Source organism: Facilibium subflavum (genome assembly GCF_003574485.1).
Taxonomy (GTDB): domain Bacteria; phylum Pseudomonadota; class Gammaproteobacteria; order Francisellales; family Francisellaceae; genus Facilibium; species Facilibium subflavum.
The window spans coordinates 1-48669 of record NZ_QLIT01000099.1 but is presented as its reverse complement, the minus strand read 5'-3'; the positions used below and the strand labels follow the sequence as shown (position 1 = coordinate 48669).

Annotated in this window: 52 protein-coding genes; 34 read left to right on the top strand and 18 right to left on the bottom strand. The window is 37.8% G+C overall.

Features of this window, described 5'->3' with window-relative positions; translation table 11 throughout:
* Positions 1-236: hypothetical protein (locus DNK84_RS14285; RefSeq protein WP_208123234.1), on the top strand; the 236-nt coding region annotated here is incomplete at its 5' end.
* Positions 237-340: 104 nt separating this feature from the next.
* A complete protein-coding gene (locus tag DNK84_RS06870; RefSeq protein WP_119343808.1) occupies positions 341-1870 on the top strand; it encodes a lytic polysaccharide monooxygenase in 1530 nt (509 codons plus the stop codon).
* Between the two features lie 121 nt (positions 1871-1991).
* On the opposite strand, the gene ttcA is transcribed toward DNK84_RS06870, so the two are convergent.
* Positions 1992-2801 carry a tRNA 2-thiocytidine(32) synthetase TtcA gene (gene ttcA / locus DNK84_RS06865; RefSeq protein ID WP_119343807.1) on the bottom strand — a complete coding sequence of 270 codons (810 nt, stop codon included), beginning with the start codon at positions 2799-2801 and terminating at the stop codon, positions 1992-1994.
* A 3-nt stretch (positions 2802-2804) separates the two neighbouring features.
* Positions 2805-3287 (bottom strand): SsrA-binding protein SmpB, encoded by a 483-nt coding sequence (gene smpB / locus DNK84_RS06860; RefSeq protein ID WP_119343806.1) that lies wholly within the window; start codon positions 3285-3287, stop codon positions 2805-2807.
* A gap of 74 nt (positions 3288-3361) precedes the next feature.
* Between smpB and DNK84_RS06855 the strand changes: the two genes are divergently transcribed.
* Genes DNK84_RS06855 through mnmC form a run of 4 tightly spaced genes read left to right on the top strand, consistent with a single transcriptional unit; the run spans position 3362 to position 6515 of the window.
* Entirely contained in the window at positions 3362-3805 is a 444-nt protein-coding gene (locus DNK84_RS06855; RefSeq protein ID WP_119343805.1) for a type II toxin-antitoxin system RatA family toxin, read from the top strand.
* A complete protein-coding gene (locus DNK84_RS06850; RefSeq protein ID WP_119343804.1) occupies positions 3802-4104 on the top strand; it encodes an RnfH family protein in 303 nt (100 codons plus the stop codon). The genes DNK84_RS06855 and DNK84_RS06850 overlap by 4 nt, the downstream gene beginning before the upstream one ends.
* A gap of 4 nt (positions 4105-4108) precedes the next feature.
* The gene (locus DNK84_RS06845; protein WP_235826847.1) at positions 4109-4528 is read left to right on the top strand and encodes a hotdog fold thioesterase; all 420 of its coding nucleotides are present in this window, start codon (positions 4109-4111) and stop codon (positions 4526-4528) included.
* Between the two features lie 16 nt (positions 4529-4544).
* The gene (gene mnmC, locus DNK84_RS06840) at positions 4545-6515 is read left to right on the top strand and encodes a bifunctional tRNA (5-methylaminomethyl-2-thiouridine)(34)-methyltransferase MnmC2/FAD-dependent 5-carboxymethylaminomethyl-2-thiouridine(34) oxidoreductase MnmC1 (protein ID WP_162902281.1); all 1971 of its coding nucleotides are present in this window, start codon (positions 4545-4547) and stop codon (positions 6513-6515) included.
* Positions 6516-6589: 74 nt separating this feature from the next.
* On the opposite strand, the gene DNK84_RS06835 is transcribed toward mnmC, so the two are convergent.
* The 4 genes from DNK84_RS06835 to ispB all read right to left on the bottom strand — a co-directional run bounded on the left by DNK84_RS06835 (position 6590) and on the right by ispB (position 11138).
* Positions 6590-8110, bottom strand: a complete 1521-nt coding sequence (locus DNK84_RS06835; RefSeq protein WP_119343801.1) for a hypothetical protein — start codon at positions 8108-8110, stop codon at positions 6590-6592.
* 366 nt (positions 8111-8476) lie between these two features.
* Complete coding sequence (locus DNK84_RS06830) at positions 8477-9613, bottom strand: YopT-type cysteine protease domain-containing protein (RefSeq protein ID WP_119343800.1); 1137 nt, start codon at positions 9611-9613, stop codon at positions 8477-8479.
* Between the two features lie 110 nt (positions 9614-9723).
* Positions 9724-10164, bottom strand: a complete 441-nt coding sequence (locus DNK84_RS06825; RefSeq protein ID WP_119343799.1) for a YcgN family cysteine cluster protein — start codon at positions 10162-10164, stop codon at positions 9724-9726.
* Between the two features lie 5 nt (positions 10165-10169).
* Positions 10170-11138 (bottom strand): octaprenyl diphosphate synthase, encoded by a 969-nt coding sequence (ispB, locus tag DNK84_RS06820; RefSeq protein WP_119343798.1) that lies wholly within the window; start codon positions 11136-11138, stop codon positions 10170-10172.
* A gap of 143 nt (positions 11139-11281) precedes the next feature.
* Between ispB and DNK84_RS06815 the strand changes: the two genes are divergently transcribed.
* The 3 genes from DNK84_RS06815 (at position 11282) to DNK84_RS06805 (ending at position 14599) form a co-directional block, all read left to right on the top strand.
* Complete coding sequence (locus tag DNK84_RS06815; protein WP_119343797.1) at positions 11282-12973, top strand: patatin-like phospholipase family protein; 1692 nt, start codon at positions 11282-11284, stop codon at positions 12971-12973.
* Positions 12974-13145: 172 nt separating this feature from the next.
* Positions 13146-14045: a PAS domain-containing protein gene (locus tag DNK84_RS06810; protein WP_119343796.1), complete on the top strand. Its 900-nt coding sequence runs from the start codon at positions 13146-13148 to the stop codon at positions 14043-14045.
* 167 nt (positions 14046-14212) lie between these two features.
* Positions 14213-14599, top strand: a complete 387-nt coding sequence (locus DNK84_RS06805; RefSeq protein ID WP_119343795.1) for an endonuclease domain-containing protein — start codon at positions 14213-14215, stop codon at positions 14597-14599.
* A 173-nt stretch (positions 14600-14772) separates the two neighbouring features.
* Here DNK84_RS06805 and DNK84_RS06800 read toward each other — a convergent pair whose 3' ends face one another.
* Positions 14773-15273 carry a hypothetical protein gene (locus DNK84_RS06800; protein WP_119343794.1) on the bottom strand — a complete coding sequence of 167 codons (501 nt, stop codon included), beginning with the start codon at positions 15271-15273 and terminating at the stop codon, positions 14773-14775.
* A gap of 196 nt (positions 15274-15469) precedes the next feature.
* Here DNK84_RS06800 and DNK84_RS06795 point away from each other — a divergent pair, with 196 nt between their 5' ends.
* The 3 genes from DNK84_RS06795 to rpe all read left to right on the top strand — a co-directional run bounded on the left by DNK84_RS06795 (position 15470) and on the right by rpe (position 18769).
* Positions 15470-16969, top strand: coding sequence for a hypothetical protein (locus DNK84_RS06795; protein ID WP_119343793.1), 1500 nt, complete (start codon positions 15470-15472; stop codon positions 16967-16969).
* A 33-nt stretch (positions 16970-17002) separates the two neighbouring features.
* Positions 17003-17815 (top strand): hypothetical protein, encoded by an 813-nt coding sequence (locus DNK84_RS06790; RefSeq protein ID WP_119343792.1) that lies wholly within the window; start codon positions 17003-17005, stop codon positions 17813-17815.
* A gap of 297 nt (positions 17816-18112) precedes the next feature.
* A complete protein-coding gene (rpe, locus tag DNK84_RS06785) occupies positions 18113-18769 on the top strand; it encodes a ribulose-phosphate 3-epimerase (RefSeq protein WP_119343791.1) in 657 nt (218 codons plus the stop codon).
* Here the strand turns inward: rpe and dacB are convergent.
* Positions 18764-20230, bottom strand: a complete 1467-nt coding sequence (gene dacB, locus DNK84_RS06780; RefSeq protein WP_119343790.1) for a D-alanyl-D-alanine carboxypeptidase/D-alanyl-D-alanine endopeptidase — start codon at positions 20228-20230, stop codon at positions 18764-18766. The genes rpe and dacB overlap by 6 nt on opposite strands.
* Before the next feature lie 96 nt (positions 20231-20326).
* On the opposite strand from dacB, the gene DNK84_RS06775 reads away from it, so the two are divergent.
* Entirely contained in the window at positions 20327-20695 is a 369-nt protein-coding gene (locus tag DNK84_RS06775) for a dihydroneopterin aldolase (protein WP_162902280.1), read from the top strand.
* Positions 20677-21972 (top strand): dihydropteroate synthase, encoded by a 1296-nt coding sequence (folP, locus tag DNK84_RS06770; protein ID WP_119343788.1) that lies wholly within the window; start codon positions 20677-20679, stop codon positions 21970-21972. Before DNK84_RS06775 ends, folP begins: the two co-directional genes overlap by 19 nt.
* On the opposite strand, the gene DNK84_RS06765 is transcribed toward folP, so the two are convergent.
* From DNK84_RS06765 to trpR, 3 genes are all read right to left on the bottom strand, one after another.
* On the bottom strand, positions 21969-22841 hold the full coding sequence (locus DNK84_RS06765) for a DNA replication terminus site-binding protein (protein ID WP_119343787.1): 873 nt from the start codon (positions 22839-22841) through the stop codon (positions 21969-21971). The two genes, folP and DNK84_RS06765, sit on opposite strands and share 4 nt — an antisense overlap.
* A 351-nt stretch (positions 22842-23192) precedes the next feature.
* Complete coding sequence (locus DNK84_RS06760; protein ID WP_119343786.1) at positions 23193-23702, bottom strand: GNAT family N-acetyltransferase; 510 nt, start codon at positions 23700-23702, stop codon at positions 23193-23195.
* Between the two features lie 20 nt (positions 23703-23722).
* Positions 23723-23992: a trp operon repressor gene (trpR, locus tag DNK84_RS06755; RefSeq protein WP_119343785.1), complete on the bottom strand. Its 270-nt coding sequence runs from the start codon at positions 23990-23992 to the stop codon at positions 23723-23725.
* A 171-nt stretch (positions 23993-24163) separates the two neighbouring features.
* Between trpR and map the strand changes: the two genes are divergently transcribed.
* The 10 genes from map to DNK84_RS06705 all read left to right on the top strand — a co-directional run bounded on the left by map (position 24164) and on the right by DNK84_RS06705 (position 31645).
* The gene (gene map, locus DNK84_RS06750; protein ID WP_119343784.1) at positions 24164-24997 is read left to right on the top strand and encodes a type I methionyl aminopeptidase; all 834 of its coding nucleotides are present in this window, start codon (positions 24164-24166) and stop codon (positions 24995-24997) included.
* A 62-nt stretch (positions 24998-25059) separates the two neighbouring features.
* A complete protein-coding gene (locus DNK84_RS06745) occupies positions 25060-25896 on the top strand; it encodes a hypothetical protein (RefSeq protein ID WP_119343783.1) in 837 nt (278 codons plus the stop codon).
* 107 nt (positions 25897-26003) lie between these two features.
* On the top strand, positions 26004-26327 hold the full coding sequence (fdxA, locus tag DNK84_RS06740; RefSeq protein ID WP_119343782.1) for a ferredoxin FdxA: 324 nt from the start codon (positions 26004-26006) through the stop codon (positions 26325-26327).
* Positions 26328-26345: 18 nt separating this feature from the next.
* Positions 26346-26915, top strand: a complete 570-nt coding sequence (gene gmhB, locus DNK84_RS06735) for a D-glycero-beta-D-manno-heptose 1,7-bisphosphate 7-phosphatase (RefSeq protein ID WP_119343781.1) — start codon at positions 26346-26348, stop codon at positions 26913-26915.
* Entirely contained in the window at positions 26912-27655 is a 744-nt protein-coding gene (locus DNK84_RS06730) for a lysophospholipid acyltransferase family protein (RefSeq protein WP_119343780.1), read from the top strand. Before gmhB ends, DNK84_RS06730 begins: the two co-directional genes overlap by 4 nt.
* Before the next feature lie 84 nt (positions 27656-27739).
* Positions 27740-28615, top strand: coding sequence for a UTP--glucose-1-phosphate uridylyltransferase GalU (gene galU, locus DNK84_RS06725; protein ID WP_119343779.1), 876 nt, complete (start codon positions 27740-27742; stop codon positions 28613-28615).
* A 7-nt stretch (positions 28616-28622) separates the two neighbouring features.
* Positions 28623-29213 carry a guanylate kinase gene (gmk, locus tag DNK84_RS06720; RefSeq protein WP_162902279.1) on the top strand — a complete coding sequence of 197 codons (591 nt, stop codon included), beginning with the start codon at positions 28623-28625 and terminating at the stop codon, positions 29211-29213.
* Positions 29214-29233: 20 nt separating this feature from the next.
* Positions 29234-30013, top strand: a complete 780-nt coding sequence (locus DNK84_RS06715; protein WP_119343778.1) for a hypothetical protein — start codon at positions 29234-29236, stop codon at positions 30011-30013.
* An 89-nt stretch (positions 30014-30102) separates the two neighbouring features.
* Complete coding sequence (locus tag DNK84_RS06710; protein WP_119343777.1) at positions 30103-31326, top strand: aminotransferase class V-fold PLP-dependent enzyme; 1224 nt, start codon at positions 30103-30105, stop codon at positions 31324-31326.
* Between the two features lie 139 nt (positions 31327-31465).
* Positions 31466-31645 (top strand): hypothetical protein, encoded by a 180-nt coding sequence (locus tag DNK84_RS06705; RefSeq protein ID WP_119343776.1) that lies wholly within the window; start codon positions 31466-31468, stop codon positions 31643-31645.
* 133 nt (positions 31646-31778) lie between these two features.
* Here the strand turns inward: DNK84_RS06705 and DNK84_RS06700 are convergent, their stop codons facing one another.
* The 6 genes from DNK84_RS06700 to lptF all read right to left on the bottom strand — a co-directional run bounded on the left by DNK84_RS06700 (position 31779) and on the right by lptF (position 37608).
* Positions 31779-32624, bottom strand: a complete 846-nt coding sequence (locus DNK84_RS06700; protein WP_119343775.1) for a hypothetical protein — start codon at positions 32622-32624, stop codon at positions 31779-31781.
* Positions 32625-32664: 40 nt separating this feature from the next.
* Positions 32665-34026 carry an adenylosuccinate lyase gene (gene purB / locus DNK84_RS06695; protein ID WP_119343774.1) on the bottom strand — a complete coding sequence of 454 codons (1362 nt, stop codon included), beginning with the start codon at positions 34024-34026 and terminating at the stop codon, positions 32665-32667.
* A 63-nt stretch (positions 34027-34089) separates the two neighbouring features.
* Entirely contained in the window at positions 34090-34758 is a 669-nt protein-coding gene (locus DNK84_RS06690) for a trimeric intracellular cation channel family protein (RefSeq protein WP_235826846.1), read from the bottom strand.
* Between the two features lie 128 nt (positions 34759-34886).
* Positions 34887-35462 carry a 16S rRNA (guanine(966)-N(2))-methyltransferase RsmD gene (rsmD, locus tag DNK84_RS06685; RefSeq protein ID WP_119343772.1) on the bottom strand — a complete coding sequence of 192 codons (576 nt, stop codon included), beginning with the start codon at positions 35460-35462 and terminating at the stop codon, positions 34887-34889.
* Positions 35462-36532 (bottom strand): LPS export ABC transporter permease LptG, encoded by a 1071-nt coding sequence (gene lptG, locus DNK84_RS06680; RefSeq protein ID WP_119343771.1) that lies wholly within the window; start codon positions 36530-36532, stop codon positions 35462-35464. The genes rsmD and lptG overlap by 1 nt, the downstream gene beginning before the upstream one ends.
* The gene (gene lptF, locus DNK84_RS06675; protein ID WP_119343770.1) at positions 36529-37608 is read right to left on the bottom strand and encodes an LPS export ABC transporter permease LptF; all 1080 of its coding nucleotides are present in this window, start codon (positions 37606-37608) and stop codon (positions 36529-36531) included. The genes lptG and lptF overlap by 4 nt, the downstream gene beginning before the upstream one ends.
* Positions 37609-38042: 434 nt before the next feature.
* Here lptF and aroK point away from each other — a divergent pair, with 434 nt between their 5' ends.
* On the top strand, positions 38043-38567 hold the full coding sequence (gene aroK, locus DNK84_RS06670) for a shikimate kinase AroK (protein ID WP_119343769.1): 525 nt from the start codon (positions 38043-38045) through the stop codon (positions 38565-38567).
* Positions 38564-39655 (top strand): 3-dehydroquinate synthase, encoded by a 1092-nt coding sequence (aroB, locus tag DNK84_RS06665; protein WP_235826845.1) that lies wholly within the window; start codon positions 38564-38566, stop codon positions 39653-39655. The genes aroK and aroB overlap by 4 nt, the downstream gene beginning before the upstream one ends.
* Before the next feature lie 103 nt (positions 39656-39758).
* Here the strand turns inward: aroB and gnd are convergent, their stop codons facing one another.
* Positions 39759-41216: a decarboxylating NADP(+)-dependent phosphogluconate dehydrogenase gene (gene gnd, locus DNK84_RS06660; RefSeq protein WP_268876898.1), complete on the bottom strand. Its 1458-nt coding sequence runs from the start codon at positions 41214-41216 to the stop codon at positions 39759-39761.
* Between the two features lie 224 nt (positions 41217-41440).
* Between gnd and cysS the strand changes: the two genes are divergently transcribed.
* The 8 genes from cysS to DNK84_RS14280 all read left to right on the top strand — a co-directional run bounded on the left by cysS (position 41441) and on the right by DNK84_RS14280 (position 48477).
* A complete protein-coding gene (cysS, locus tag DNK84_RS06655) occupies positions 41441-42826 on the top strand; it encodes a cysteine--tRNA ligase (RefSeq protein WP_456236413.1) in 1386 nt (461 codons plus the stop codon).
* Positions 42827-42828: 2 nt separating this feature from the next.
* Positions 42829-43779 (top strand): 50S ribosomal protein L3 N(5)-glutamine methyltransferase, encoded by a 951-nt coding sequence (gene prmB, locus DNK84_RS06650; protein WP_119343767.1) that lies wholly within the window; start codon positions 42829-42831, stop codon positions 43777-43779.
* Complete coding sequence (gene aroC / locus DNK84_RS06645; protein WP_119343766.1) at positions 43779-44840, top strand: chorismate synthase; 1062 nt, start codon at positions 43779-43781, stop codon at positions 44838-44840. The genes prmB and aroC overlap by 1 nt, the downstream gene beginning before the upstream one ends.
* Before the next feature lie 10 nt (positions 44841-44850).
* Positions 44851-45450 carry a DedA family protein gene (locus DNK84_RS06640; protein WP_162902278.1) on the top strand — a complete coding sequence of 200 codons (600 nt, stop codon included), beginning with the start codon at positions 44851-44853 and terminating at the stop codon, positions 45448-45450.
* A 10-nt stretch (positions 45451-45460) separates the two neighbouring features.
* Positions 45461-45766: a PilZ domain-containing protein gene (locus tag DNK84_RS06635; protein ID WP_119343764.1), complete on the top strand. Its 306-nt coding sequence runs from the start codon at positions 45461-45463 to the stop codon at positions 45764-45766.
* 20 nt (positions 45767-45786) lie between these two features.
* A complete protein-coding gene (gene radA, locus DNK84_RS06630) occupies positions 45787-47127 on the top strand; it encodes a DNA repair protein RadA (RefSeq protein WP_119343763.1) in 1341 nt (446 codons plus the stop codon).
* A gap of 176 nt (positions 47128-47303) precedes the next feature.
* Positions 47304-48347: a hypothetical protein gene (locus tag DNK84_RS06625; protein ID WP_119343762.1), complete on the top strand. Its 1044-nt coding sequence runs from the start codon at positions 47304-47306 to the stop codon at positions 48345-48347.
* Positions 48325-48477 carry a hypothetical protein gene (locus DNK84_RS14280; protein WP_162902145.1) on the top strand — a complete coding sequence of 51 codons (153 nt, stop codon included), beginning with the start codon at positions 48325-48327 and terminating at the stop codon, positions 48475-48477. Before DNK84_RS06625 ends, DNK84_RS14280 begins: the two co-directional genes overlap by 23 nt.
* Positions 48478-48669 lie beyond the last annotated feature (192 nt).

Below are 48669 nucleotides of genomic sequence, written 5' to 3'. Positions count from 1 at the left end.
AAACACTCAAAGCTAAGCTAAGAGGGCATTTTGAATACTATGGCGTGAGCGGGAATTTCCCAGCGATCGCAAGTTATTACTCAATTGCCAAGAGGCTGGCAAAGAAATGGTTAAATCGAAGAAGCCAAAAGCGGAAATTAAGTTGGGAGAAGTTCAACAAATATATTGAACGCTATCCACTACCGCAACCACGGATAACACATGATTTTTATACTTTAACAGGTTCAGTGAGTTAAATTGAAGAGCCGTATGTGGGAAATCTACAAGTACGGTTCTGTGAGGGGCATCATGCTTTCTCACATTATGTTTAAAATTTAAATTATAAATAGGAGAAACAGAGATGTCTACTCGACAAATAAAACCAATTTATTTCGTCATAAGTAGTCTAGGTTTTTATTCGCTTGCCTTCTCACATGGGTACATAGATAACCCGGCATCAAGAGCTTATTTATGCAAACTTGGCACTAATCAAAATTGTGGCGCTGTTGCTTATGAGCCACAATCTCTAGAAGCGCCTTCAGCGTCATTTATCAATGGCTTATTGGATGGGAAGATGGGCAGTGTTGGTATTTCCAGATTTTCTGAGCTTGACGCACAAACACGTAATCGCTGGCATAAGCATACGGTATCTCCAGGGAGTTTGGATTTAACCTGGGTGTTCACAGCAAATCATCGTTCTCGTTATTTTAAGTTTTACATTACTAAACAAGATTGGGATCCTAATGCGCCTTTAACGTTATCAGAATTTGATACGACACCTTTATCTTGTGCGAATCCAACGCCTGACTGGCAACCACCACAGCAGCCGCCTTCCAGTGGATTAACTTTTACTTGCCAGCTTCCTAAGCGTACTGGCTATCAAGTCATTATGGCAGTGTGGAAAGTGGATGATACGACAAATAGTTTTTACAATCTCATTGATGTTCAATTTCCTGATGATCAACCCTATCCTGTTGATTATTATACCTCCTCTATTGGCGCGATTCAGGCATCAGCTGATCTTAACCCAGGCGATAAGGTTCTATTAATGACATTAACAAAAGATGGAAGCTCAATGTTAACACCACTTATAACAATTGATAACGAAGCTGGGGCTCAGGCAGCAAACTGGTCTTATAATGCAGCAAAAGCGATTAATGATCATTTTAATGGTGTGCTTAAAGCAGGTGTTAAAGATGCAAATAATGTGATTACACCAAACTATGGTAATAATACGATTTACCGCCATGAAAGCAGTAGTTATACAACAGCTGAGATTAAAATCAAGACAGAAGATAGTACAGATCAGACATTAGCAAAAATAAGCAATTTACACAGCGAATACACAGTTGATAATAATAAGACAACGATTACTTTTAATATCGAGTCTGACCATGATCAGCCAGTTACCACAACAGTGAGTCTTGTTGGATCAGATGGTGATCAGGTTGGCCAATATACCATCAATACAAAAGCCTATGAAACAACACATGTTTCGCTGCCAGTAGAGAATGTTTCAGCCGGTAAATATACATTAACGGTTATTCATCACGCACAAAACCAGCCAACCCAGCAAGAAAGCCATATAATTAATCTAATCAGTAGCAGCACAACCCAAAAAGTAAATGTAACCTTATATGGAACAGTTAATTATTACCAGGCATCTGATATTGCAGCACATGCGCAATCAATTACCGCCAGAACATGGTACACCACCTATGCTTTAGGTAATCGAAACTTATCTGAGAACCCCATAATTGTGAGTCCTTGGAATAATGGATGGAATACATTAAAAGCGGTTGTGTGTCCGATTCCTGCACATAATGTAACAAGTGTTTATTATGTGGTATCTGGCTCTAATGATAAGGTTAGTTGTCAAATCAATACATAATTGGCCGCTGAGGTTACTTGTGCTTATTTTTTCAAGAATATCTTCATTTATGTTGAGAAGCTTTATATAGACGTTGTGATAAAAAGTGAATCGTTTGTGACTTCCAGCCAGTGCAAATATGCTATTGATTTTCTGCTACGAAATTGATTTCATCAGGCGTAATGCGCATCTGATCACATTCTCTTAGATTAAATAAATCAGCATCCATCAAGTGTGATGGTACGATATTGCCTAAAGCGCTAAAGATATTAACGGGTATTTTAGGGTTTTCTTTTGCCAGCTCACTTAGTAATTGTTTGACGCGTTGGCGTTTTAAATTAGCTTGGCTGCCACATAAATTACATGGAATGATTGGGAAGTTTTGCTGGTTGGCAAATTTTTCAATATCTTTTTCCTGGCAGTAGATAAGTGGTCGTATGACGACGTTTTGCTTATCTTCTGTCAAAAGCTTCGGTGGCATTGATTTTATTTTTCCCTGGTAAAACATCGACATTAACACTGACTCGATCACATCGTCACGATGGTGGCCTAGCATGATTTTATCGATGTTATTTTCGCGTGCAAACCGGTAGATATTGCCACGGCGAAGTCTCGAGCAAAGTGAGCAATACGTTTTATTCGCTGGAACTTTATCAACAACAACCGAATAAGTATCACGTTTTTCAATAATATAAGGGATATTATGTGTTTGAAGGTAGTCACGCATCGCAGAGTCATCAAAACCAGGCTGGTTTTGATCGAGTGTATAAGCAAGAATATCGATATCATAAACACCTTCTAAAACCAATTGATGCATGATTTTAAGAAGGCTAAATGAATCTTTCCCGCCAGATAAACAAATCATGACCTTATCGTGTTTTTGCAACATTTTAAAATCAGCAATTGCCTTGGTGATGTTAAAGACAAGCTTTTTTTCTATCTGAGTCGCCATGGTTTAACGTGCCTTTTTAAACAGACGTTCTTTCTCACGTTGCCAGTCTTTTTCTTTGGAAGCCTGACGCTTATCATATAACTTTTTACCCTTGGCAACAGCGATTTCAAGTTTGACACGGTGGCCTTTCCAATACATGGACAAAGGCACGATGGCATAGCCTTGTTGTTCAACTTTGCCTAATAATTTATTGATTTCACGCCTGTTAAGCAAAAGCTTTCTTGTTGCAGATGGTTCAGGTACAACATGTGTTGAGGCAGAATGCAAAGGGGTGATAAGCGCATTAAATAGCCAGGCTTCACCTTTTTTGATGTAAACATGACTGTCAGACAGCTGTACACGTCCGGCTCGAATGCTTTTAATTTCCCAGCCATCTAATACGATACCAGCTTCAAACCTATCTTCAATCAGGTACTCATGAAAGGCCTTTTTGTTTTGTGCAATCGTTTGACTGTTGGCTTTTGATTTACTTTTTGTTTTAGCCATTATTTTGCAAATTTATATATTAGCGTTACAATAGCCAAGATTTTAACACGAACTGCTAAGATAAGAGAAATAATATGACAACAATTCATCGCACAGCACTTATTGAATATCGTGCTGATCAGATGTATGCGCTTGTAAATGATATCGACGCTTACCCGGAATTTTTGCCGATGTGCCAGTCTGTAGAGGTTTTAAACCACACCAGGACAGAGGCTGAAGCCATATTGAAAATTGCAAAAGGTGGGATAAAAATTGACTTTGGCACACGCAATGAGATGGTGCCAGATGAACAGATTAAGATTCGCTTAATGAAAGGGCCATTTAAGCGCTTAACAGGTTTGTGGCAGTTTACGCCATTAAAAGATGGTGCAGCCTGCAAAATTTCTTTAGATTTAGAGTTTGAATTTTCAAATCGCCTTTTGGCCATGGCGTTGGGGGTCGTATTTAACAGCTTAGCCAATACAATGCTTGATGCCTTTTGTAAACGCGCTGAAGTGGTTTATGGAGATGGGGCATGATTATTCGTGTGGTTTATACAGCCAAAGATAAGCAAAAGCAATATAGGCTTGAATTTGATAAATCCCCATCAATAAAACAGGCAATTGAGGAAAGTGGGGTATTACAGGATTTTCCTGAGATCGATTTACATCGGCAAAAAATTGGTATTTTTGGTGAGATTATGGATTTATCAGATAAAGTCGATGATAATGATCGCATTGAAATTTATCGTGATTTAACGATTGACCCAAAAGATGCCAGGCGACTTCGCGCGGAGCATAAGCGACAAAAACAGGGAATTAAATTATTTGGAGCATAGTGTAATGATTTGGAAAACAAAAGCAAATCCTGAAGTTTTAAACAAACGCTCAGAAAACACCTTGGCTGAGTATTTAGATATCACCTTCACCGAAGTGGGTGAAGATTATGTATTAGCGGAAATGCCAGTGTTACAAAAGCATAAACAACCCATTGGTATTATGAATGGCGGGGTGTCCTGTGTGATTGCTGAAACCGTTGGCAGTACCGCAGCTAACTATGCCGTGGATTTAACAAAACAGTATTGTGTGGGATTGGATATTAATACCAATCATCTACGACCGGTGTCATCGGGTGTGTTAACAGCCAAAGCTTTCCCGTTTCATATTGGTAAGACGACTCAGGTATGGTCAATTGAGATTAGAAATGATGCCGATAAACTGGTATCAATTAACCGTTTAACGCTTGCGGTTAAAGATCATTAATTTAAGGTTGATTTACTTGCAAAATCATAATAGCTCATCAATCAGCTGGCAGGATTCTGGTGAACCCTATTCGACAGAGTTTAATGATATTTATTTCTCTAAAGATAATGGGCTTAAAGAAAGCCAATACATATTTTTACAGCACAACAATTTAGCCGCGCGTTTTAAAGACCTTAAGGCCGGAGCACATTTTTGTATTGCTGAAACCGGGTTTGGTACGGGGCTGAATTTCCTGGCAACCTGGCAGCTTTGGCAGCAAACAGCCGATCAACATGCTTGTTTACACTATATCAGTAGCGAAAAATACCCTTTAAATTATCAGGATATTAAAAAAGCCTTGGCCTTATGGCCAGAATTAAACACACTTGCTAAACAACTTATTTTACATTATCCCAAAAGCTTTTATCCAGGATTTATCGATTTACAAGTATCAGAAAATGTTTCATTAACATTGCTTATTGGTGATTCTTACGAATCTTACCGTCAGCTTGAAGCTTCGGTTGATGCCTGGTTTTTAGATGGATTTGCCCCGTCAAAAAACCCACAAATGTGGCACGATCAGTTATTCAAGGAAATCTACCGTTTAAGTCATAGCCAAACAACGCTGGCAACATTTACCGCGGCAAGCCAGGTGCGAAAGTCTTTGCAGAATGCGGGGTTTATTGTAAAAAAAGACAAAGGTTATGGGTATAAGCGTGAAATGATTTATGCGATGGTAGCAGATGCGGATAAATCTGCACAAAGTCATTGCCAAGCTTATCTCTCAACACCTAAGTTTAAGGCTGATAGATGTGATCGTATTGCCGTAATTGGGGCAGGGCTTGCCGGCTGTGCGATCGCTTATACACTTAACAAAGCAGGATTTAGCGTTGATCTTTATGAAAAAAATAGACAACCGGCACATGAGGCCTCTGGTAATCCTTATGGTATCCTAAAGCCTTATATTACCGCAGATGGTAACCTTTCAGATCAGTTTCACAGCCAAGGATTTTTAGCAACCTGGCATTTTATCAATCAATATGCAGATCAAGTTGACTTCAAGGCGTGTGGTGCGTTGGAGTTATTAACCGATGATAAGGCACAACGCCGCTATCAAAGGATTTTTGAAAAACGCATATTTGCATCACAACTCGCACGACTTATTGATGCGCAGAAGGCATCAAAGATCTCTGGTGTGACAATCAAAACACAAGCGGTTTATTATCCCATGGCCATGATGGTGAATCCAGCTTCTTTGTGTCGATGTTTTTTAAACAAAGCAAATCAAACAAATACCTATTATGCGCATAAGCTGATTGCACTTAATAGAGAAGCTGGGCAATGGCGATTAACACTTCAGCATAAAGCAACACAAATAGACAAAAGCTATCACTGTGTGATTATTGCCGGGGGCGTTGAGCTTATGCAAAATTTGCCTTTGCTAGAAGAAATACCCATATATCCATCATTAGGGCAGTTATCGATGATTAAACCAGGTATGGATAATAAAACCATTTTATTGGATAAGGGTTATATATTACCGCAAGCAAATAACATGCAAATCATTGGTGCAAGTTTTCGTGATAATAATGATTTATCCGATGATATCCGCCTGGAGGATCATTTAAGCAACCTTGCACAAATTGCGGCAATTGGTGATGTAAGTTTTGATAATATTATGACAGGCAGGGTATCTATGCGAGCGGTGAGCTCGGATCACTTGCCTTTGGTAGGTCCTGTGGCAGATTATAAGAATTTTCATAAGCAATTTGCGGCACCTTTAGCTAAGGGTTATAAGCATCAATGGCTTGATGAAACCGATTATTCCCCTGGTTTATATATATCAACGGGGTTTGGCTCAAAGGGAATGTGTTCAGCTTTGATTGCGGCCAGAAATTTAACAAAGATGTTAATAGCACCAAATCATTTGTCTGTGCCACGTGGCGTTTTTGAAGGTATTCACCCGCTTCGGTTTTGGGTAAGAAATTTTAAACGGGGAAAGTGTTAGAAGTTCCTGTTAGGGCATTGGATTATCCTGGCTAAAAGTGCCCAGGTGTATTAGACCACAACAAGCTTTGATATTTATTGATCTGCAGAGTGATCAGAAACAAGGCTGTTATTTAAGCTATTTACTTTTGCTTCAAAAGGCATTTCAAGGTTATTGAGGCCAGAAAAGAAATCATCCATAAGTTGCTCATGTTGTTTTATTTCTTTCTCATATTGTTCAATTAAACCATGGAATTTTTCTTGATCCTTCTGTGGTAAAATATCACTGAGGCTTTTTGTAAAATCCAGCTCTTTAGCCATGATTTTGTTTAGTGCACTGACATGATTTCCATGGCTTAGCGGTTTTTTACATAGTGCATCAAGGTGCTGATCAATGGGCAAGAGTGTTAAGCAATCTCTCAACGCTAATGGTTTGTCAGCTAAAATATGTAAAACATTTCCTTCAAGACATGCTTTCTCCGTTACTAACTGATAGCATTCATTTTCTGGCAAACTCTGTAATATCTGCAATAATACTGAGGGGTTTTCTTCTGCTAATAGATGTAGCACCGTTTCGTGTTGCTTATTTTCCTGGTTGATAAGCTTTAGTTTTTGATCAAGGTTTTGGTTTGTTATCCATTCAATGACAAGGCTTGCTTTATCACTCATCGCCAAATGGTGCAGCATAGTATCACCATCATGGCCAGGTGTTGTCATGATTTCAAGCCTGCCCTGTGGTGAAAATTGAGCGAAAATTTCCATAAAAGCTGTAAAACGTTTCTCACCATCGAGGTCGTACTTAGAAGGCATCATATGATCAATGACGTTATAATCCAGTTTATCTTTTATTACCATTGCTTTGGTTAATATATCTTCATCCTTTATTTTTAATAAAAAGGTTTTTAGCGTTTCAGGGTGTTCGTAAGCAAGACTTGTTAAAATAAATGGGTCTGTATTAATTAAGTATTTAAGAACCTCTTTATTGACTGATTGTTCGGGTTTATCACATTTCCCTAAGGCTTTTATTGCCTGCTTTAAAAGATTAACATCAGGTTTTTCATCCTTTATTGGCACAGAATATCCATATTCAACCATTAAACCAATCGCCTCATTAAATGACACTGGCTCAAGCTTGCTCAAAGCATTTTCAAAGCTTTTTTGATCCAGCGCATCATACGCTCTTAATACCAGGCATTTTTCTATTGTATCAGCTTTAATAGCGTTATTTATGTTAAATTGCGATAAAACACGTTCAATAATAGCATTTTTGGTTCTCTCATCTAACCCTGACTTAATCATTTCCGATGTAAGTGTTTTTTTGGTGAGTGGAGAGGTGGATTTCTCGGCCAGATATCGTCGTGAATCTGTATCAAAATATAATCCATTTTCACCTTGAATACTGATAATATTTGTATTTACAGGACTTAGATTGTTATATGATATAGCATCCCTCTGCTGTTCTTTTAGCTCCAAGCTCAGTAAATAATCCAAGCTGGCTTTTTGTTCATCAGATAAACTTTCAATTTTGTTATCTGTAGCAGCCTTTGGCATTATTCTTTCTAACAATGCTTTTTTTATCTCAAGATAAGTGCTTCCATTTGGTAGTTGTATTGGCATTTTTAGACCTTAAAGTGTTTGTTATTTAGTGTGATATTGTAAGCTAATAATGCGTAGATAATACCGTGAAACTACTTAATAACAGAAGTTACGCACTCTCACAAACTTTGTAGTTTAGATAGGTTTTTACATCAGGCTCTAACCGCTATTGGTCAAGAAGAATCTTTGCAAGAATAACAGCCTAGAGCTTTATGTGTCTACTAACCCCGTCATTGTCGCTTGGCGACAATCCACGTGATAATTGTTAGTCACTAAAGGCAGTAATGGCCAAAACTACAGGTTTAAAGACTTCTGCATTGGACAGTGCGTAACGCCAGTTAATAACAGAGACCTGTCCCATAATTGTAGAAGGCTGAGATTGTCCACTTAGGTGTTACTAGGGCTAGCGCTGGAATCATTAGCTTTTTTATCGCCAAGCTCGACTAATTTTTGGAAAATGTAAGGGCTAAGTGTAGGTTTGTTGGTATCATAAAAGTAGCTTAAATCTAGGTTGTTGCTACAATCATTTTTATTTTCATAATACGTTTGTACGATATAGAACTCTATAAACTGTTTTAAGTTTTCTTTTGATTGGAAGCTGAATTGGCCTGTATTAGGATCAAAAAACTCGAATCTTCCTTTAGAAAAATCCACAAGGACACCACAGCTATGTCCTAAACCATCCTTGTCGTTTTGCGTTTTTCCTGTGTTATCGACTCCCATTAACGCTGCTCCCCCTTTCAGCCAGTCTTTTGTGGTTAAATCAACTTTAGTGAGTACTGGCTCTTTAGGATGAATTTTTTCTGATTTTAAATATAACAATGGGTTGCTAGCGTGATCTTCAACAGCCCACTGAAACCAGTCTCTATGCTCTGGGTTTTTCCAGTCAATCTTAAAATCAGTATCTTTTAACTTTGCCTCAATCCACTTTATTGTTATTGGAGAGCAGATGCCATTTTTAACATTTTTGGTTCTGAAATCACCGATGATTGTGGACTGTTGAAATACAAAATCCAGCTTGCCTTCAAACATTTTTTCAGCATGCTTAAGTGCGTAATTCTCAAGTATATTAAAAAACGCTTTTGTTGTTTGGTAATTTAGTGGATCATTTTCTTTAATGTCTAAACCAGCTAATTCCTCTAGGAATTGATTTCGTATTTCCTTAGGGAGCTTTTTAAATGGAGAGTTTTTAATTGCTTTATAAATAGTGTCGTAGTCAGGTACTTCTTCTGGTAAATTAACAAACAAGTTAGAAAATTTTTGAATTAGTTTATGGTGTTTATACCCCTGGCTTATTATGTTTCTAAGTTTTTTGACCATACTATATTCTAGATGATCCTCTTCTTTAAAGTCTAAACCATCTACTTTCCAGCTGATTTCCTTTTTAATATACTTAGGCAAGTGGTTTAGCTGCTTTTTAAAAATGCCTAGAAGCGCGTCATAGGTCTGTAGATTCTCAGGAATGTCAATCCCAAATTTATTTGACATTTGATTAAGTAGTTGTCTTATGTTTTGATTAGGCATTTTTTTGCTGAAGTAATAAATAATTTTATGATAATTTTAACCACTTTTTTAATATAAAAAACACAGTAAAACCACGATAAATATTGATAAACAAAAGATTGTATTTGTTTTTAGGAGATCAGGTAATCCTCTAAATCATCATTAATCTCTGTTTCAGAAATAGCAATACCTTGGGCCGAAGCCTGGGCTTTGTGGACAGCCTTTTTATCATGACAGATTAGATAATGCCACTTGGGTAAAGGCTTTCCTTGATAAAGCCGTTTGTAAGCGCAGGTTTCTGGTAGCCAGTGTTGAGCCTGTTCTAATTTATCATAGGTTAGCTGCATGCAATCTGGGACGTGTTGTTTGCGGTTTTTATAGTCTTTACACAGGCAGCTTTGGCAATCAAGAAGCCTGCAAGCAACTTTGGTGTAATGGATTTCACCGGTGTCATCATCTTGTAATTTATGCAAACAGCAAAGCCCACAACCATCACATAGGGCTTCCCACTGTGATGGGCTCATATCTTTTAAATGGGTGCTCTGCCAAAAGGGTGGGGTTGCCTTCGTCATAAGCGCTAAGAAGTCCGTTCAACAGCAAGTTGGCAAAGCGCGATTAATGCTTTTTTATAGTCGTTATCTATGAAGTTCGCAATTGCTGTTTTTGCAAGGCTTGCTTCATCATGTGCTTTTTGTATCGCATAAGCAATGCCACCACAGTCTTTGACGATTTTAACGATCTGATCCATTTGAGGGTGGTTTCCTTTTTCAATGGCCTCGGTGATTAAGGCTTTTTGATTTTTATTTGTATTTTGCAAGGCATAAATAACCGGCAGTGTGGTTTTGCCTTCAGCTAAATCATCACCCATGTTTTTGCCCATGCTTTGGCTGTCAGAAATATAATCTAAAACATCATCGGCAATTTGAAAAGCATTACCAAGATGGATCCCATATTGGCGTAAGGCTTGGGCTTGTTCATTATCTGCACCGGCAATGATAGAAGCCACATCACAAGCAGCTTCAAACAGTTTGGCTGTTTTGCAATAAATCACCTGCATGTATTGGGCTTCAGTAATTTCAGGATTATTACAATTTAAAAGCTGTAATACTTCGCCTTCAGCAATTTTATTGGTGGCATCTGCCATTATTTGCATGATAGGCATTTGATCAAGCTCAACCATCATCTGAAAGGCGCGAGAATATAAAAAATCGCCAGTTAAAACAGATGCAGCATTACCAAAGACATTATTGGCTGTTTTTTTGCCACGCCTTAATGCTGAGTCGTCAACGACATCATCATGCAGCAAGGTTGCCGTATGGATAAATTCAATGATGGCTGCCGCCTTAAAATGCCGATTTTTTTGATAGCCTAAGGCCTTGGCACAAAGCATCAAAAGTAAAGGGCGCAAGCGTTTACCGCCACTGTGAATAATGTAGTGACTGATTTGATTGATTAAAACGACATCTGAGGCAAGTTGTGCAATGATAAAATCATCATTTTTTTTGATGTCATCATGTAATAATTGTTTAATCTCGTTTAGTGTCATTAGAGTATCGATTTATATACATAACTGACGAGCATAGTTAAACTGTGTGTTTGCGTCAAGTAATTTATTTTGATGCAACAAGGTCGAGCATTACAATACTTTTTCGTTAAAGCGAAAGGGTTTATACAATCAGTGGTTTCCCTATGTTTGTATATAATAATATGATCTATGCTTTATGGGTGATTATAGAGAAATCAAAGGATAGTGCAATGAATACAGGGAATTATACAGAATTTGATCATGAAGGATTTAATCAACTGCAACAGGCAACAAAAAACAGAAGAATATCAGAGCTTGTATTTTCTGGTGGTGGGGTTCGTGGTGCAAGTTATGTCGGAGTCTACCAAGCACTTTATGAGGCAGGTTTATTTGAAGGTATAAACACAATTTCTGGTTCATCGATTGGTGCTTTAAGCGCGGGATTTATTGCAACCGGGATGAAGCCAGATCAATTTCAACAAGCAGCTATGCAGATGAACGAAAGCTTATTAGGGGGGCGATCTAGCTTTTTTTCGATTGCAAGAACAGGGCAGCCAATGCTTGATTTTTGTCGTCAGAAAATCAGACAAAATATACAGAATTTCTTTCAGGAAAATATTGGTGTTTTATCAGATGTGAAACTTGGCACGCGCAATATACTTTACCTTAAGCATTTATACCAAAGAAATAAAAGGTCCCAACCGATTTATTTTAAAGATTTACAACGTTTACATCGTTTGTTTCCTAAGCGCTTTAAGAAAGTTGTATTGACTGCAGTTGCTCGAGAGTGTGGTGAAGTAAAACGATTTAGCATTGAAACAACACCTTATGTTGAGATTGCCAGTGCAATTAGAGCTTCAGCCTCTTTACCTGTGATTTTGCAACCACATAATGTTAATGGTCGTGAGTATATTGATGGTGGTTATTATGAAAATATTCCTACCGAAGCATTAGAACCGGTAGAAAAGGCACATTTAGATACACACCCTAGCGTGAAAGAAAAAAGCAAGCTTAATCGTTTAATCTTCGCTTTTAGTGAAAGACAAAATGATCCTGTCCATAAAGCGCTTTATGGCAGGCAGGAGAAGTTATACGATCCAGGTATCATATCTAAGTTTATCTATAATAAGCTTGTGAGGTATTTATGTGATATAGGTGCAAGCAGAAACGGTACAGATGCTGCTGAAGAGGAATATCAGCGCTTGCGTGGAAAATATGCCTTACAAACGATCAAGATTGATACAGGCGTTGATTCAATCGACTTTAAAAAAGGAGAAAGCCAAAAGTTACAGCTATATTTTCAAGGTTATTTTTCAACAAAGCGTTATTTGATGAATCACGGACTTGTTAAAGAATCACCACATTTTTTATTTCGTGAGTTTGCATTTGAGCTTTTTAACTCATATAGCACACAACCTTCCTGGTTTTCGCCATTTAAAACAGATCCGGCTAAAAGTCGTAAAGCGACATTGCTGTTATCTTTTTGTAACGACAGCAAGAAAAGCTTAAGCACAAAAAATATGGATTTCCTGGTTTCTAACTTTATCTATTTATGCGCGATTGACCGAAGAACAGGTGAGTTTAAAGCAAACACACGGCTTGCCAAATTATTACTAGAAAAGCTAAATCATCCAACAACAAATACGGCAATAAAGACGCAGTTTATTCGTATGTTGACAGGGAAAACTTGTCAAGGTAATGAGGTTTCTTTATTTCAATTCAATGCAACACATTTAGCGCAGTTTATTAGTGGATATTCAACAAGGCGTAAAGGGAAATCTATTTTTTATGAGACATTTTTGTCAAATAAGACAGGACAGGTTCGTCGTAAGCTTTTGTCTTGTCAATCTATCTGAAGCTTTACAAGCATTTTTTTGTTAAATCGCAATCACTAACCAGGTAGTTTCCCGCTTTAGCGAATAATTAAAAGTTATTATTATTTTACACTTTGATGATTGCTTGTAAACCATGTCGAGGCATTTAATCAAAAAACATGCAAAATTAGTTAAAATGGAGTAACAAATATTTATGCAAAAATACGTATTAGCAGAAAACAGCTTAAGCAATATTACGGAAATAACAGCACTAATAGAAGGGAAAAAAGCATCGCGCTATTGTGTATTAATCCGTGATTCTCATGGAAAATGTATTTATGTTAGTAACAGCTGTCAAACAGTTTTAAATTTAGATGCAAAAGAAATTATCGGAAAAACGCTTGTGCAGTTTTTACCACAGGATTTGGCTGGCTGTATAAGTCATGACGATGATTTATTTAGACAAACAAGGCTGGGTCAAATTAATCACTATCCTTTTGGTGAGGGGAAAAATGCACGTCTGAGCATTGAGAAGATTCCATTTTTTAATCAGCCTAATATGCCAAAGTTGTATATTGATATATTAACGCATACCGCAGATATGACACCTTCATCTGAAAGTCATCTATTGGCAGATGCTTATCTTACTTGTATAGATGAGCTAAATAGTAAGGCGCAGACAATGAGTAAGGGTGCACAACCCAAGGCAGCGCCTCTTTTGAGTTTATATTATAGTTTACATAGTGCGTATCAAAATAAGCAGCATGGTTATGTGAGTTGGCAAGACTTCCCGCATAAACATTTTGCCAATGCGCTAGCTGATATTAAACTTTACTGTACAACACCGTTATCACAATGTCGCACACGCATGATCTGGTATGTCTATGCCAGTATTTTATATATGCAGCTTCATGATTGTGGATTTAAGCGTTATGTGCGAGATGATGCCTGTGCGCATCTTAAGATAGAGCAGAGGCAAATACAGCTTGACTTCACATCTTCAAAGCAAGTCACCATCAGCAAGGCCTTACTCGATTTTGGTTATAGCATTGGTATTAAGCTTCAGATACAAAATAGCAAGCACGATTGGCAGTTATTATTCACTGAGATATAAAGCTTATGGGCAAAACGATAGGCGTATTCCAAGTCTGTGGGTAAATATTGATTTAATTCCCCTTCACTTGGTGAAGGGGTGGCAGCCGTAGGCTGACGGGGTAGTAAAAAAGCACAGTACGACTGCTATACTTATAGTCATCTATCATCAAAAAGCCAACTAAATATATGAAGCATTGGGGAAAACTACCTTATAACCATAATTTAAAAGCATATGCCCAGCAATTGAGAAAGGCAGGGAACTTGTCTGAAGTTTTATTATGGCAAGAGATAAAGTCCAAGAAACTTTTAGCACTTGATTTTGATCGTCAGAAAATCATCGGAAATTATATCGTTGACTTTTATTGTAAGTCCTTGGGCGTAGTTATTGAAATAGATGGGGGAAGTCATGACTTTAAGGTTGAATATGATATGGAGCGAGAAGCCTATTTACAAGGATTTGATTTATTGGTTATCCACATTCTGGATATTGATATTAAGCAGAATTTGGCAGGTGTTCTGATGCATATTCATCAAAGGCTGCGCGATCGGATGATGCAAATGCAAGTAAAATGACTACCCCGCCTCGCAGGCTCGGCACCCCTTCACCAAGTGAAGGGGAATTTACTGTCGTCGTCCTTGCTTGGCGGCGATCCACGTGATAATCGTTGGTAACTCAAGACAGTAATGGCCACAATGATAAGATGATAAGCGTTTTGTTAAACTCTGCAATATCATATAAAACTGGACTAAATACGATTGTCGCTTTCAAAAATAACACTTGAATTTATATCAGTTGCTTTATCCTCAAAAGAAAATTCTTTTATTAATCCATTCCTCGTATTGTCGGATAAGTTGCAGGACTTCGGCCGTAATTGTCGATTTAAGCGTCTGGCAAAGCTAAAATGATCAGTCAGGTGAAAATAGTCTCTAAGTGTGCCATCAATGGTATTAAACAAACCATATGCCGTATTATGCTTTAGGGTGGATTTATCAATACAAGTGCCAAGCTCTTTTACATAGGCTTGGGAGTATATCGCCAATAATAGCTGGCTGATCTGCTTAATACATTCTTGTGATTTTGGAGCTACATCATCAAAAGATTTGATTTTGTCACTTGCCATCGCCTCATTATCAATTTTGAAATATAAATCGACCATAGCATCTTCGATAAGCTCAGTTTTATTAAGCGTTTGAATTGCCTGTAATTCTTTGATATAGGCATTGAGATGTTCAGATGTCAGTACCATGGGTTACCTCCTTTAGGTTTTGGTTATCACATTTTTTTGACATGCTTTTGTAAATATTTTTCCGTATTTTTAACGCTAGTATTAAATTTTTAATTAAATTACCGGGGTTTTACGCTTTTCTTCTTTATAGGTTTTGGGGGAATATGGATGTGTAAATTAATAGTATTTATGTTTGAAGTGACCAGGAGGACTAAGTATGCGTGATAAAAATATGATAAATAAGGATGATTCTTTTGATAAATTTAAAGAAACTGTACTTGAGATTTACGGGTTAGCCGAGAAAGGTAAATTTAAAAACTTTCTTGATCAGGTTGCTACGCTTGAGTATGAAGGAGAATTAAGGGTTGTGCTATTGAAAAAAATAGCACAAGATGAAAAGATAGAAGCGCACCTGGCAACTGAAGATAAAAAAGGTATTTTCAAAAAGCTTAAACAAGCAAGCAATGACGATACACTATCCAGTTTCCTTTCAGATCATGAATCTAACGATGATCTTCAAGAAATAGTGAACAATTATCTAAAAGGTAATACTATTGATGAGCTTTCAAAAGATATTAAAAAGACTAAATATGAAAAAATCAATGAAGAATTATTAAATAAATTTTTATATGATGGCTATAGCCGTTTAACTGAAGCAAGTAAAAATCAGGTTAATAAGTTTCTTTTTACTATTGCAAAAAAGAATATAGAGGCAATTTCACATATCTCAAAAGGGACTCAAGGCTACAATAGTCAGGCTGTTAGAGTTGCTCAAAATAGGACTTATGAAGTTTTTGATCTCACGCTGCAACGGCTTGCAGAACCATGGAGAGAAATGCATTCAAGAAGATCATACACTTTAGAAAAAATTACTTACCAACCAGAAAAAAGTGAAAGCAAAAATAAATCCTGGTCTTTTTGGGATGGTTTGGGGTATTTTTTTAAAAATCTTGTAAAAACGGGAACGTTTAAATGGAAACCTGATGACTTGAATAAGCCAAATATAACGCCGGCATCTTTAAAATTGAGTCAGGAAGGTTGTTGGTATGATCTTTCAGCATTAAAGTTTCAAAATGCGTCGGTGGCAGAAGAAGCTGAAAAAGCCATTAAACAAAATCAAGAAGCTATTAAAACGGATCAAAAAACACTAAAGCAAAATAAAAATACGCTTAATGCGATCAGTCAAGCGCATGAGGAGATAAAGCGCGATACTGAAAAAACAACAACAAAGTTGGAAGCGTGCGAGAAACTAGTTAGTGAAATACCGAAGAGTAACCCACCCTCAGCTACAGCCTTAGATCACAATGATAACAAAAGAGAAAGCTCAGATAAGTTTAATCGTATCCTTGAAAACTTAAAACAGTTTATGGATGAAAGTAATTACGACCGCATATTAAACACATTAAATGATAAAAAGAATGATTTTGAAAAAATAGCGTACTTGAATCAAAAAATTAATTGTATTTTAAAGGAGATTAACTACACGCCTGCTACAGGTGCATATAACCTTCAAAAGTTAAATTCAAATAGCCCTATAAAAAAAGCGCAAACAAAGCTGGAGGAGCAGCAAAAAATTATTAAAAAATTGTCTGATTTTGGCCAGGGGCTAAAAAGGAAAATAAATACATCACAACAAAGATCGAAGAATTTTGAGAGAGGGGTTTTTGAGAAAATAGTGAATCATAAGGAGATTAACACTTCTGTAATTTTAGAATAAACAAATAAATAGATAAATAAATGGGAGACAATTATGCCAATGAATATAGAAGAAGTGAAAGATATACTTGCTGAGAATGGTCTGAATGCAGCAAAAGATAATTATCCTGAAATGGAAGAGATGCTTACAGCAGTATTTATAAAGTATATGCAGGAAAAGTTTAATGACCGAGCAAGTTTGGAAAACAATACATCAGGCAGATTAGCTGATATTAATGCAGTTTACGATATTTGCAGCAATTGTAGTAGTAACCCCATAAATTTCAAACAAGGTGTCAGTAATTATATTGAAACCAAAATGAAGTTTGGGGTGTTTGGTAAGCGCGGAAGTAAACTTGCTAGTATGCTCAACAATTTTTTAACAAGCAAAGAGTACGATGAGTTGACAAGAGTGACAATCACAAAACTTACTAATCGTAACTTATGCCTTAGTAATGACCTAAATAAAACACAAGAAGATTTAATTAGAGTAAGCCAATTACTTGATGAAAGCACACAGCAGTTAAAAAACTCTACAGTTCATCTTGATAATTCAACAAAGGAGCACGAAAATCAAGGTAATCAGTATAAAAACCTACTAAACAGTACAAATGAAATCAAGCAAGAAGTTAGAAAAAATGAAGAAACAACAAATAAGCTTTATGATGATTTAATTAGTTTAAAGAAAACAAATGAAGAATTGCGTAATGAAAATGAAGATCTTAAGGCGCGGTTGACAGTTTACGACAATGTGAAGCTAGATGAGCTCGGGAGCTATCCATCATCTTATTCTAATAGCCCATTTGAGGCTAGAGTAAATTCTTTTGATAAGAATACTAACCTAACCCAAGAAATAAAAAATACTTGATTTAGGGCAGATGATGTAGACAAACTTTGAAGATACCATTGAGGAAATAAATAGAAATCAACAAAATCTGTTGATTTAAAGAGTTAGTGTACAAAAACCTCTGTATACAGCCCCAACTGTTGTGAGTAAGGAGTAACCTTTGCGTGGATTCCTGTTCTGGTCAACTAAAATTGGACACATGGTAATCCTTCCAAAATTTTAGAAAATGTGTAAAATTACTGTTGAGCAATTTAGTTTGTGAATACTGGATACGTGATATAATCCGTATAAACAAAACAGCTACGGGAAGTATTTTATATGGACTACCAAATCAACCCTTCAATATTATCAGCAAACCTTGCACATCTTGGCCAGGATGTAAAATCGGTGATAACTGCCGGTGCGGATAATATCCATTTTGATGTGATGGATAATCATTATGTCCCGAACCTTACTTTTGGGCCGATGCTGTTATCGGCATTAAGAAAAGATGGGATTACGGCAAATGTGGATGTGCATTTAATGGTCGAACCGGTTGATGATTTAATTAAAAGCTTTGCAAAAGCAGGTGCTTCAAGTATTGTTTTTCACCCTGAGGCGACAAAACACCTTGATCGAAGCTTAAGCCTGGTGCATTCATTTGGCATTAAGGCAGGTGTTGCATTAAACCCTGCCACGGATATCTCTGTATGCAATCATGTTATCGATAAAATAGATCGAATCCTGGTGATGACGGTGAACCCTGGCTTTGCTGGACAGCGTTTGATTGAGGGGATGTATCAAAAAATTACACAGATTTCAAATTGGATTGAATCCACAAAAAAAGATATCTTGTTAGAGGTTGATGGTGGGGTGAGTGTTGAAAACATTGCCAAATTAGCGCAATGTGGTGCACGGGCCTTTGTTGCAGGCTCCGCTATTTTTAACCAAAAAGACTATAAAAAGGCTATTGATCAGATGCGTTTGGCATTATAGCGTTCGATAAAAAACATCAACCACTTTATCCTGAAAAATACGTGCTTTATTTCGTTGATTCTCATGTAAATCATTGAGCATAATAGAGAAGCTCAGCAGGTGATTTTTTTGGCTAAGCAAATAACCTGAAAGGGTGGAGACACCATCTAATGTGCCTGTTTTGGCATGGACTTTCCCTTGCAAATGGCCACCCATGCGATATGCCAGGGTTCCATCAACCCCAGAGGTTGGAAGGTAGCTATATAGGCGTTTACCAATGTTGCTGTTATAAACATTACTTAAAAGATTGACCATAAAAAGCGGGGTGACACGATCTAGTATGGATAATCCAGAGCCATCTTTCATAACAAGCGCTTTGGTATCGGCATGGTAAGTCTTTGTCAGGATATTTTCAATGGCTTTTGTGGCCATGGTGGTTGAGCCTGCCCCATACATCACATAACCCACGGTGCGGGCAAAGCTTTCAGCATAAAGATTATCTGATTTTAACAGCATATGCGTTAACAAATCCGATAAGGGTGCTGAGCGAATTTCGGCCAGCTGATCAAGCTTTTGTTTGGGCAGGTTGCCAATGATGATGTCACCGGTATAGACAAGCCCAATTTCTTTGACGAAATCCTTAATCGTATCCAATGTCTTTAATGCAGGATTTGCAATGGCAAGACTCATGTAAAATTCGGCTTTTCTTGGCAAACAACCTGATAGATGGGTAACATTATCATCATCCATGTTGAGTGTGAATGGACAATTTTTCCGGATGTTATAAGGCTCAATGGTTGCACTGTTTTTAAAGGTAATATCACTGGTATTGGCAACTTCTTCGACTTTGGTTTTATTGCCGCTAGTATTGATTAATTTAATTACCGTGCAATTTTTATTCATATTCATGGTAGAGGCAGGTGCCGCATAGCAGTATTTTGTATCTTCATGCGACCAGCCTTCAGGAATATAGCTTCCGGTAAATTTATTAGCTACCGCAATAATATCACCATCAATTTTCTTAATGCCATTTTGCTTAATTTGTGCAATAAGATTATAAAGGCTTGAGCCTGTCAAGCTTGGGTCACCTGAGAAATCGATATACAGGTTTCCCTTAAGTGTGCCATTATTGAACTTGGATTTTTGATAGAATACACGCGTTTGAAATTGAAAATTTGCCGGCAGTGTGGCTAAGGCAGCAATGGCGGTAAATATCTTATTATTGCTTGCCGGGATAAAAAATCGATTCTGTGCATATTGATAAAGCATTTCTTTGGAATTAACACGCTGTACGGCAATACCAATGCTGGCATTGGTAAGGCGATATTTCTTTACAAGATAGCGGATTTCCTGGCGTGTCGAGTTTTCGGCTAAAGCAACGTTGCTGATCGTAAAAATAAGGGTTATCCCTATAATTACTTGTTTTGTTATCAAGCATTGCAAGCGACGGCTAAGTGGCAATAAAAGATTTGATAATTTCATTTTTTTCACGATAAGTCTTTCAATAAGGTCGACTTTTTAGCTATGTTAGTGATAATAACAAGAATCTTAATATATTGTAATGAGTTAATAGCGATTATGTATCAAGTCAGTTTACGCGATATTCAGTTATCGGTTTATTTGGGTGTTTATGACTTTGAGCAAGTAGAAAAACAGACAATTAAGGTTGATATGGATTTAAACTTTCACACGATGCCTGATGGTTGTCAAAGTGACAAGCTTGAGGATGTTATCTGTTATGCAAAACTGAATGAGGCAATGCTGACAGCTGCAGCACAAAAGCGCTATCAGCTTATCGAGCATCTGGCCTTTTCACTACTTCAGGCAATAAAAGCGCAGTTAACAATACCCGCAGATATTCGTGTCAGTGTTTATAAAAGGCCACCTTTAGATAATGTGGGTTATGCAATTTTCACAATGGAGCAGCCATGGCAGACGTCATTTTAGGTTTAGGTAGCAACCTTGGCCGTAAGCTTGATCATCTAAGTCAGGCAATTGAGCTAATCAAAGAGCATGTTGGTGTGGTAAAGCATATATCTTCTGTTTATCAAACCAAAGCACTGCTGCCAGAAGGTGCGCCAAAAGAATGGGATTTGGATTATTACAACATTGCATTGCAAGTAAAAACACATTTAACGCCTTTGGCGTTATTAGATGCATTACAGGAAATTGAGCAAAAGCTTGGTCGAGAAAAAGACCATGAATTTTGGTCGCCAAGGCAAATTGATATTGATATTTTAACATTTGATCACCAGGCCATCTCACATGAACGCTTGATTGTGCCACATGAAGGGTTGCTTAAGCGTCGTTTTGCCTTAGCGCCTTTATTAGAGATTGTGCCAAACTGGCAATATCCTGGTCAATCAATTGATTTATATAAAACGTTATATCAGATGCCACCGATTAAACTGGCACCTTTTGGTTTATCCGGCTCAAAAATCGTAGGTATTGTGAACTTGTCACTGAATTCTTTTTCAGGTGATGGGCAGCAGCCGGATTTAAAGACATTCCAAAAACAGATATTATCGATGATCGAATCAGGGTGTCAGGTGATTGATATTGGTGCAGAAAGTACCAAACCCCATGTAACACCTAAAACACCTGAAATGGTATGGCACATACTTAAACCTTATTTAAAAAGCCTTGATCAGCTGTTTAAAGAGCACACCTTTCCAACAAGAATTGATGTCAGTATTGACACCTATCATATAGCGGTGATAGAAAACGCACTACAGTTTGCGTGTGTGACGATGATCAATGATGTCTATGGTTATGATGAGGCAAAAATCGCAGCGCTTATTGGGCAAACGGATGTTAAGTATGTTTTTATGCACCAACTGGGCAAAGCTTCTGGTGAATATATACCAGCAGATGAGGATTGTCTTGAATCTATTTGTTTATATGCAAAGCGTAAAATACAAATGCTATTAGAACTTGGCGTGAAAAAAGAGCAGCTTATTTTTGATGTTGGTATTGGTTTTGGTAAACATGCATTCCAAGTCAAAAAAATATTAGAGAATATTGCTTTGATCAAAAAACATCTGAACGTGCCGATTTTAATTGGTCATTCCAGGAAAAGATCCGCATCCTTGTACACTTGTGGAGAGGCAGTGCATCAAAAGGATATTATCACAGCGATGATCAGTCGTGATTTATGTAAGCAAAAAATAGATTATATTCGCGTACATGATGTGAGTTTAGCGCTGGCAGCCAAATTCAGTTAGTTTGATGAAGCTTTATGATACACAGGTAAAGACTGGATAATTGGTCCTTGATAATTCCCGGCATCAGAGCGTTTTTTTCTTGAAGATTGATCATTAAAACGAATGGTGATATCAGATCGTTGAGTGATAAATATTGGTGTGCTGCAGATGATTCTTTGTGGCGTATTTTGGCCTTTAAAGTATAAATTCACCGCATGTCGGATTTTCCTTGGGTAACGTATATAAAAGATCGTTTGTGATGGATAAGAGGCAATTACGCTAATATCCTGCGTCATTGGCTGATCGGACTTTTTAAGTGCGCTTAGTTTTTTCATTAACGCTTCTTGTGATATCGGTGTGCTGACGACATTTTGCTCTTGATAGAACGTCATATGCGTTATCTGATCATCATCAATATAGCTTATCATTCGATTAAGCATCTTCCAGTTTATCCGGCTGTGAAAACGCGCTTTTTTAAAAGTGTTTAGGTGATGAACAGAGCCGTTGTATAGTGCCTTGACTTCTGTAATGGCCTGGTGGATTTTATATTTGGCCTGGTTGATTTGTTCAATTAAATCACCGACATTTTTGGCAATATCTATTGGTATAAATACATAACCGATAAGTGTTACCGTATCTCCCCCTGCTAAATCATCGGTATTCATATAGGAAAAGGCTGCATCAATAACGGTGGGTAAGCTTAGTCTTTCTGGTTCTGGATGTGTGGTATTTTCGGTGTAAAAAAAATTAAATGCCGCCTTATTGTTTAATGTCTGTGCTGATAGTAGCTGTTGTATGCTTGTGGTAGCTTTATCAATTTCAGCAATAGATTGCTGTATTTTGTTCTCGCACTTTTTTAATTTAAATGATTTGTGTTGATCAGTGTCCATATAGCTTCTTAAAAAGAGGTAATAACACCAAATCATTGTAGCTGGAAAAGATGAATATGCAAGTGCTTTATGTTTTCTTATTTTGATTCAATACGGATATCCAACACTGTTTTAGTATTCCCTAAATTATTCAAGTCATAAGTGCATCAACGTCATCGCCGCCAAGCGACGATGACGCACTTCTCGTAATCACCACGCTTACCAAGCATTGAGACAGGACTTGCATATAACTCAAGGAATTAGTGGAGACATATCGATTAAGTGTCATCGTTTTCATAAAGGCTTTCTTGCGCAATAGTAGTCAATCTTAACAATAAAATTCCTGGAAGTGCGTAAGTTCACTTAATTATATCACGCAGCAAATGCCAGCGGGTGTCGCTGTGATATTGTTGGTTGGTTCATTTGCTGCGTTGGTGGCTTTTTTAGATGACTTGGTCCTTTTTTCATCACGATAGCTTCAGATGTTATTACTGACTTTGTATAGCGATGCGCTAGGATTTCAGCAGGAACTCTTTCTAAAAGCGTTTGCGTATAACCATAACAAGCCAGATAATTAGCGGCATAATGCGTAAAGGCATAAACATATTTAATGCCTGCGTAATAAAGATAAGCATCAGCTTGTTGTAAAAGCAGTTGGGCAAGACCTTTGCCGCGATATTTAGGGGTAACAGCAAGTGATCGCACAATTGCATAATTATCGATGATTTCAACACCGATAACACCGATAAGCTTTTGTTGATGCCAAAAGCCAAAAAATCGCTGCTCTGGGCTAAAAAAAATGTCTGCATTAAAAAAGTTCACATCAGCAAGAAGTTGTTGAATTGCAGTTTGGTGAGACTTGTTTAATACAGATATTTTCATGTTATTCTCCTGATATATTTTTATTTGAACTGTTCTTTTGCCTGTTCAGGCAGTTTTTTTAATGCATTAGAACATCGAGTGACCGTGCTAATGCTCATGCCAAGTTCTTTGGCAATTTCGCGCTGTGTGAGTTTAGAATACAGCATTAAATGTGTCAGTGATATTCGACCGGCTAATTGTACTTTTTCTTCTGATGTCAGTAAGTACTCTAAAATGGTTTCCATCTCTGTTTCTGAGGTGGTTTCAGTAAGTAGCTTAATGATTTTTTGCCAGCTATCTTTTTCGTTCATTTTATATAATTAAAAAAGCTTGTATTACTGTAACGATACAAGCTAAATAATTCATTGTCCAGTAATAAATGGAAGTTTTTTGAAGTTTGTGAATTTTTATGTACATTAACGCCTACTTCGTTTATTATGTTGTTGATTTGTTGAACAGATAAATAAGTGAATTTTAAAAAGATGAGCATAATTATTAAAACACCGCCGCAGATTGAGAAAATGCGTATTGCAGGAAGGCTTGCTGCAGAAGTATTAGATATGATCGAGCCTTATGTTGTCGCAGGTGTGACAACCGGTGAGTTAGATAAAATATGTCATGATTATATTGTTAATACACAAAATGCCATCCCAGCACCATTAAATTATCATGGTTTTCCAAAATCGATTTGCACCTCGATTAATCATGTGGTTTGTCATGGTATTCCTGGTGATAAAAAATTAAAAGATGGCGATATCATCAACATTGATGTCACGGTAATCAAAGATGGGTTTCATGGGGATACCAGTAAGATGTTTTATGTTGGTGGGGAAAATAAAGCCAGTACACTAGCAAAGCGTCTGGTCAAGGTGACACATGAGTGCCTGTGGAAAGGTATTGAGCAGGTGAAACCTGGGAATACCTTAACCGATGTTGCTGCAAGCATACAGATGCATGCGCACAAGCATCACTTTTCTGTTGTTGAGGTTTTCTGCGGCCATGGGATTGGTCAGGGGTTTCATGAGGACCCGCAAGTAATGCATTACGTACCTAAAATCCCGTATGAAAAAGCGCGTCTTGATGCGGTTGTTTTTAAGCCGGGCATGACTTTTACTATTGAGCCGATGATTAATGCAGGCAAAAAACAGGTTACTATTTTAAGAGATGAATGGACAGCGGTAACCAAGGATAAAAGCTTATCCGCACAATGGGAACATACCTTGATGGTGACCGAGACAGGCTATGAAGTCTTTACATTGCGTCAAGAAGAAATAGTAGATAATAAATTGCCGTTGCGCCAAGAAGAGATGACTTGAATCGATTAGATACAATCGCGTATACTATGGCTTATGCATAAATTTTAGGTAGTAAAAACGACATGGTCACTCAAAAGCAAGTCAATGAAGCCTGCCAGATGATCAAGCGTGATGGTGATGCTATTACGGTGGCAAAAGTGCGCACACTTCTTGGCAAAAAACATTCGTTTTTTGAGTTGGCTGATAAAGTGCTGCTTTATAAAGATGATCCGGATCTGGCAAAAAAAATAGCACAGTCTGAAAAAAGTGCGGCTTGCAATAAAACAAAAGAGACCGGAATGGTTGGCGTCATTGATCAAGTCTTAAAAGATCACGATGTTGCAATGCATGAAGCGTTAGCATTTAAACTATCTGAAGTATTACATCATGACATAAAAAAACGCATTTCACATCAAACTAAGCAATGCCAGGATACCTTATTAAAAGTAAGACGGGCAAATGATCATATTGAAGTGCGATATTATGGTCTTAAAGCACGTTTTGATGCTTTAGTGCAGACGCATCAAAAGCTTGAAGAGGAACACTATAAGTTGCAGCAGGCATTGCAAAACGCTCTGGCACGGCGAAAAAACTATCAAAATGAAATAGAAGATAATAAACCTGTACAAATGCGTGATTACCAGGCGCAAATGTCCTTGTTAGAGGGAAACTGCTGTGCAGGATACGATCCAAGGCGTAAACAGATTGTTGTTAAAGTCCCTGTAAAGCACAAATTAATTAAAGAATTTGAAAAGGGGCAGAACAGTATACATCTTCGGGCGGATGCAACATTTGATTTTGCGAGTAAGTATTGGTTTTTAGACGGTTTTGAAGCAAAGACAATCCAGCTTTTAATGCGTAATGACTTTGTGATTTCAAAAGAACTTTCAACTGTGTTGCAATATCTGCAAGCACAATAAACATGGCATTTGGTGTAAAAACATGAACAAACGCATCAAATAAGCCTTTTCAATCCGGGCGAGGGTGTTAAAATAAGCGTATTTTCATATTTAGGTGACATACATAGATGCCATTTATTGTAACAGAGAGTTGTATAAAGTGTAAGTTTGGTGATTGTGTTGAAGTCTGTCCTGTGGACTGCTTCTATGAAGGGCCAAATATGTTAGTGATTAATCCTGACGAGTGCATTGACTGTGCTTTATGCGAGCCTGAGTGTCCTGTTAATGCTATTTACTCAGAGGATGAGCTGCCACAAGATCAAGAGGTGTTTATTGAATTAAATCAGGCGCTTTCACAGCGTTGGCCGAATATCACTGAAAAATGTGAGCCACCAGAAGATGCCGATCAATGGCGTGATGTGAAAAATAAACGCCAGTATCTCGAAAAATAGTTGATAACGAGCAGGATAATGAAAAATAATAACAATAAAGCTGGGAAGCTGCCAACGCTTGTTATTTTAGATCGTGATGGTGTCATTAATGAAGATTCGGATCAATACATTAAATCTTCAGCAGAATGGTTGCCGATTCAAGGTAGTCTTCGGGGGATAAAAAAACTCAAGCAATTAAAAATTCCTGTTGCCATTGCAACCAATCAATCTGGAATCGCACGTGGCTTTTTTTCTTATGCAGCGCTTCATGACATGCATCAAAAACTTTTTTCTTTGTTAAAAACGGATGCAGATGCAATTCGCTATATTGCTGTTTGTCCACATGGGCCTTGTGATGATTGTGATTGTCGAAAACCTAAAACAGGAATGTTGCTGGAGATCAGTCAGAAACTTTTGATTGAATTATCTAAAAGTGTCTATTTTGTCGGTGATAGCTTAAAAGATATTCAAGCGGCAAATCAGGCAGGTTGTACGCCTGTATTAGTAAAAACCGGCAAAGGCGAAAAAACATATCAACAAAACCCTGTTATATGTCAAAAGCTTCTTGTTTTTGATAACTTACAACAGTTTGTGGAATCACTGTTATGAAAATATTAAAATGTTTATGGCATGGCGTGCTATGGTTGCGCCAAATTATTTTTGTGCTTTATATGGCTGTTATTACGGTTGTACTCGCCTCTATTACCACATTGTTGGGATTTTTGCGCCTGCCGATGCGTATTCGCTTGATTCCTGCTAAGATATGGTCAACGCTTGCGCATTGGGGAATTTTTTTCTTTCTGTGGATACACGTGCGTATTAAAGGCAGAGAAAACGTGCCAAATAAACCTTGTGTTTATGTGTGTAAGCATCAATCATCTTGGGAGACGGTTGTGTTTCATGCCTTGCTTTATAATGCGTGTTTTGTCTTAAAGCAGGAGTTACTTCGTATTCCTTTTTTTGGTCAGGGTTTAAAGGCGGTTGGTAGTATTCCTATCGATCGAAAGCAAAGCTTCAAATCTTTTAAGAAAATTTTGCAGATGGGTAAAGCGCGACTTGGTTTAGGGCTTAGTATTATAATTTTTCCTGAGGGCACCCGTGTTCCTAAAGGGCATTACCCAAAGTTTCACAGAACGGCAATGATGTTGGCAAAATCAACCGGTGCTGCCATTGTTCCAGTTGCACATAATTCAGGTGTTTGCTGGCCAAATAGAGCAGGGTTGATTAAACCTGGGCGTATTACCTTGTGTTTTGGTGAGGTGATTGCATCGGATGATTTCAGTGTGGATGAATTAAATCAGCACTGTTATCAGTGGATTAATGACACGGTAAAGTCATTAGGCGGTTAAAATGGTTTTAGGATTCACCTATATTACCTGTAAATATTTTAAAGTAGTATTAAGACGTTATAAGAGAATAATAGAAGGTTAAGTATGGAAATTACAAAAGCAGTATTCCCTGTCGCAGGATTGGGAACAAGGTTTTTACCTGCGACAAAAGCATCACCCAAAGAGATGCTCACAGTCGTGGATAAGCCATTAATTCAATATGCCGTTGAAGAGGCAATTGCTGCAGGTGTTAAAGATTTGATTTTTGTTACCAGCGTGCATAAACGTGCTATTGAGGATCATTTCGATAAGAACTTTGAATTAGAATATAATCTGGAACAAAAACAAAAGCGTGAACTGCTTGAAGTTGTGCGCAATATTTTACCCAAAGGTGTGAATTGTGCTTATGTTAGACAAAGAGAAGCCTTGGGGCTTGGGCATGCGGTATTGTGTGCGAAACCACTTGTAGGCAATGAGCCTTTTGCTGTGCTGCTTGCAGATGATTTAATCAGTAACCCAACAGGTGATGGTGCGTTATCGCAGATGGTTGCGCAATACTATTATCAAAAATGTGGTGTGATTGCAGTACAAAATGTTCCTAAAAAAGACACAGGGTCTTATGGTATTGTTAAAACGCGCCAAGATGAAAGCATTGAAGCAATTGTTGAAAAGCCAAAACCAGAAAAAGCGCCATCGACAAAAGCAGTTGTTGGGCGTTATATATTAACCCCGGAAATATTCACGCATTTGGAGAATATTCCAACAGGTGCCGGTGGTGAAATTCAGTTAACCGATGCGATTGCCAGGCTTATTAAGACACAGCGCCTTATTGCCTATCCTTTTGAGGGTGTTCGTTATGATTGTGGTGATAAGCTTGGGTTTTTAATGGCAAATTTTGAGTTGGCGAAACAGGATCCAATATTGGGTGAGAAGTTTATCCAGCGTGTTAAAGCGAGTATGGAAAAAGATAAAAACAGGTAAAATAATCGTGCATACAGGAAGCGTTTATATTGTTTCTGCACCTTCTGGTGCTGGTAAAACGTCACTTTTAAAGGCATTAGTCAAAACGGTGAGGGGTATCTGTGTTTGTGTTTCACACACAACAAGACCGCCAAGACCAGGTGAAACTGATGGCCAGGACTATTACTTTGTTGATCAGATAACTTTCAAAGACATGATTAATAATGATGATTTTGTTGAGTATGCAAAGGTGTTTGATTACTATTATGGTACGTCGAAAAAATCGATAGAGGCATTAATTCAGCAAGGCCTGGATGTGATTTTAGAGATAGATTGGCAAGGTGCAAGGCAGGCCAGGTCAATATTTGGTGATGATTGTACACGTATTTTTATTATGCCGCCATCACTTAAGGTTCTACGTGAACGCTTAGTAGCGCGTGGCCAGGATGCTGAACATGTGATTGAAAAGCGTATGGCGCAAGCCTTGGATGAGGCATCACATGCCAATGAGTATGATTATGTGGTGGTAAATGAAGACTTTGATGAGGCGCTTAATGATCTTAAGGCAATCTTTCGTGTGCAAAAGCTTAAGGCTTGTGTAAACTATCAATTAATATAGTGTAAATGGATGTGGTTTAAATGATAAAAAAAAATATAACGTTTTTATCCTTATGTGTATTAAGCAGTCTAAGCTATGCGCATTGTGAGCTAGGACAGACCAGCTGTAGCCGTTTTAGTCTTTCGCCGACGATTGGTTACTATAAGTATGCAGAGCCAGGTTATATGAAGATAACGGGGCTTTCTGTTGGTCTTCAATTTGATTATCAATATATTCAAAAGAATAACCTTGTGTTGCAGATTCAATCTCAATTAGGGTTTGTTAATGGGAAATATGATGGCTCTTTATTGAATAGTCAACCTTATAGTAATTCAAATGATGACAGTTATATCTTTAGCGTTGCACCTTCTGTTGGTTATCGCTTTTCCTTTTCAAATAACGCAATGCAGCTAATTCCCTATGCAGGTTTAGGTTATCGCTTCTTAAATAATGATACTTCTGATACAAGTGCAGGTTATCAGCGATTATCGAATTATTTTTATCTGCCAGTTGGTTTTCAGTTCGAACAACAGCTAAAGCGTTGGCAGTGGCAGTTAAATGCTGAATTTGATTATCTTATTTATGGTAATCAATACTCTGGTATTGATGGTGGGGTGAATAACCCGCAGCATCATGGCTGGGGTGCGAATGCAAGCTTATTATTTGGCCATCAGGTTGACAGTGTTGGCTGGTATGTTGGGCCTTATATTAAATATTGGCGTATTCAGCAGTCAGATACGGCTTCAGGCAATACAAGTAGTTGGGTTGAGCCAGAAAACTATACCGTTGATGCCGGAGTGATGTTTAAATTTGTTTTTTAGAAATAATTCAAGTGCCTGCAATTAACAGTTACCTCAAGCGTTGATTTCAATTACAATGACAGTAATGAAAGATACTGATTACTATTTTGATGTTTGATATAGAAAAAATAAGGCAGGATTTCCCTTTTTTAAGGCAAACCATACATGGCAAACCCGTTGTTTTTTTAGATACGGCAGCTTCGGCACAAAAGCCACAAGTCGTTATTGATGCGGTAACAGAAAGCTATACCAATAATTACGCCAATGTGCATCGAGGTGTGTATACATTAAGTGATCAGGCGACAGAAAAATATGAAGGCGCACGTAAAACTGTTCAGAAATTTATTCATGCAACCTATTTTGAAGAAGTTATCTTCACCAAAGGCACAACCGAGGCGATTAATCTGGTCGCATTTTCTTTATTAGATACTTTGTTTCAACCTGGTGATGAGATTTTGCTAACAGAAATGGAGCATCACGCGAATATTGTACCATGGCAGCTTATTGCAAAGCGTAAGCAGTTAACAATAAAGTATATCCCAGTTACAGATGAAGGCGAGCTTATGTTAGATAAGCTACCATCACTGGTGACAAAAAAAACAAAAATGCTGGCGTTAACGCATTGCTCAAATGTGCTTGGCACCATTAATCCTGTCAAAGCTATTATTCAAACAGTCAAAGAACTATGTCCTGATATCGCAGTTTTGGTCGATGGTGCGCAATCTGTTGTGCATCAGCGTATTGATGTGGTAGAGCTGGATTGTGATTTTTTTGTTTTCTCTGCGCATAAACTGTATGGTACAACAGGAACTGGTGTTTTGTATGCGAAAAAGAAATGGCATGAGATGATGATGCCTTACCAGGGTGGTGGCGACATGATAAAAGAGGTGAGTTTGCAAGAAACGATCTTTGCAGATGCACCTTATAAATTTGAGGCAGGGACACCTGATATTATTGGTGTGATTGGTTTGGCAAAGGCGATTGAATATATCTCAGCAATTGATATTCTCTCTTTGCAGAACCATGAGCAGCAATTATTGGATAAGGCAACACAGATGCTAAAGACAATCCCGGGGTTGAAAATTTTAGGTGAAAGTAAGCATAAGGCTTCTGTAATAACCTTTATCATTGAAGGTTTTCATGCAAATGATCTGGGTATGTTGTTGGATTTATCGGGTGTTTGTGTTCGCACTGGGCACCATTGTGCACAGCCTTTAATGACGCGCTTTGGTGTAAAATCAACCGTTCGCGCATCATTTGGTATTTATAATACATTAAGTGATGCTGATAAATTGGTATCTGCGTTAAACAAAGCAATAAAAATGTTGGCATAGTGTTTGCTCTCTTGTACGTTTTAATAAGTGCTTTTCCCTTAAGCTTTCTTTAAGTATTTGCTTGATAGACTTACCAATACAACGTCATTTATTTAATGAATGTTGCTGGTAAAATCTTAAAATATTTGAGGAGTCTGTCATGAAAAAATGGTTAACGCGTATGATAAGTATTAGCTTACTATCGATGTTTTTACTGGGGAGCTTAAATGTGGGTTATGCACAAAATCAAGATTTTGTCGCAAGTTCAACAAACAAAACATATCAGCAAAGCTTGCTGCAATCAAATGAGATATCATTAATTACAAGCAGTGATTTTTAATTATGACGTTACATGTTTTATTTCTAGGTGCCGTCACGCTTGCATGGCAGGGATTCAGCAAGCGTTTCTCCTTACCTGATTGTGTATCTACCCTAAAAGAAAACATTTGTAAGTGTGCATCTTAAAGCAGAAACTATGTGTTTTGATTGAGTTTATCACAGATCTCTTTTTTAGTATTGCGGCAAAACGCTATAATAAACACCACAGCACAAGCCAGAATTAACGAAAGCATAATGCCTAAGGCGATAATTACGCTTGTTGTTAAACCAACTGGCGCCAATGAAACAGTTACCCCGCCAAAAGTGCTTACATCACTTTGTAAAGATTGCAGTTGAGATTGATAGTTTTGAATTCTCAAATTATTGCTTAATATGCTGTTTTGGTAGTTGATAATCGTGTTGGATAGATTGTTGAGTAACACTTGCCCGTTAAGGTTAGATAGGTCACTGTTACTAGTGAGTTTACCCATGTTGTCCTGAAAGCTTTTTACATAATCAGCATACCTTGTATTTTGCTGATTTAGTCGCTCAATATTAAATTTAATGTTTGTTGTCCAGTTTTTAATACGACTCTGGTAGCCTTCTTGGTTGGTAACATAATGAGTAAACTGCTCAACGCTTTCAGAGAATTGTGCTTGCTGGCTTTTGTTGGCTTTTGCTGATATTTGCATTTTTTCTGTATCAAGTTTGAGTTTTTGGCTGAAGTCATGCCTGTTCTCAAGTTGAAACTGATTGAAGTAAACGTTTAAAAATTTCTGTAATATGCTATTAGCAATAACATTCCTAATTTCCCCATTTTCTATATAGGTCGGGCCTGATATAGCAACACTGTATTCATAGCTATCTTTATGTAAAACCCCAAGCGTGATACTTGATATGGTGCCAATTATGAAAAGTGTCAGCCAAAGTTTAAAATGTTTTATAATGATAACTATAAGATCACTGATGCTGATAAGATCGTCTTCTTTTGTTGTTTGCATAAACTATCCTTTTTAACTTGCTATATCTTTATTTTTGCTTTTAGTCGTTATGTATTAATTTCTCAGCCACGCCAATATAATTTGCCGGGGTGAGGGACTTTAACGTCGCTTTGACTTCTTTTGGTAAAGCCAGTTGATCAATAAAGTCTGATAAATCCTGCAAGGTAATGCGTTTTCCGCGCGTTAATGTTTTAAGTTTTTCATAGGGTTTTTCAATCCCATAGCGGCGCATTACTGTTTGTACGGCTTCACCTAGTACTTCAATATTGTCTTTTAAATCCGCTAAAATAGGTTGGCGATTTAGCTCAAGTTTGCCAATACCCTTTAGCATCGACTGATAAGCAATTAAGCTATGGGCAATGCCAGTGCCCATGTTGCGAAGCGCTGTTGAATCTGTCAAATCACGTTGCCAGCGAGAGATGGGAAGTTTTCCAGATAAGTGATTTAGCAGACTGTTTGCAACGCCTAAGTTGCCTTCGGCATTTTCAAAATCAATTGGATTGACTTTATGTGGCATTGTCGATGAGCCAATTTCTTCGGCAATTGTTTTTTGTTTAAAGTAGTTCAGTGCAATATAACCCCAGATATCACGATTAAAATCAATTAAAATTGTATTAATACGACAGATGCAATCAAAGCATTCGGCGATATAATCATGTGGTTCAATTTGTGTGGTTAAGGGGTTGTAGGTGAGCCCTAATGCTTCTACAAAACTTTGCGCTACTTGTGGCCAGTCAATTTCTGGATAAGCGATGACATGGGCATTAAAATTCCCGACAGCACCATTTATTTTGCCTAAGTATTCAAGATTATCTAATTGTTTTAATTGGCGCTTAAGACGATAAGCAAAATTCGCGATTTCTTTGCCAAGCGTTGTGGGCGATGCTGGTTGACCATGTGTTCGTGATAACATGGGTTGATCTTGAAAATCATGCGCTAATTTTTTTAAGGCCTGATAGATAATGCAAAGTTCAGGCTCAATCACTTCATTAATTGATTTTTTCAGCATCAAACCGTAGGCAAGATTGTTAATATCTTCTGAGGTGCAGGCAAAGTGGATAAATTCACTTAAGCGACTTAACTCTTCATGATTTGAGATTTTTTCCTTAATGAAGTATTCAACGGCTTTCATATCATGGTTTGTTGTCTTCTCAATCTCCTTGATACGAAGTGCGTCCTTATCATTAAACCGAAGGATAATGTCATCAAGTATTTGTTTGGCTTTATTTGATAAAGCAGCGACTTCATTGATTTCAGGCAAGTTTGCCAAGTGCTGTAGCCATTTGATTTCAACGTTAACTCGAAAGTGAATCAACCCATATTCACTGAGCAAATGACGAAGTGGATCGGCTTTATTTGCATAACGACCATCAACTGGGGACAGGCAAAAAATAGATTGCATGGCGCTCTTAGTGTTTTTAGTAAGTCAAAAGTGATTTGATTGTACCAAAAAAATATAAAAATGTTAGGTAAAATATTTTATTTTAGGTAAATGCCAATTTCTAAAAATAGCACACAGGCGAATAATAAAGCCAAAAAGAATGATTAAGATCGCAGTTACAAGGTTGTCAATGTTCAATATCATGGTGAATGTGTGTAATACGCCAACGATGGCCGCAACAATTGCATAAAGCTCTGCTTGGAAGACAAGTGGCATATCATTACATAAAACATCACGTAGAACACCTCCTGAAATACCGGTGATAATCGCCATTAATACAGCAACAATCATGCTGCCAATAAGTTGAAATTGAGGCGAGACAGCATTTAAAGCAATATGAAAACCAATATCGCTGCCTAAATAGGCAAACGTAACAAGCCCAAGCGCATCGACGATAAGAAAAAACTTATGAAGTTTTATAATATGTTGTGCGATCATCATGGCAATTGCTGAGGCCAAAAACGTAATAACAATATACTCAGGATGTCCAACCCAGGTAAGCGGGTAATGTCCAAGTAACACATCGCGCACCGTTCCACCGCCTAAGGCGGTAATGGTTGCAATTGTGATCACACCAAATAAATCCATGTTTTTACGTCCGGCTGAAATGGTGCCAGACATGCTTTCGGCACTAATCCCGACAATATATAAGATTTGAAATATAAAGACTTTATTTACCAAAAAGCTCATCATATGGTTTTTGCTTATTGTTTGTGACGCTTGTTTTGTGTTGTATTTTATACCTTGACAAAAGCGTGTGAAATCAAATGCAGTTATGATAGCGAATTGTTAGATAAAGTAAATATATTCGTGATGCTTTATTATACATTTTTCTGTAATAGTGCAAAAAAGACATCACCAGCTGTTTTCGATTTGACAATAGAAAAGTGTGTTAAGATTTCGGTGTCCAGTTTCTTTGGTGCCTCAATATAAATCAGTGTTTTTTCTGATATGCATGCGTTGTTACTAATTGCGATTAAGGCGCTTTCAAGCAAGTCGCTGGCAAAAGGCGGGTCAAGGAAAATAATATCATAACCTTTCGCGCGATTAAGGCATGAAATAGCATCATCTTGCTTGATGGCTGTATTGGTAAGATTAAAAGCTTCACAATGCGCTTTAATTTGATGCAGTGCTTTTGGTGATTTCTCAAGAAACAGGCAGTGTTTGGCACCTCGGGAAAGTGCTTCAAGTCCCAAAGCGCCACTGCCGGCAAATGCATCCAGACAGTTAGCATTAATAACATATCCCATTAGCCAGTTAAATACGGTTTCTCTAATGCGATCTGCTGTCGGGCGTAGTCCATCAATATTATCAGCAAAACTGATTTTTCGTCCCTTTAGTTTTCCTGCAATAATGCGTAATTGATTGTTATATGCGGTGGGCTTTTTTGTTGTCATTATTCTTTCATTTTCCAAAATAGCACAATGAGAATACTTAAAAATAATATACTTGGAATGGCGGCACCCCAAAAAGCCGGTAGGTTATATACGAGACTAAAGGGGCCAAAGGTTTGGTTGATAATATAAAATGAAAAGCCAAACAGCATGCCAATAATAAATTTATAACCAATAGCGCTTGAACGCATTGAACCTAAAGAGAAGGGGACGGCAATAAGCATTAAAATTAATAACGATAAAGGTTGGAAAAAAATTTGCCAGAACTTTAGCCAGATTCGATTAGCGCTTTGTTGGCCTTCTTTATTTGCTTTGATGTAATCAATCAATTCATTAAGATTTAGAAAATCTGTGTTTGAGGTGATAATTTTTAACAAAGATGGTGGCAAAAGATTTTGCCATTGCTGTAATTTATCGGTTTTTGTGACAATGTTATCCGATTTAATATCAGTGGTGGTAATGTTGCTAACATGCCAGACATCGTCCTGATACACAGCAGTTTGGCCATGCGAAATACTCTTAAGCGTATTATTATCAATTTTGTAACGTGTAATATTTGATAAAGTTCCATCAGTGTCATTTTTGCCAACATGAATAAAAGTATCACCTTCTCGTATCCACAGTGATTGTGTGTCATATAATACAAGCGTTTCATTACCACCTGTGGCAAGTGTTTTATTTACCTCGGCCTTTTTTTGGAAATATGGCGCGAAATAAGCACCTGTTAAAAAAGTGAATATCGCCAAGATGCTGGCAGCCAAAAGTACCCCTTTGGCAATCTGGGTGATGGACTGCCCTGCGGCACGCATAACAATTAGCTCACTGTTGTTTGCAAGTAGACCCAATCCCATCAACCCGCCTAAAAGGGCACAAACAGGCATGATAAGATAGATGTTAGCAGGGGCGTCATACAAAACATATAAAAAGGCTGTTAATGCAGTGTAGCTTCCTTGGCCAATATTCTTTGCTTCTGAAATATAAGTAAAGATAAAGAAAATAGATGTTAAGGCCAGGATCATGATAAAAGAGGTATAAAGCACGGTTGATGCCACATAAAGTGTAAGCTTTCTCATGCTTTTTCTCCTTTAAAGCCAATTGCGCCGTTATAACGCTTTAAGACAATAAGCATAATACCTGCAAAGACAATATGAACCCACCACAAACCAACCCAGGCGGGGATGGTGCCATTAATTATCCAGGATTTTGACAGTGATAAAAAGTTAAAGTAAATAATAAAAATAAGCAAAGCAGGGATGATTTTGCTATAGCGGTTTTGTCGAGGGCGCATTTTGCTCATGACAAGTGCGATAAGCATCGAAACAAGAATTGCTAAAGGAAAGCTTAATCGCCATTGAAACTCTGCTTTGTATTGTAAATTATCGCTGCTAAGAAGTTTTGAGGTTGGAACAGAATCAATAGATGTATTTGTGCCAAGGGTGACTTTACCAGAGATAAACTGTTCTGCTTGCTTAAAAGTACCTTTTTGAACTTCAGCGCTACCTGATTTCACTTTGTAATAAGCACCATTTTGAAGGATAAAATACTGATTATCATCAGGCCGTGTCTCTGCAAATCCTGTGGGTGCAGTCACGATGACACTGCCCTGGTTAGGTTGTTGCTGATAAATAAAGATATCATGCATCGTGCCATCGCTATCAGTGGATTTAGTGTAAACAACTTGTTTACCATCGTTAAAGGGGATGATTTTTCCAGGTTGAATAAAACTGACAAGCGAATCCTTTGTTGTCGTTTTTTGTACCAGAAAATAACTTTGATCCATCTTGGGCAAAACAAAAAGTGTTAGGGCACATTCAATCACAAAAAGGCTTACTGCTGGGATTAATATGATTTTTAGTATACGAAACCAGCTTGTCCCACAAGCAAATGTAACGGTAAGCTCATTGTTAGAAAAAAGCTTCCCATAGACCAGTAAAATTGCAAAAAAGAAGCTGATGGGCAAAAGGTAAGCAATATACTTTGGCAGCATGACTGAAATATATTTAAAAATAGCGTTGGCTTCAATATTGCCGCCAGATACAATAGAAAGATAGCGGACAAACATGTTGCTGATAACAATAATAAGGAGAATAAAAATAATCGCCATCATCGTGTTCATCAGCTCACGGTTTAAATAACGCAATAAAATCAATGGATCACCTTTATATTGTCTTAAAGCACTGCCCTAAAAACAAAACGCCGTAAAGCAATTTACAGGTGTATAAGTTTTTTAGCTTCTCAATGCTTTGACTGTTATTCACTTTTTGGATTATTTTACAGGAATATGGCAAAAAAACAGTGTTTTTATCATAATCTTTTTCAATAGGGCAAGATTTTTGTCCTGTTAATAAGATTACAACCGATAATGCTTGCGAATAAAGGGAATTTTGTGTATTTTATCACAAGTTGCAAATGACACTTACTGCTGGTTGAAACAGAAGGCTAGTATGTTAAGTGATGCTTGCCTGCTTATTTTCCAGGGGCGCTTCATTTGCTTGTTAAAGTCGCCATCTTGAGCAGGGGCTTGGTGGCAATGTGGTATAGACTCGGTCTTGTGTTGAATTCAAAATTATAATGTAGAGAAATATGATTATCACACAGAATGTTTTCTTAATTGGTCCTGTGGGTGCGGGAAAAAGTACAATTGGTCGTCAATTAGCAAGTGAGTTAAAGCTTGATTTTGTTGATTCAGATCGAGAAATTGAGCAACGCTGTGGTGTTGATATTGACTGGATATTCGATATAGAGGGAGAAGAAGGTTTTCGTAAAAGAGAACAAGAAGTTTTAAGTGATCTGGCAACACGTCAGGGGATTGTGCTTGCAACCGGCGGTGGTGCAATCTTATTGCCTGAGAACAGGACTTTATTGTCTTCACGTGGTAAAGTTGTCTATCTTCAGGCATCAATTGAGCAGCAGCTAGAAAGAACCGCCAAAGATAAGAAGCGCCCATTGTTGCAGGTTGATGATAAAGAAGCACAGTTAAAAAAACTGCTGGCTGAACGTGAGCCCTTATATCAGGAGATTGCGGATATTACAATTGAAACAAGTGAAACAACAGTGCGCAATGTAGTGCAAAAAATCACTAACCTGTTAATGGAAGAGGCAGTGTGATTAATAAAGTCTTGGTTCATCCAAAAGGTAAGCCAAGTTATGATATTGTTATTTCTGAGAAAATAGATTTTTCTTATCTTATTCCATATAGCCAAAATAAACAGGTGCTTGTCGTAACCAATAAGACAGTTGCACCACTTTATCTTAAGATGCTTTCACAAGCGATTCAACCATACACTAAATGTCTGAATTTCTGCATTTTAGAAGATGGTGAGATGTATAAGTCTGCCAAAAGCTTAGATAAAATATATGAAGTCTTGTTAGAGAATAATTATACAAGAAAATGCGTTTTAATTGCGCTTGGTGGCGGGGTAGTTGGTGATATCACTGGATTTGCAGCTGCAACCTATCAGCGTGGTGTTGAAGTTCTTCAGGTTCCAACAACACTTTTGGCGCAAGTAGATTCTTCTGTAGGTGGGAAAACTGCGATTAATCATAGATTGGGTAAAAACATGATTGGTGCTTTTTTTCAGCCAAAGATTGTTTATACAGCGACAGAAGTATTAAAAACCTTGCCAAAGCGTGAGTTTATTGCAGGGCTTGCTGAGGTGATAAAATATGGATGTATTATTGATGAAGCGTTTTTTTATTGGTTGAAATCACATCATTTGGATATTATGGCACTCACACCAGATACGATTAGCCAGATGATCGCAAAAAGTTGTGCAATCAAAGCTAAAGTCGTTGCAATGGATGAAATGGAGGCGACAGATATAAGGGCATTACTGAATCTTGGTCATACATTTGGCCATGGTATAGAATGCTACCAGCAATACCATGGCCTTAGGCATGGAGAAGCAGTGGGGGTCGGCATTGCAATAGCGGCGAAGTTCTCACATTATCTTGGTTATATTAATCAAAGTACGGTTGATGAAATTGTGCGTTTATTGCAACTGTTTTCTGTGCCGACTGATCTGCCAGAAGATATTAAGCCAAGTGCATTAATTGCTGCGATGAAACGCGATAAGAAAAACATGAGTGATAATATTACGTTTGTGTTATTAGATAAAATTGGTCAGGCAAAGGTTGATCGCTCTATTTCGCTTGATATGTTGCAGACTTTTTTACAAGACAATAAACAAGGCTAGCAGTCTTTAACTAACTAGTTTTTTCATCTTACACTCCTTGTATGACATGTGGTAACAGGTGATCCTCTATAAGTCTTGAGGGGTCTGCTTGCTAATATTAAGATTAATCCGTATAACTTGTTGATGAAACATTACTGTTAGAGCCAATCCAGTCGGTATGATAGAACTCACCGCGTGGCTTGTTCACTTCCTCATAGGTGTGTGCACCAAAATAATCGCGCTGTGCTTGTAAGAGATTTGCAGGTAGTCTTTTTGTAGTAAAGCTGTCAAAGAAGCTTATCGCTGCAGTTATTGCTGGCATTGGAATTCCAAAGGTAATTCCTTTTGCTGCAATATTACGTACACTTGACAGTGATTGTTGAATTAAGCCTTTAAAATAGTCATCAAACAGTAAATTCTCAAGCTGTGGGTTGTGGTCAAAGGCGGCTTTTATCTTTTCTAAAAATACGCTTCGGATAATACAGCCTTCTCGCCACATTAAGGCAATATCGCCATAATTAAGTGACCAGTTATGTACTTTTGAGGCTTGCTGCATTAACATATAACCTTGTGTATAAGAGATGATCTTTGCAAACAGTAAAGTCTGCTGCAGATCATGTAATATTTCCGAAGAAGCTTCAATTGTCTTATGCTCTTTTTCTCCATAGATTGTTTCAGCATGCGTGCGTGCAGATTTTTGTGCGGATATATAACGTGCAAAGACACTTTCAGCAATAAGGCTTACAGGTTCACCTAATTCAAGCGCATTAATTGCTGTCCATTTCCCTGTACCTTTTTGGCCAGCGGTATCCAAGATACGATCCACAACATAGCCATGTTCATCTGTAAAATTAAAAATATTTGCCGTGATTTCAATCAGATAACTGTTAAGGTTTGTTTGATTCCATCTGCCAAATGTATCAGAAAGTTCTCTATTGCTCATGCCAAGCACTTGTCTCATAAAATGATAGGCTTCGCATATTAACTGCATATCACCATATTCAATGCCATTGTGTACCATTTTCACAAAATGCCCAGCACCACCGCTGCCAACCCATTGACAACAGGCTTCACCTTTTAATGTTTTTGCAGCAATCGCCTGGAATATGTGTTTAACGCTATCCCAGGCCTCTGTCATACCGCCTGGCATTAATGAAGGCCCAAATCTTGCGCCTTCTTCACCGCCTGATACACCAACGCCAAGATAGTTAATACCTTTTTGCTGCAAGTTATTAACACGACGTTCAGTATCGTTGAAGTTTGAGTTGCCACCATCAATGATAATATCACCTTGATCAAGATGCGGCAATAATGCATCGATAAATTGATCAACAACTTCACCGGCCTTTACCATAAGCATTACTCGGCGAGGTTTTTTAAGTTTGCTCAGCATATCTTCAATACTATTGGCGCCAACAATATTTGTGCCTTTAGCATTATTTTGTAAAAATTCATCAACCTTTGAAGTTGTTCGATTAAAAGCCACGACTTTAAAACCATGGTCATTCATATTAAGGATCAGGTTTTGCCCCATTACGGCTAAACCTACAACAGCAATATCCGCGAATTCTACGTTGTGCACGCAGCGCTCCTTTTATTCATCATCTCATCTTGCTTTGCATTGTAATGTTTTATTGATACAAGATAAAGCGATATTGCATAAATTCAGTCTGTTAGCAAGCACTTTATCTTAAGGTAGATAAAAAATCACAGCGAGCAAAACCCTTAGAAAATAGTTCAAACCATGGGGTTTGGGTGTTAAGATAATGCATATTAAAAAATAGATAAAATAGATAAGGCATGGCCATTTACGTATATAATTCATTGACCAATCAAAAGGAAGTCTTCAAGCCGATACAACCAAATAAGATTCGTATGTATGTTTGTGGTATGACGGTTTATGATGATTGTCATATTGGTCATGCAAGAACAAATGTTGCCTTTGATGTCATCGTCCGCTATTTTCGTTTTCGTGGATTTGATGTGACTTTTGTACGTAATATCACAGATGTTGATGATAAAATTATCAATCGTGCGAGAGAAAATAATGAAACAACTGACCAGTTGGTTGCTCGCACAATCGAGAGCATGTATGAAGATTTTGATCGCTTGAACATCTTGCGCCCTGACTTTGATCCACGCGCAACAGAAATGATTGATGAAATGTGTCAGATGATTCAAACCCTGGTTGATAAAGGATATGCATATAAGGCGGATAATGGTGATGTTTATTATCGGGTGAAAAAATTTGCAGAGTATGGAAAGCTAAGTAAGCAAAACTTAGATAATCTTCAGGCAGGTGCGCGCATTGAAGTTGATACATACAAAGAAAATCCATTGGATTTCGTGCTTTGGAAGGCTTCTAAGCCTGGTGAGCCCAGTTGGCCATCACCTTGGGGACAAGGAAGACCTGGTTGGCATATTGAATGCTCGGCAATGTCAAAAAAAATACTTGGTGCGCACTTTGATATTCATGGTGGTGGTTCTGATTTGCGTTTTCCACACCATGAAAATGAAATTGCGCAATCTGAAGCAGCGAATCATTGCGCTTTTGCAAACTATTGGATGCATTCAGGAATGGTACAGGTTAATGCTGAGAAGATGTCAAAATCACTGAATAACTTTTTTACAATTAAAGATGTGCTCAAACAATATCATCCAGAAGTCATTCGTTTTTTTCTCGTCTTTGGGCAATATCGCAGTGAGATTAATTACTCTCAGGAGAATTTAGTGCATGCAAAGGCGTCAATTGAGCGCTTATATACAGCAATACGTGGACTTGAGATCACTGATGATATGCCAAAGGATGCCGATAAATACCTTGATGCGTTTACCTCTGCCATGGATAATGATTTTAATACGCCTGAGGCAATAAGTGTTTTATTCACATTAGCCAAAGAGGTGAATAAAATGCGTCAGATGAATATGTCAGATGCTCGTTTGTATGCGAATTTACTACATAAACTGGCCAGCGTATTAGGGCTTTTAAAACACGATGCACAATCATATTTTGCCGATGTGACAAAAGAAGGTGCGATAGAGGTGGCAGAAATTGAAACATTGATCAATCAGCGTTTGACAGCAAAAAAACAAAAAGACTGGGTGAAGGCGGATGATATCCGAAACACGCTTGCTGAGTATGGTATTGTGTTGGAAGATACACCTGATGGCACAACATGGAAAAGAGGATAACTATGCAAACATCATTTGAAGCAGAAATTAATGTTGATGCCTTAGCTGGCGATTTAGAAACAATTCGTGATTATCTACGCTGGTCAACCAGTCGCTTTACCGAGGCAAACTTATACTACGGGCATGGCACGGATTCAGCATGGGATGAGGCAGTTCATCTAGTGTTGCAGGCTGTTTATTTGCCGCTTGATATCGATGAACGTATTTTAGATGCGAAACTTACACACGTTGAGCGGCAGAAAATTATCAAATGGGTTTATCGCCGTGTGGTTGATCGTGTGCCATTGCCTTACCTTACTAAAGCGGCATATTTTGCTGGGATGAAATTTTACGTTGATCAGCGTGTGATTATTCCACGCTCACCTATTGGCGAGCTTATTCGAAATGGCTTTACCCCTTGGATAAATGCACAAAAAATACATCGTGTTTTGGACTTGTGCACAGGAAGTGGCTGTATTGGTATTGGGTGTGCTCATATCTTTGATCATGCCAAAGTGGCACTAAGCGATATATCTGAAGAAGCATTAGAGGTTGCAAAACGCAATATACAGCTTCATGAAGTAGAGGACCGTGTCAGCGTGGTGCAATCTGATTTATTTGAAAATCTGGGAGAATCAAAGTTTGATTTAATCATTTCTAACCCGCCCTATGTGGATGCGGAAGATTTATCAAGCATGCCTGCGGAATATTTAAAAGAGCCTGCTTTAGCACTTGGATCAGGTGAAGATGGGCTGGATATTACAAGACGTATTTTAATACAAGCGCCTTTGTATTTAACTGAAAATGGTGTGTTAATCGTAGAAGTTGGAAACAGCCAGTATGCACTGCAAGAACAGTTTCCTGGCGTACCTTTTACCTGGCTTAGTTTTGAAGATGGTGGTGATGGTGTGTTTTTACTTACTTATAAGGAGCTTATTAAATACCAATCTGAATTTGAAAAAGGTTTGAAGTAATGGCAGGAAATACCTTTGGAAAACTCTTTAGCATCACAAGCTTTGGTGAGAGTCACGGCCTGGCATTAGGTGGTATTATAGATGGGTGTCCGCCAGGGATAGAAATCAGCGAGCAAGAAATACAAAAACAGCTTGATCGGCGAAAACCAGGGCAATCAAAATTTACCACTCAGCGTAAAGAACCCGATGCGATAAAAATTCTCTCGGGTGTCTTTGAAGGTAAAACAACAGGCACACCTATCGGTCTTTTAATTGAAAATTGTGATCAAAAGTCTAAGGATTATGGCGAAATAAAAGATAAGTTTCGACCAGGGCACGCTGATTATACCTATTTTCATAAATATGGGCTTCGCGATTATCGCGGTGGTGGTCGTTCATCTGCCAGAGAAACAGCAATCCGCGTTGCTGCAGGTGCTATTGCGCAAAAGGTGTTGAAAGTGAAATTAGGCATCGAAGTTTTTGCCTACGTATCACAAATCGGCGATGTAAAGCTTGATTATAAAGATCATGCATTTATCGACCAAAATCCGTTTTTTTGTGCTGACCCTGATAAAATCCCCACACTTGAGTCATTAATGCAAAGTATTCGAAAGCAAGGGGACTCAATAGGTGCCAAAGTTGATGTGATTGCAAGAAATGTACCAATAGGGCTTGGTGAGCCTGTATTTGATCGTCTTGATGCTGAAATTGCACATGCATTGATGAGTATTAATGCTGTTAAAGCCGTGGCAATTGGTGATGGATTTGATGTGGTTTGCCAAAAAGGATCAGAGCATCGTGATGAAATGACAGCAGAGAATGGATTTTTAACAAATCATGCCGGTGGTATATTAGGAGGGATTTCATCAGGCCAAGCGATTAAAGCAAGTATTGCATTTAAACCAACCTCAAGTATTTTAATTCCTGGAAAGTCGGTAAATACGGCTGGAGATACGACTGAAGTAGTAACCAAAGGGCGGCATGATCCATGTGTTGGTATTCGAGGTGTTGCAATTGCTGAGGCAATGCTTGCACTTGTCTTGGTTGATCATTATTTGCGCCATAAAGCACAAAACCAATAGGAGGAATGGTTTGTCACCAGAGCATATTGCCTTAATTCAAAGCTGGGGATATTGGCTGATGTTTGGTGCAGCCATTATTGAGGGCGAAACATTTCTTGTATTAGGGGGTGTTGCCGCAGCAGCAGGGATGTTGGATCTTAGCTTGATCATTGGGTTATCCATTATTGGGTGTATTTTACATGACAGTTTTTTCTTTTATTTAGGACGGTTTCTGGGGCCAAAAATTTTAATGCGTAAACCAAATTGGCAGCCAAAAGTGGCAAGAATTAGTTATATGCTAAATAGATATGGATTTTGGCTTGTACTGGGATTTCGTTTTGCGTATGGACTTAGAACCATCATTCCTTTTGCGCTAGGGCTGTCTAAGATGTCAAATATACGCTTTTTTATATTTGATTTGATTGGTGCGATTATTTGGGTATTGATATTTATTCTAGGTGGTTATTATTTTGGTAGTGCAATCTATTTATTATTGGATAAATTATCATTGACAAGTTTTGCGAAAGAACATTGGATCATCGCAACAATCGTGTTATTTGCAGTGATTTTTGCTATTATCTACATGATTATGTATTTTCTTAAAAAGCATGGTTATCACAACGATAAATAAGTAAGGCTATATGGAAGAAGTAAATCTCATTATTGAGTCAAAGCAGCAGGCACTGGATGTTTATTTGCCTTTTGTCAAACAAGGCGCAGTGCTTGTGCATGTTGTAAATTCGCTTGAGCTAGGTGAAGAGGTTATATTAAATATCAGTTTTCCTGAGCTTAAAAAAGAAATGCGTTGTCAAGGAAAAGTGGTTTGGGTCTCTGCTAAAACACTCCAAGGCAGGGTTAACTTTGGTATCCAGTTTTTTGGTGAAGACTGTATAAGTATGCAGCAGACGATTGAAAAATATTTAACCGGGCATTTGAATGATGAATAAGAATAACTTTGTGAAATAATATGGCAAAAGTAAAAACAGCTTATAGCTGCCAGTCCTGTGGTGCGATGAGTTCGAAATGGCAAGGCCAGTGTCCTGAATGCTTGGCGTGGAATACATTAATTGAAAGCTTGCCTTCTATTCAATCACATGGTTATGCTGGTAGCGTTGCTAAGGTACAAAAACTCAATGAGGTTTCTTTGGCAGAATATCCGCGTATTATCACGCCATTTGCTGAGTTTGATCGTGTTGCAGGTGGTGGGGTTGTTCCTGGTTCTGTAATATTGATTGGTGGGGATCCTGGTATTGGTAAATCTTCTATTTTATTGCAGATTATGGCAGTGTTATCACAAAGCTATCATTGCCTTTATGTCACAGGTGAAGAGTCTTTGGAGCAGGTTGCTTTGCGTGCTAAAAGAATGCAATTGCCAAATGATAAGCTTATGATGATGAGCCAAACACATATCGAAAGTATTTGTCAATATATGGAAAAGCATCGCCCGCAAATCATGGTGGTTGACTCAATCCAAACCATGCAAATCCAGGCATTACAATCTGCCGCAGGTGGTGTGGCGCAAGTCAGAGAGTCTGCAAGCATGTTAACACAGGTTGCGAAAAGGCTAAATATCGCCGTTTTTCTAGTGGGACATGTGACCAAATCTGGTGAGGTTGCAGGGCCCCGGGTGCTTGAGCATATTGTTGATACCGTGATTTTTATCGAAGGGCAAAGTGATGGCCGATATCGAATGATCCGCGCGATGAAAAACCGCTTTGGTGCGGTAAATGAATTGGGCGTTTTTGCGATGACTGATAGAGGAATGAAGGAGGTCAAAAACCCATCGGCAATATTTTTAAACCGTGCGCAAGATGATATTTCAGGCAGCGTGATTATTAGCATTTGGGAAGGCTCAAGACCCATATTGGCTGAGATACAGGCACTTGTTAATGAAAATGGCTTTGGTCAGCCAAGAAGGCTTGCCGTTGGGCTTGATCCCAATCGTTTAGCAATGCTTTTAGCAGTAATGCAGCGTCATTTATCGGTGAATTTAAATGATTATGATGTGTTTATGAATATCGTTGGTGGGATTAAAGTTACCGAGACAAGTGTTGATTTAGCCATTATTGCTGTGATTTTATCAAGTCTTTACAATAAGCCGATTGCAAAGGATTGCATTATTTTGGGTGAGGTCGGCTTATCCGGTGAAATTCGTCCAGTGCCTTATGGTATTGAGCGGATTAATGAAGCAAAAAAACATGGCTTTAAACACGCGATTGTCCCATTAGATAATATGCCTAAAAAAGAGATTGGTATCAAGGTAACCGGTATTACAAAGCTTGCAGAAATTAAAGATATTTTGGTTTGATTTTTAAACAGGTATGAGTAAGGATTTAAATGTTATCTCACACATTCAAATTTACCTAGCAATAAAATTATCTGCTAAGTTAAAAAGCTTTCGCCACAAAAATCGGTATTTTCACTGAAAATTTATTTGTCTTTATAAAGTAAAATAATCACAAAATTTATTTAAGGGTAATCGTGATGTCAAATTTCGTACATTTTTATTGGGCTGGCGGAAAAATTCCGTATATGGTGAAGAAAAATATTATACACTGGGCACAACATCTAAAAGACACAGAGTTTGTACCTGTCTTGTGGACAAATGACTCTGTGTTTAAAGAAATGCAGACGCAAATAGAGTCCGAAAAAAATAAAGCGACGCTTACAATTGGCGACCCAGTTTATCACTTATTGGTAAAAGAAAATAACATCAAAAGAAACACTATTGAAAAATTGAATAAAATAACTGATTTAAAATCAGAAGGTAAACTTCTTTGGAAGCCTCACTCCAGTTTGTTAGATTCAGGAAGGAGTTGCTATATAATTATAATTAATGCAGAAACATATCTTAATGAAATCGCAAATCGTGATAACTCCGGCAAAGTTTTAAAAGAGAACGTTGAAAGTATCAAACTCTGTTATCAGTTAGCCAATGAAAATAAATTATTTGCTTTAATGAAGGATAAGTTTATTCCATTTATTATTTCCCACTTTGGCGGTTTTTATTTTGATGCAGATATAAAGCCTAAACTAGAAACAGCATTTTTTAAAAACATGGCGGATGTTATAGGTCTTGATACAAATAATAAAATGGAATTTAATGTATTAGGCGGTAAAAATCCGTTATTATACAAATTATTAAAATTTGACAATGACGATGATACTCCCGGCGTTTTGGATAAATCAAATGTGCTTCATGAAGACGTTGGATTTTATTTTTGTCCCAATCCTACAAAAATAAAAGATCCGAGTGGAAATTACATTAAATTTCTAGAAAGCGATACCGAAAAGTTAAGTTTATTGAAAGATTTTAAAGAAGGCTTAGATAGGTATACTGAATTGTCAAAATTAAAGAAAGATCAAAACAAAGAAAAAGGCATACTCGATATTTCTAAAGAATGGATCGATTGTTACGGTCAAGACAAATATGATGCTGCCTTTAACTTATACGAAAAATCAGGGAGCTTGGTAATTAATGAAGACTCAATAGAGAAGATGCTTTATGAGTGCGCCAAGCAAAGCTAAGGCAATCAAGCTGGACAATCCAGCCCAGAAAAAGGCTAGCCACCAGTCTGGAACCGAACTACACATAATGCAAGGTAACGAACATTATGAAGCTGTAGTAAGGGCGGTCTATCAGCCACAACGCAAGTGAAGGTATTGAGCCCCGTAATATATCATCGTCGCACCTGATCAAGGTTTTCATTTGCCTGAAATCAGCACTACGCAATACGTAAAGGCGAGTATGCGTGGAGGTGCCGGGGTCTGAGTCCGTAGCGGGTCGATGAACTGATATCTTTGGAACGTGGGAGAACCTTGCTATTTCTTGATGCTTATCTTGGAGCCT

Bases quoted from the DNA above. Each gene is read 5' to 3' on its own strand.
- DNK84_RS06805 (WP_119343795.1), top strand. From the start codon at position 14,213: ATGAAGCATTGGGGAAAACTACCTTATAACCATAATTTAAAAGCATAT.
- DNK84_RS06825 (WP_119343799.1), bottom strand. From the start codon at position 10,164: ATGACGAAGGCAACCCCACCCTTTTGGCAGAGCACCCATTTAAAAGAT.
- aroC (WP_119343766.1), top strand. From the start codon at position 43,779: ATGGCAGGAAATACCTTTGGAAAACTCTTTAGCATCACAAGCTTTGGT.
- DNK84_RS06855 (WP_119343805.1), top strand. From the start codon at position 3,362: ATGACAACAATTCATCGCACAGCACTTATTGAATATCGTGCTGATCAG.
- DNK84_RS06710 (WP_119343777.1), top strand. From the start codon at position 30,103: ATGTTTGATATAGAAAAAATAAGGCAGGATTTCCCTTTTTTAAGGCAA.
- DNK84_RS06870 (WP_119343808.1), top strand. From the start codon at position 341: ATGTCTACTCGACAAATAAAACCAATTTATTTCGTCATAAGTAGTCTA.
- DNK84_RS06800 (WP_119343794.1), bottom strand. From the start codon at position 15,273: ATGGTACTGACATCTGAACATCTCAATGCCTATATCAAAGAATTACAG.
- DNK84_RS06835 (WP_119343801.1), bottom strand. From the start codon at position 8,110: ATGCCAATACAACTACCAAATGGAAGCACTTATCTTGAGATAAAAAAA.
- DNK84_RS06850 (WP_119343804.1), top strand. From the start codon at position 3,802: ATGATTATTCGTGTGGTTTATACAGCCAAAGATAAGCAAAAGCAATAT.
- galU (WP_119343779.1), top strand. From the start codon at position 27,740: ATGGAAATTACAAAAGCAGTATTCCCTGTCGCAGGATTGGGAACAAGG.
- DNK84_RS06815 (WP_119343797.1), top strand. From the start codon at position 11,282: ATGTTTGTATATAATAATATGATCTATGCTTTATGGGTGATTATAGAG.
- DNK84_RS06765 (WP_119343787.1), bottom strand. From the start codon at position 22,841: ATGGACACTGATCAACACAAATCATTTAAATTAAAAAAGTGCGAGAAC.
- DNK84_RS06715 (WP_119343778.1), top strand. From the start codon at position 29,234: ATGATAAAAAAAAATATAACGTTTTTATCCTTATGTGTATTAAGCAGT.
- DNK84_RS14280 (WP_162902145.1), top strand. From the start codon at position 48,325: ATGAGTGCGCCAAGCAAAGCTAAGGCAATCAAGCTGGACAATCCAGCC.
- DNK84_RS06700 (WP_119343775.1), bottom strand. From the start codon at position 32,624: ATGCAAACAACAAAAGAAGACGATCTTATCAGCATCAGTGATCTTATA.
- map (WP_119343784.1), top strand. From the start codon at position 24,164: ATGAGCATAATTATTAAAACACCGCCGCAGATTGAGAAAATGCGTATT.
- purB (WP_119343774.1), bottom strand. From the start codon at position 34,026: ATGCAATCTATTTTTTGCCTGTCCCCAGTTGATGGTCGTTATGCAAAT.
- DNK84_RS06795 (WP_119343793.1), top strand. From the start codon at position 15,470: ATGCGTGATAAAAATATGATAAATAAGGATGATTCTTTTGATAAATTT.
- DNK84_RS06690 (WP_235826846.1), bottom strand. From the start codon at position 34,758: ATGATGAGCTTTTTGGTAAATAAAGTCTTTATATTTCAAATCTTATAT.
- DNK84_RS06845 (WP_235826847.1), top strand. From the start codon at position 4,109: ATGATTTGGAAAACAAAAGCAAATCCTGAAGTTTTAAACAAACGCTCA.
- gmhB (WP_119343781.1), top strand. From the start codon at position 26,346: ATGAAAAATAATAACAATAAAGCTGGGAAGCTGCCAACGCTTGTTATT.
- prmB (WP_119343767.1), top strand. From the start codon at position 42,829: ATGCAAACATCATTTGAAGCAGAAATTAATGTTGATGCCTTAGCTGGC.
- DNK84_RS06705 (WP_119343776.1), top strand. From the start codon at position 31,466: ATGAAAAAATGGTTAACGCGTATGATAAGTATTAGCTTACTATCGATG.
- DNK84_RS06810 (WP_119343796.1), top strand. From the start codon at position 13,146: ATGCAAAAATACGTATTAGCAGAAAACAGCTTAAGCAATATTACGGAA.
- lptG (WP_119343771.1), bottom strand. From the start codon at position 36,532: ATGAGAAAGCTTACACTTTATGTGGCATCAACCGTGCTTTATACCTCT.
- trpR (WP_119343785.1), bottom strand. From the start codon at position 23,992: ATGAACGAAAAAGATAGCTGGCAAAAAATCATTAAGCTACTTACTGAA.
- DNK84_RS06760 (WP_119343786.1), bottom strand. From the start codon at position 23,702: ATGAAAATATCTGTATTAAACAAGTCTCACCAAACTGCAATTCAACAA.
- smpB (WP_119343806.1), bottom strand. From the start codon at position 3,287: ATGGCTAAAACAAAAAGTAAATCAAAAGCCAACAGTCAAACGATTGCA.
- aroK (WP_119343769.1), top strand. From the start codon at position 38,043: ATGATTATCACACAGAATGTTTTCTTAATTGGTCCTGTGGGTGCGGGA.
- radA (WP_119343763.1), top strand. From the start codon at position 45,787: ATGGCAAAAGTAAAAACAGCTTATAGCTGCCAGTCCTGTGGTGCGATG.
- ispB (WP_119343798.1), bottom strand. From the start codon at position 11,138: ATGACACTAAACGAGATTAAACAATTATTACATGATGACATCAAAAAA.
- rpe (WP_119343791.1), top strand. From the start codon at position 18,113: ATGGACTACCAAATCAACCCTTCAATATTATCAGCAAACCTTGCACAT.
- DNK84_RS06730 (WP_119343780.1), top strand. From the start codon at position 26,912: ATGAAAATATTAAAATGTTTATGGCATGGCGTGCTATGGTTGCGCCAA.
- DNK84_RS06830 (WP_119343800.1), bottom strand. From the start codon at position 9,613: ATGCCTAATCAAAACATAAGACAACTACTTAATCAAATGTCAAATAAA.
- dacB (WP_119343790.1), bottom strand. From the start codon at position 20,230: ATGAAATTATCAAATCTTTTATTGCCACTTAGCCGTCGCTTGCAATGC.
- DNK84_RS06775 (WP_162902280.1), top strand. From the start codon at position 20,327: ATGTATCAAGTCAGTTTACGCGATATTCAGTTATCGGTTTATTTGGGT.
- fdxA (WP_119343782.1), top strand. From the start codon at position 26,004: ATGCCATTTATTGTAACAGAGAGTTGTATAAAGTGTAAGTTTGGTGAT.
- DNK84_RS06745 (WP_119343783.1), top strand. From the start codon at position 25,060: ATGGTCACTCAAAAGCAAGTCAATGAAGCCTGCCAGATGATCAAGCGT.
- ttcA (WP_119343807.1), bottom strand. From the start codon at position 2,801: ATGGCGACTCAGATAGAAAAAAAGCTTGTCTTTAACATCACCAAGGCA.
- DNK84_RS06635 (WP_119343764.1), top strand. From the start codon at position 45,461: ATGGAAGAAGTAAATCTCATTATTGAGTCAAAGCAGCAGGCACTGGAT.
- DNK84_RS06790 (WP_119343792.1), top strand. From the start codon at position 17,003: ATGCCAATGAATATAGAAGAAGTGAAAGATATACTTGCTGAGAATGGT.
- DNK84_RS06625 (WP_119343762.1), top strand. From the start codon at position 47,304: ATGTCAAATTTCGTACATTTTTATTGGGCTGGCGGAAAAATTCCGTAT.
- folP (WP_119343788.1), top strand. From the start codon at position 20,677: ATGGCAGACGTCATTTTAGGTTTAGGTAGCAACCTTGGCCGTAAGCTT.
- rsmD (WP_119343772.1), bottom strand. From the start codon at position 35,462: ATGACAACAAAAAAGCCCACCGCATATAACAATCAATTACGCATTATT.